Genomic DNA, 47346 nt, shown 5'->3' with positions numbered 1-47346 from the left:
CCCCCCCCCCCCCCCCCCCCCCCCCCCCCCCCCCCCCCCCCCCCCCCCCCCCCCCCCCCCCCACTTCCGCGCGGCCGAGATTCCGTGCCTGCGTCGCCCTCACCCCAGCCCTCTCCCGCAAGCGGGAGAGGGAGCGCGCCGTGCTTGGGGCTAGGCTTTGCGCTTCAAGACGCTCACGAAAAACCCATCTGTCCCGGTCCGCCGTGGGGTCAGCAGCAGGCCTTCGGGGGTGGGCCAGGTGGCGGCCAGGAAGGCGTCGGCCTTGTCCCACAGGGTGGCGGCGAGTTCGGCGGGCGGGATCGGGGTGAAGTCGGGGTGCGCGGCCACGAACGCCCTCACCTGCTCGACGTTTTCCGCCGGCAGCACCGAGCACGTCACATAGGCGATGCGGCCGCCCGGCTTCACCAGCTTGGCGGCCCGCGCCAGCACCTCAGCCTGGTCCTTCAGCCGGATCTCCAGCGCGCCGGGCCGCATCCGCCATTTCGCATCGGGGTTGCGGCGCCAGGTGCCGGTGCCGGTGCACGGCGCATCGACCAGCACCAGATCGGCGCTGCCCCTGATGTCGGCGAGCGGATCGGCGTCGCCCTTCGGCGGACGCACCTCGGCGTTGTGGACGCCGGCGCGCGACAGCCGGTCGTGGATCGGCGCGAGCTGGCGCTTGTCCGAATCGGTCGCGATCAGCCGGCCCTTGCCCTGCATCATCGCGGCCAGCGCCAGCGTCTTGCCGCCCGCTCCGGCGCACAGGTCGATCACCTGCTCGCCGGGCTTGGCGCCCGACAGCAGAGCCGCGAGCTGCGAGCCCTCGTCCTGGACCTCGACGGCGCCCTTGATGAAGTCCTGCTCGGCCTGAATGCCGGGGTTACGGGCGTCGGCGCCGAGTTCGATCCGCAGCCCGAGCGGCGACCACGGAGTCTCGGTGGCGCCGAGATGCTTCAGCGAGGCCAACACCTTGTCGCGTTTGCCCTTGAGCGTATTGACGCGCAGATCGAGCGGCGCCCGGCTCGCCATCGCAGTGGCCTCGGCGACGCGCTCGTCGCCGAACAGCGCGGCGAGCTGATCGTCGAGCCATTCCGGGTAGTCACCGGCGACGTGCGGCGGCGCGCCGTCCAGCGTCCGCGTCGTCAACGCGGCGCGTTCGGCGTCGGTGAGCGGCTCGGGCGCGAAGCGGCCACCGTCGCACAGCGCGGCGATCGTCTCGACGTCCATGCCGCGCTCCAGCTTCAGCATGCCGAGCACGCGCGCGCGCGGCGTGTCGGCGTCCATCAGAAAGGCGCTGGAAGCGCGGCGGCGCAGCACGTCCCAGACCAGGCCGGCGATCGCGGCGCGGTCGCCGGAGCCGGCGTAGCGATGCGCCGTGCCCCATTCCTTGAGGGCCTTTGCGGCGGGGATACGCTGCGCATCGATGGCGGCGATCAGGTCGATGGCTGCGGACAGCCGTGCGGCGGGGGTCATGGCAGACTTTCAAATCGTCGAAGGCGCACAAGCGCCGGTCAAATCAGCAGCAGAATGCGCAGCGCGAAGTACAGCCACATCGCCAGCAGCACCAGCGCGCCGGCCAGCCACACCGGGCCGCGGCGACCATTGCCACTCGCGGTGAGGAACACGCCGGCGTCGGCGTAGCGCGCCACCACGAACACCCAGGACAGCAGCACCAGAACCAGGTCCATCTTGCGCAGCGGCAGTGCGATCGCCACCAGCACATAGAACAGCACCGGAAGGTCGAATGGCTCGCGCAGGCCGTCAGGCGCAGGCCGGTCCGCGCCAGGGGCGGATTTGGACCGCGTCCGCCATAGCATCAGTGCGAACGCCAGCCCGACCAGCGCGAACACCGGCAGCAGAACCATTTGGACCGACATCGAAAGCTCTCCGCTTGTTCGGGCCCTCTTAGCCGCGCCGCCGGACTATGACAAATCGCGCGTCGGCGTTGAACCAGCGCCAGCGCAGCTCCGACCCACGCCTGACGGGGTGCGGGACGGATCGGGAGGCGTAGATGGGTGACTGGGCCAGCTTTGCGGAGACGATCGGCGACATGATCGCGGACGCGATCGTCAGCCTCGGCCGCATCTTCGGCCTCACCACCGATGCCGCCGGGATCGCCACATCGGCGCTGGCCGGCGCCGCCGCCGCGGGCGCGGTGGCCATCGTGCTCTGGATGTATTTCGGCCGGTACGAGCGCACCGTTCGCGACGTCCTCAAGCACGGCGCCGCGCTGGTGTTGGCCGGCGCCCTGCTCGCTTTCGTGGTTCACGACATTCGCCACACTGCGCTGGCTGCGCTTGGCCTGAACAGCGCCAGGCCCGCCGTCGAATTCGAGATCCGGCTGCCGCCGGCCGCGCTCGCAGCGCTCGGCCGCGACGCCCAGATCGAGCTGCACACCGACCGCAATCAGACCATCGCGCAACTGCAAGGCCCCGCCGCGCTCGCCGACGGCCATGCGGTGCTGCGCGGCTCGGTGCCGATCGAATTCCGTACCGCCGACCGGCTGGTGATCCTCAACCTGCCCGGCGAGGGCCAGCATCTGTTCAAGCTGCGGCTCGCCGCCAATCCGAGCCGCACCGCCATTTTCGGCCCGTGGCATCTGGCGGACCGCGCGCCGTCGCAGAGCCGGCCCAAGGCCGTCCGCGACGACTACGCGATCCGCTACCGGGTGATTTAGCCCGCTCGCGCTACGCCTTGTCGGCGCCGATGCGAACCATCTGCTTGCCGAAATTCGCGCCCTTCAAGAGGCCGATAAACGCCTCCGGCGCGCTCTCGACTCCCTCGGTGACGAACTCCTTGTACTTCACCTTGCCTTCACGCACCCACTGCGACATCTCGCGCAGAAACTCCTGACGCCGGCCGGCGAAGTCGCTGACGATGAAGCCGCGGATATTGAGCCGCTTGGTCAGCACATGGCGCATCAGCGCGGTCGCCCATTTCGGCGTCGGCGGCGCTTCGAAGGCGTTGTACTGGGCGATCAGTCCGCACACCGGCATGCGGGCGAAATTGTTGAACAGCGGAAACACCGCTTCGAACACTCCGCCGCCGACGTTCTCGAAATACACATCAATGCCGTTCGGGCACGCCGCCTTCAGCTTGGCGGCGAGGTCCGGATCGCGATGGTCGAGGCAGTCGTCGAAGCCGAGCTCTTTCTTGACGTAGTCGCACTTCTCCTTGCCGCCGGCGATGCCGACCGCGCGGGCGCCCTTGATCTTGGCGATCTGCCCGACCGCCGAACCGACCGCGCCGGATGCGGCGGCGACCACGACGGTCTCGCCTTCCTTCGGCTGGCCGATATCGAGCAGGCCGGTGTAGGCGGTCATGCCGGGCATGCCGAGCACGCCGACAGCCGTCGAGATCGGCCCGAGCGACGGGTCGATCTTGCGCAGCGGCTTGGCGTCGGCCACCGCATGGGTCGCCCAGCCGCTGTGCGCCAGCACGATGTCACCCTTGGCGAAGCCGGGGCTCTTACTGTCGATCACTTCGCACACCGTGCCGCCTTCCATCACGCCGCCGATCGGAACCGGCTGCGCGTAGGACGGCCCATCACTCATGCGGCCGCGCATATAGGGATCGAGCGACAGCCAGATCGTCCGCAACAGCACCTGCCCCTCGCCCGGCGCCGGCATGTCGACTTCCTCGAGACGGAAATTCGCCGCGGTCGGCTCACCGACCGGACGCGAGGCAAGAACGATACGCTTGGCCTTGGACATTGCGTTTCCTTTTTTGATGCTTGTTGAGAGATCAGGCGTCGAGGCCGGGACTGTATGCGAATGCATCCAATTCGCCAACTGCGGTGCGGATCGCCCCCCACGGAGGTTGGCGCAGCGTCAATTCACCTTTGCGACACCCTCTCGTTCGTCATTCCGGGGCGCGCCTCTTGGCGCGAGCCCGGAATCCATAGCCACTTTGCACACGACAGGACACGACGCCGCGCCGCCCCGCATCACAACACAGCGCGGTGGTTATGGATTCCGGGCTCGCGCTTCGCGCGCCCGGAATGACAATGGAGAGGTGATCGGCGAAACTAACCGTTTCGGCGGCCAGCCGCCCGCCGCAGCGCCGTCATTCCGGGGCGCTCGCGCAAGCGAGCGAACCCGGAATCTGCAACGGGTACCGCCGTGCCCCATCTCTTCGAGATTCCGGGTTCGCGCGCAAGGGCGCGCGCCCCGGAATGACTGCCACTTGGTACTTCGCGCAGCCTCACACCCCGCCCGGGTAGTTCGGGCTTTCGCGGGTGATGGTGACGTCGTGGACGTGGCTTTCGCGCAGGCCGGCGCCGGTGATGCGGACGAACTGCGCCTTGTCGTGGAATTCGCCGAGGCTCTTCGCGCCGACATAGCCCATCGCGGCGCGCAGGCCGCCGGCGAGCTGATGCACGACGTTGCCGACCGGGCCCTTGTACGGCACCTGGCCCTCGACGCCTTCCGGCACCAGCTTCAGCGTGTCCTTGATGTCCTGCTGGAAGTAGCGGTCGGCCGAGCCGCGCGCCATCGCGCCGACCGAGCCCATGCCGCGATACGCCTTGTAGGAGCGGCCCTGCCACAGGAACACTTCGCCGGGTGTCTCATCGGTGCCGGCGAGCAGCGAGCCGACCATCGCGATGTCGGCGCCGGCCGCCAGCGCCTTGGCGAGGTCGCCCGAGTACTTGATGCCGCCGTCGGCGATCACCGGCACGTCGGCTTTCTTGCACGCCTCGACCGCGTCCATGATCGCGGTGAGCTGCGGCACGCCGACGCCGGCGACCATGCGGGTGGTGCAGATCGAGCCGGGACCGATGCCGACCTTGACGCAGTCGGCGCCGGCGTCGATCAGCGCCTGGGCGCCCTCGCGGGTGGCGATGTTGCCGGCGATCACCTGCACGGCGTTGGAGATGCGCTTGATCCGTGTCACGGCTTCGAGCACGCGCTGCGAATGGCCGTGCGCGGTGTCGACGACGACGAAGTCCACGCCGGCCTCGATCAGCCGCTCGGTGCGCTCGAACCCGCCCTCACCGACCGTGGTCGCCGCGGCGACGCGCAGCCGGCCCTGTGCGTCCTTCGACGCCAGCGGATGCGCGACCGCCTTCTCCATGTCCTTGACGGTGATCAGGCCGACGCAGCGATACTGATCGTCGACCACCAGCAGCTTCTCGATGCGATGCTGATGAAGCAGCTTCTTGGCTTCGTCCTGGCTGACGCCCTCGCGCACGGTGACGAGGTTCTGGTGCGTCATCAGCTCCGAGATCTTCTGCGACGGATCGGTCGCGAAGCGGACGTCGCGGTTGGTGAGGATGCCGACCAGCTTGCCGGGGCCGTGGCCCTGCGCGCCGGTGACCACCGGGATGCCGGAGAAGCCGTACTGATTCATCAGCGCCAGCGCGTCGGCCAGCTTGGCGTCGGGGCTGATGGTCAGCGGATTGACCACCATGCCGGATTCGAACTTCTTGACCTGGCGAACCTGCGCGGCCTGCCCTTCCGGGTCGAAATTGCGGTGGATCACGCCGATGCCGCCGGCCTGCGCCATCGCGATCGCCATGCGGGCCTCGGTCACGGTGTCCATCGCCGAGGCGATAATCGGCACGTTCAGGGTCACCGAGCGGGTGATTCGCGAGCGGATATCGACTTCGGACGGCAGCACATCCGACAGGCCGGGCTTCAGCAGCACGTCGTCGAACGTATAGGCTTCCTGAAAATGCGGGGATCCGTTCACTGACGCCATGGCCAACTCCGTTCGGCGGCAACGACGGCCGCGCTCGATCTTGCGGAGACGGGAGACACATTCGGCGCCGCAAGAGGCGGCGCCGTCGAATCGAGCCCGTCGGTAGGGTTGGCGGTGGTCGATAGCATGGTGATATGACGAATCATAGGGGGAAGCGGGCAGAGCGCACCCGCTTCCACCGCGGCTCCGTCACGGCGCCGCGATCGATCCGAAAATCACTATCGGATCAGGGATTTCGGTCCTCGGGGCCAGCGCACAGGCGGCGTCGCCCCTTCGCTATGCGACGACGATCAGATGCCGCGAGCCTTCAGCGCCGGTAGCCCTGCGGCGGGCCATACTCACGGATTGCTTCGACAACTTCGCGGTGCATCCGCTTTTCCCGCTCCATCCGCACCGCAATCAGCGCGTGCAGCGACGGCACCACCAGCAAAGGGTGGAAGATCAAGCCGAGCACCAGGCAGACGACCAGCAGCATGAAGTTGAACACCGCCGACAGCGGCTGACCGTTGAACAGCAGGCCCAGCGGCGGCAGGAACGCGGCGAGCAGGTAGATCATCGGCGAAACTCCCTGGCGAGGTTCCGGCAGATGGGAACGCGCCGGTCACGCAGGATTTAGGAAGCACACACGCTTCCGCAATAGCGACCGCTCGGCGCAGGTGCTACAGCCCGGGCTCCCTCCTCGACCTCATCCGGCATGCAAAAAGAACGACTGATCCCGCTGATCGTGGCCGCCGCGCTGTTCATGGAAAACATGGACGCCACCGTGATCGCGACCTCGCTGCCGGCCATCGCGGCGGATATCGGCACCTCGCCGCTGACGCTGAAGCTGGCGATCACCTCGTATCTGCTGTCGCTGGCGGTGTTCATCCCGGCGTCCGGCTGGGCCGCCGACCGGTTCGGGGCGCGCACGGTGTTCTCCGCGGCGATCGCCGTGTTCATGGTCGGCTCGATCGGCTGCGCGCTGGCGCATTCGATCAACGACTTCGTCGCCGCCCGCATCCTGCAGGGCATCGGCGGCGCGATGATGACTCCGGTCGGGCGGCTGGTGCTGCTGCGCTCGATCGACAAGGCGGCGCTGGTCGGCGCGATGGCGTGGATGACGGTGCCGGCGCTGATCGGTCCGGTCATCGGCCCGCCGCTCGGCGGCTTCATCACCACGTATTTCTCCTGGCACTGGATCTTCCTGATCAACATCCCGATCGGGCTCGCTGGCATCTTCTTCGCGCAGCGCTATATCGATCCGATCCGCAGCGAGAATCCGGAGCGGCTCGACGTCTACGGCCTGGTGCTGGCCGGCATCGGCGTTGCCGGCATCGCGTTCGGCCTGTCGGTCGCCGGCCTCGGCCTGCTGCCCTGGCCGGTCGTCACCGGCCTGATCGTGGTCGGCTGCGGCTCGCTGCTGCTGTATCTGCGCCATGCCCGGCGCACCGCCTCCCCGGTGCTCGACTTCTCGCTGATGCGGCTGACGACGCTGCGCGCCTCGCTGACCGGCGGCTTCCTTTTCCGGCTCGGCATCGGCGCGCTGCCGTTTCTGCTGCCGTTGTTGATGCAGATCGGCTTCGGCTTGACGCCGTTCCAGTCCGGCCTCGTCACCTTCGCGTCTTCGGCCGGGGCAATGGGGATGAAGCCTCTGGCCGCGCGGATCATCCGCACTTTCGGCTTCCGCCGCATCATGACCATCAACGCGCTGGTCAGTGCCGTCTTTCTCGCCGCCTGCGCGCTGTTCACCCCGGCGACGCCGCTGCTGCTGATCATGATCATCCTGCTGGTCGGCGGTTTCTTCCGCTCGCTGCAGTTCACCGCGATCAACACGGTGGCTTATGCAGAAGTGCAGACGCCACAGATGAGCCGCGCCACCACGCTGGTCAGCGTCGGCCAGCAGCTCGCGATCTCGGCCGGCGTTGCGGTCGGGGCTTTTACGGTGGAGGCCACCATGGCGCTGCGCCACTCGTCGACACTCAGCGCCGACGATTTCGCCCCGGCTTTCGTGGTGGTCGCCGCGCTGTCGGCGCTGTCGGCCTTCTCGTTCTGGCGGATGCCGGACGACGCCGGCAGCGAGATTTCCGGCCGCAAGGCGATCGACATTTCCAGCCGCAAGGGCGAAGTCAGCGCGGTCACCAGCACCGCCACCAAGAAGGCCACGGAAGAGACCCAGGACGCACGCGATCAGCGGCTGGGTTGACGGTTAGCGCAGGGCGTCCTGGTCGCCAGGACCGAGATCGTCGTGCCGCACCGCCAGTCGCAGCACGTCGGCGCAGATCGGGCAGCGATAGTGCGGCACGTCGAAACGCGCGTTGGCGTGTTCGACCTCGACGAGTTCGCGGTCGACGCCGCATGCCCGACACATCGGGGTCAGAATATCCATCCGCAGTCCCCTCGGGTTTCGCTGTCCAATGAACCAGCGTAGAAGAGTCTGCGAAATCACCGCTGTAAATTGATACCCCAGCGCGGCAAATCGTGCGTACTCAACCGGAATCTGAGCAAGTAACTCGCAGCTCAGCTCGCACGAACGCGCAGCGCCACGGAATGAGAGCGGTTGTGCTTCTGATAGCATCACCGCCGTCATCCTGAGGCACCCGCTGTGCCGCGCTTTGCGCCGCGCTGCGGGCCTCGAAGGATGAGCCGCAAGCACCTTGGCCGTATCCTTCGAGGTGCGCTACGCGCACACCTCAGGATGACGACTCAGCACTCGAAGAGACGGCGTCGCTTCAATCAATCGATGAAGCGCTTTGGTCTTGCGAGACCTCCGCGGTACCGCGAAAGCCCATCGCCAGGACATAGCGCTCCGACGAATCCTTGCGGCTCGCTGCTGGCTTGACGTTCTTGACGGTCGCGAAATCGCGCTTGAGCTGATTCATCAGCGTCGCGTCCGCGCCGCTCTGAAACACCTTGGCGACGAAGGTGCCGCCCGGCTTCAGCACTTCGCTGGCGAACTGCGCGGCGCTCTCGACCAGGCCGACGATGCGGAGCTGATCGGTCTTGCGATGGCCGGTGGTATTGGCCGCCATGTCGCTCATCACCACGTCGGCGCCGCCGCCGAGCATCTCGCGGAGTTTGTCGGGCGCGGCATTGTCGAGGAAGTCGAGTTGCGCGAATGTGACGCCGGGAATCTCGCCCATCTCCAGCAGGTCGATCGCTATCACCTTGCCGCGGCCCTCCGCGGCGCGCGTGCGCTTGGCTGCGACCTGGCTCCAGCCGCCCGGCGCGGCGCCGAGATCGACCACCGCCAGCCCCGGCTTGAGCAGGTGATACTTGTCGTCGATCTCGGTCAGCTTGTAGGCCGCGCGCGAGCGATAGCCGTCGCGCTTGGCCTGCGCGACATACGGATCGTTGAGTTGGCGGTCGAGCCAGAGCTTCGACGACAGCTTCATCCTGCCGGCGCTCTTGACGGTAACGCGCATTCGTCCGGTGGTGTCTTTGGCCATGGCCCTGCTTGTGCGTGATGAACCAGCGTTGCTTAGCAGATGAGCGCGGAAAAAACAGCGCGGAACCGATTCTCCCGTCATTGCGAGCGAAGCGAAGCAATCCAGTGCCGTGCACCGAGGCTGGATTGCTTCGTCGCTACGCTCCTCGCAATGACGGGGAGAGGTCGTCCGCTGAATTGAGGCTCAGGCCCCGAGCAGCCCATCGGCCTGCATCATCTCGACCAGCATGCCTTCGCGGAGCCCCCGATCGGCGACGCGCAGGCGGGGCAGCGGGAACGCCGCGCGCACCGCGTCGAGGATGGCGCAGCCGGCCAGCACCAGGTCGGCGCGCTCGGTGCCGATGCAATGGTTTTGGGCGCGGTCGTGATAGGTCATGCCGAGCAACCGCTCGATCGTGGCGGTGAGTTCGGCATCGTCCATCCAGATGCCGTCGACCCTGCGCCGGTCGTAGCGGATCAGATCGAGATGCAGGCCGGCCAGCGTGGTCACGGTGCCCGACGTCCCGAGCAGATGCAGCCCTTCGAGATCGTCGCCATGGGCGGCGGCGAACGGCGCGACGTGCTTGGCGACCTCCGCCACCATCGCCGTATAGCTGCCGGGCGTCACCACCTTGCCGCCGAACTGCTCGGCGAGCGTGACGACGCCGAGCGGAATCGACATCCAGGCCCGAATCCGGGGCGGCAGATCCGGCCGCGCCGGATCGCGCGCGAGCCGCACCAGCTCGCTGGAGCCACCGCCGATGTCGAACAGAATCGCGCCGCGGCCGGCCGTGTCGACCAGCGGCGAGCAGCCGGTCGCGGCCAGCCGTGCCTCGGTCTCGCGATCGATGATTTCCAGCCGGATGCCGGTGGCGTGGGCGACCTTGTCGCAGAATTCGTCGGCATTGACCGCTGCCCGGCAGGCTTCGGTCGCGATCAGGCGTTGCCGCGTGACGTGACGCTGCCTGATCTTGTCACGGCACACCGACAGCGCCGAGATCGCTCGGGTTATCGCCGCGTCGCTGATCCGTCCGGACACGGAGACGCCCTCGCCCAACCGGATAATCCGGGAAAACGAGTCGACGACCCGGAAGCTGTCCCCGGCCGGCCGCGCGATCAGCAGGCGGCAGTTGTTGGTGCCGAGATCAAGCGCCGCATAGACGGCGCCGTGCGGCGCAGTCGTGTCATGCTCAGCCTCGGCCGCTGCAATATGCGCCGGCTGCGGATCTTCGCGCGGCACAGGGCCGCCGCGGAGCCGCGTCTCCTCGTCCATCAATTCGGTCTTTCGTGGCCGTCCGGCCGACGTCGTGTTCAGGTTTTCACGGAAAGTTTAGCAGCGCCCGGCTGGGGCGCAACCCATCGCACGGCCCGCATTCCAGATCGTGCGTTGCCGCGCCGGTATTGCCGGCCTATTTGGAGATGATTGCCCTCCCCGCCAAGCCCTTGCGGACCTTTGCTGCGCCAGCGGCCGTCCGCCTCTCACGTGCTGGAACGAACCGGATGCAGGACCACACTTCGAACGCGTCGCTCGACACCTCCATCGCGCTGCAGAAATACGGCGTCGGCCAGCCGGTGCGGCGCAAGGAGGACGACACGCTGGTGCGAGGCAAGGGCCGCTACACCGACGACTGCAGCCTGCCCGGCCAACTTTATGCCGTGATGGTCCGCAGCCCGCATGCCCACGGCGTCATCCGCGGCATCGGCCTCGAGGCGGCGCGCGGCATGCCGGGCGTGCGCGGGGTCTATACGGGCGCAGATCTGGCCGCCGCCAATTACGGGCCCTTCACCTGCGGTCTGCCGATGAAGAGCCGTGACGGCACGCCGCTGCTGCAGACCAATCGCCTCGCGCTCGCGACCGACAAGGTCCGCTTCGTCGGCGATCCGGTTGCGTTCGTGGTCGCCGACACGCTGGCGCAGGCACGCGACGCCGCCGAAGCGGTCGAGCTCGACATCGAGCCGCTGCAGGCCGTCATCGATGCCGACGCGGCGATGCAGCCCGGCGCGCCGCAGCTCTACGACCACATCCCCAACAACGTCGCGATCGACTATCACTTCGGCGACACCGACGCGGTGAATGCCGCCTTCGCCTCGGCCGCGCATGTGACCACGCTGGACATCGAGAACACCCGCGTCGCCGCAGTGCCGATGGAGCCGCGCGTCGGGGTCGCGTCCTACGACGCGAGGTCCGAACGCTACACCATCCAGCTCCCGACCCAGGGCGTCACCGGCAACCGCAACACACTGGCCAAGCTGCTCGGCGTTCCGAACGACAAGGTGCGCGTGCTGACCGGCCAGGTCGGCGGCTCGTTCGGCATGAAGAACATCTCCTATCCGGAATACATCTGCATCCTGCACGCCGCCAAGGCGCTCGGGCGGCCGGTGAAGTGGCTGGACGAGCGCTCGTCGAGCTTCCTGTCGGACAGCCACGGCCGCGGCCAGCAGATCCGCGCCGAGCTGGCGCTCGATGCCGCGGGCCATTTCCTCGCCATCCGCCTCAGCGGCACCGGCAATCTCGGCGCCTATATCACCGGCGTCGCACCGCTGCCGCTGTCGCTCAACACCGGCAAGAACATCGGCAGCGTCTATCGCACGCCGCTGCTCAGCGTCGACATCAAATGCGTCGTCACCAACGTGACGCTGATGGGCGCCTATCGCGGCGCCGGCCGTCCGGAGGCGAACTACTTCCTCGAACGCCTGATCGACCGCGCCGCCGACGAGATCGGGATCGACCGGCTGACGCTGCGCAAGCGCAACTTCATCAAGCCGGCGCAAATGCCGTTCACGGCCTGCTCCGGCGTCACCTATGATTGCGGCGACTTCGCCGGCGTGTTCGCGCAGGCGCTCGAACAGGCGGACTATGCCGGCTTCGCGCAGCGCAAGAAGGACAGCCGCAAGCGCGGCAAGCTGCGCGGCATCGCGGTCGGCTCCTATCTGGAAGTCACCGCGCCGCCGAGCGCCGAGCTCGGCAAGATCGTGTTCGAGCAAGACGGCACGGTGCGGCTGATCACCGGCACGCTCGATTACGGCCAGGGCCACGCCACCCCGTTCGCCCAAGTGCTGTGCGCGCAGCTCGGCTTGCCGTTCGACGCCGTCCGGCTGGAACAGGGCGACAGCGACATCGTCCATGCCGGCAGCGGCAGCGGCGGCTCGCGCTCGATCACCGCCAGCGGCCAGGCGATCGTCGAGGCGTCGCAGCAGGTCATCGCCAAGGGCAAGGCCGCAGCGTCGCATCTCCTCGAAACCGCCGAAGCCGACATCGAATTCGAAGGAGGCCGCTTCACCGTGGCCGGCACCGACCGCAGCATCGGCATCATGGAGCTGGCGCAGCGGCTGCGCGACGCCAAGCTGCCCGAGGGCGTGCCCTCCTCGCTCGACGTCGATCACACCACGCAGGGCCCGCCCTCTGCCTTCCCCAATGGCTGCCATGTCGCCGAGGTGGAGATCGATCGCGACACCGGCGTGACGCAAGTGGTGCGCTACACGGCGGTGAATGATTTCGGCACGGTGATCAACCCGATGATCGTCGCCGGCCAATTGCACGGTGGCGTCGCGCAGGGCATCGGTCAGGCGCTGATGGAGAAGATGAGCTACGACGCCAGCGGCCAGCCGATCACCGGCTCGCTGCAGGACTATGCGTTGCCGCGCGCCGAAGACATCCCGATGATGAGCGTCGGCGATCACCCGGTGCCGACGCCCGGCAACCCGCTCGGCACCAAAGGCTGCGGCGAAGCCGGCTGCGCCGGCTCACTCGGCAGCGTCGTCAACGCCGTCCTCGACGCCCTGAAAGACGTCGGCGTCAAGACGCTCGACATGCCGCTGACCTCGGAAAAAGTCTGGCGCGCGATCCGGGAGGCGAAGGGAAGCGCGGCGGCGTGAGGCGTCGCCGCTCTCCGAGACGATGCTGGCTGAGAGGGCGCTGTCCTAGCGGATGCTTGCTGGAAGCAGTGGCTCGCCCCACTCACCCACGTCATCGCCCGAATTGACCGGGCGACCCAGTATTCCAGAGCATTTGTGTTGTTGAACCGCAGCGCGCAGAGCGCCGCCTCGCTGCAACATCCGCGCCCTGGAATACTGGGTCCCCCGCATGCGCGGGGGACCACGGTTTCGTTTGTGGCACGAGACTTGGCCTCAACGAGGCCTTGCCTTACTCCGCCTTCACCAACGGGCATCCCCCATCCTTCAGCGGGCGGAAGGCCTGGTCGCCGGGGACCTCGGCCAGCAGCTTGTAGTAGTCCCACGGCGCCTTGGATTCCTCGGGCTTCTTGACCTCGAACAGGAACATCGAGTGCACCATGCGGCCGTCCTCGCGCAGGAAGCCGTTGTCGGTGAAGGCGTCGCGCACCGGCATTTCGCGCATTTTCGCCAGCACGGTCTTCGTGTCCTTGGTGTTCGCCGCCTTCACGGCCTTCAGATAGTGCAGCGTCGCGCTGTAGGTCGCGGCCTGGTTCATCGTCGGCATCCGCTTCATGCGCTCGTAGTACTTCTTGCCGAACGCGCGGGTGCGGTCGTTGAGGTCCCAGTAATAGGCCTCGGTGATGATCAGGCCGTTGGCCATTTTCAGTCCGAGGCTGTGGATGTCCGAGATGAACATCACGATGCCGGCGAGCTTCTGGCCGCCGGCGACGATGCCGAACTCCGACGCCTGCTTGATGGTGTTGATGGTGTCGCCGCCGCCATTGGCCATGCCGATGATCTTGGCCTTGGAGGACTGCGCCTGTAGCAGGAACGACGAGAAGTCGGCATTGTTCAGCGGGTGCCGCGCGCTGCCGACGATCTTGCCGCCGTTCGCTTTCACCACCTCGCCGGTGTCGCGCTCGATCGAATGGCCGAACAGATAGTCCGCGGTGATGAAGAACCAGGTGTCGCCGCCGTTCTTGACGATCGCCGAGCCGACGGTGTGGGCGTTGGAATAGGTGTCGTAGGTCCAGTGCGCCGTATAGGGCGAGCACGACTTGCCGGTGATGTCCGACGACGCCGCGTCGGTGACGATCATGATCTTCTCGAACTTCTTCGACATCTCCATCGCGGCGAGCGCGGTAGCCGAGGTCGGCAGGTCGACGATCATGTCGACGCCTTCGTTCTCGTACCATTTGCGCGCCAGCGAAGCGGCGATGTCGGGCTTGTTCTGGACGTCGGCCGAGATGAATTCGATCGGCTTGCCGAACATCGTGCCGCCCATCTCCTCGATCGCCATCTTGGCAGCCTCGACATTGCCGGCGCCGCCGATGTCGGAATACACCGACTGGAAGTCGCCGAGCAGGCCGATCTTGAGCGGGCCCTGTTGCTGCGCGAACGCAGAGACGCCGAGCAGCAGCGGCGCAGCCAGCGTTACCGCGGCCGCCGCACGTTGAATGAAATGCATGTTTCCTCCGGAAGCGTTTTTTTTTGATTTGTTGTGTCGGCCTTGTCGCCGGCCTCGCGCACGCGTTTGCTCGCCCTCCCCTGTGAATTCCAGATGCGCGTGCCGGGATAAGCGCGAACTACGCGGCCGCCTTTTGCCGCGGTGCGAAGATCGCGACGTGATGACAATGCGCCACCGGCGTCGTGCCGTTGGCGACGATCAGCGCGTCGAACTCGGCGAAGCGGTGGCCTTTCTTGTCGTAGTTCGCCGCCACCTTGGCGCGCGCGGTCAGCACATCGTCGCCGCCTGCCGCGGCCAGCAATTGCATCCTGGAGCCGACGTGAATCCACGGCCCGAGCATGACATTGTCGACCAGCACGCGGTTCATGATCCGCTGCAGCGTGCCGGGATGGATCAGATCATCGGCCAGATAAATCGGCTCGGTCTCGCGGATCTCATCCAGGTATTCGCGCAACCTGACCCCGCCCCAGCTCACCGGCGCGGTGCCGAACCAGTGCCCTTCCGGGAACGAGCCCGCGCCGACCGGCGGGCGGGTCGCGACCACGGGCGTGTCCGGATAGGCCGCCAGATCGATCGCCGGCACTTGTGCTGGCAACGAGGCGCTGCCCGTCGCGCACAGCTCGCCGCGGCTCTCGACGCTGAGCGAGATGCCGTCGCTCTGCTCATCGCCCGAGACCGTCGCGGTCTCGCCGTCGTACACCGGCTTGACGAACCGCGCCTCGATCAGCCCGCGCTCCAGGAAGTCGCGGCCCCAGCGCGCGACCGGCAGGTGCATCATGTAGGCCATCACCTCGACGCCCGGGACCAGCCCGCCGGAAAAGCCGAACCGCTTCGCCACGGTGTCGTCGTGCATCTTGTTTTCGGACTGTTTGGCGGTGTTGAAGGCGCTGATGCGCCAGGGCGCGAGGGCTGCGGCCATGGATTCTCCCGGTTTGTTCGATCTTGTTGGCGATCGTGCCCGGCGATGCTACGCCAGCGCCGCGGCGGGCGTAAAGCGCCGTCGCCAGCCGTCCAACGAGAGCGAATGACCGAAGCCGCGCCTACCCGAATCTATGTCGACGCCGACGCCTGCCCGGTGAAGGACGAGATCTACAAGGTCGCGGAGCGCCACGGCCTGCCCGTCAGCGTGGTCGCCGGCAACTTCATCCGCGTGCCGCAGCATCCGCTGATCGAGCGGATCGCCGCCGGTTCCGGCATGGATGCGGCCGACGACTGGATTGCGGAGCGCGTCCAACCGGGCGATATCGTGGTCACCGCCGATGTTCCGCTGGCGAGCCGCTGCGTCAAGGCCGGCGCCGAGGTGCTGGCGCCGAACGGCAAGCCGTTCTCCGAAGCCTCGATCGGCATGACGCTGGCGGTGCGCAACCTGATGACCGACCTGCGCTCGTCGGGCGAGATCACCGGCGGCCCGCGCGGCTTCACCCCGCGCGACCGCTCGACCTTCCTCTCGGCGCTCGACAGCGCGATCCGCCGGATCGCGCGTCGCCGCGCCGACCAGACCTGATGGAGCGCTGATGGCGCCGCCGCTGATCCAACTCAAAGACATCGCGCTGACCTTCGGTGGCGCGCCGCTGTTCGACGGCGTCGAACTCAGCGTTTCGGCCGGCGATCGGCTGTGCCTGATCGGCCGCAATGGCTCCGGCAAATCGACGCTGCTGAAGATCGTCGCCGGCCTGATCGAGTCCGACCGCGGCAGCCGCTTCGTGCAGCCCGGCGCGACGATCCGCTATCTGCCGCAGGAGCCGGACTTCGACGGCTACCAGACCACGCTGGCCTATGTCGAAGCCGGCCTCGCACCGGGCGATGAGCACTATCAGGCCGCGTATCTCTTGGAGCAGCTCGGCCTGCACGGCGACGAGGACCCCGCCCACCTGTCCGGCGGCGAAGCCCGCCGCGCCGCGCTGGCGCGGATGCTGGCGCCCGATCCGGACATCCTGCTGATCGACGAGCCGACCAACCATCTCGATCTCACCACGATCGAATGGCTCGAAAGCGATCTGGCGCAGCGCAAGAGCGCGATCGTGATGATCAGCCACGACCGCCGCTTCCTCGCCAATCTGTCGCGCGCCACGGCCTGGCTCGATCGCGGCGTCATCCGCCAGATCGACCGCGGTTTCTCGCAGTTCGAATCCTGGCGCGACGACATTCTCGCCGAAGAAGAACGCGATCAGCACAAGCTCGACCGCAAGATCGTCGCCGAAGAGCACTGGCTGCGCTACGGCGTCTCCGGCCGCCGCAAGCGCAACGTCAAGCGGCTCGCCGGCCTGCACGACCTGCGCGCGCAGCGCCGCGACTATCGCGGCCCCACCGGCAGCGCCAATCTCGCCGCGGCTGAAGCCGACAAATCCGGCAAGCTGGTGATTGAGGCGAAAGGCATCAACAAGGCGTGGGGCGATCGCCCGATCGTCGACAACTTCTCGATCCGCATTAACCGCGGCGACCGCATCGGCATCGTCGGCCCCAACGGCGCCGGCAAGACGACGCTGATCAGCATCCTGACCGGCGCAGTCGCGCCCGACAGCGGCAGCATCCGGCTCGGCACCAATCTCGAAGTCGCGACGCTCGATCAGCACCGCGACAGCCTCGACGCCAAGACCTCGCTCGCCGAAGCGCTGACCGGCGGCCGCGGCGACCAGGTGATGGTCGGCGGCAAGCCGCGCCACGTTATCGGCTACATGAAGGACTTCCTGTTCAAGCAGGAGCAGGCCCGCACCCCGCTCGAAGCGTTGTCCGGCGGAGAGCGCGGCCGGCTGATGCTGGCCCGCGCGCTTGCCAAGCCGTCCAACCTGCTGGTGCTCGACGAGCCGACCAACGACCTCGATCTGGAAACCCTCGACGTGCTCGAGGAGATGCTCGGCGACTATGACGGCACCGTCATCCTGATCAGCCATGACCGCGACTTCCTCGACCGCGTCGTCACCTCGGTGATCGCGCCGGAGGGCGACGGCCGCTGGACCGAATATGCCGGCGGTTACTCCGACATGCTGGCCCAGCGCGGCGCGGACCTGTCGCGCGCGCCGAAGGCCGCAGCGACCGAGTCCGGTTCGGCCTCGTCCTCCCCGGCATCTGTGCCTGCGGCTACGCCGGCGGCGAAGCGCAAGATGAGCTTCAACGACAAGCACGCGCTGGAAACGCTGCCCAAGACCATCGCCAAGCTCGAAGCCGAGATCGCCAAGCTGCAGGCCGAACTCGACGACCCGCAGCTCTACGCCAAGGACCGCGCCAAATTCGACAAAGCCTCCGCGGCGATGGCCAAGGCGCACGAAGCCCTGCACGATGCGGAGCAGCGCTGGCTCGAACTGGAAATGCTGCGCGAAGAGATCGAGAGCGCGTGAGGGCGTTTTGAATAGCAACCCATCCCAGTAGTAAGCCGTCATGGCCGAGCTTGTCCCGGGCGTGACGTGGTACTAAGTGGCTAAGCAGCGTACAACAAGCCGGAGCCCGCCGATGACCACATCCCTCGCCGCCAAAATCGCCCGCGAGATCGGCACGCCCGCGCTGGTGATCGACATGGACCGGGTCGAGCGCAACATTGCGCGGGTGCAGGCGCTGTGCGATGCGGCCGGCGTCGCCAACCGGCCGCATATCAAGACCCACAAATCGCCCTACCTCGCTCAGATGCAAATCGCCGCCGGCGCCAAGGGCATCACCTGCCAGAAGCTCGGCGAGGCCGAAGTGATGGCCGACGCCGGCATCGACGACATCCTGATCAGCTACAATCTGCTCGGCGAGGAAAAGATGGCCCGTCTCGGCGCGCTGCATGAACGCGTGCGGATGACCGTCGCCGCCGACAACGAGGTGGTGATCTCCGGCCTGCCCGCGGCCGCCGCGCGCGCCGGCCGCCCGCTCGGCGTCGTTGTCGAATGCGACACCGGCCGCCAGCGCGCCGGCGTCGAGACGCCGGGCGAAGCGATCGCGCTGGCGCGCGCCATCGCCGCCTCGGACGGCCTCGTTTTCAAGGGCTTCATGCTGTACCCGACCGAAGACGGCTGGCCGCGCGCGCAGCGCTTCTTCGACGAGGCGCTCGCTGGCGTGCGCGCCCACGGCCTCGACGCCGCCATCGTGTCGACCGGCGGCTCGCCGAACCTGAAGAACCTCGGCCAGCTCAAAGGCGCCACCGAACATCGCCCCGGCACCTACATCTACAACGACCGCATGCAGGTCGCGGCCGGCGTCGCCGGCTGGGACGACTGCGCGCTGACGGTGTACTCCACCGTCGTCAGCCGCGCCGGCCCGGAGCGCGGCATCCTCGACGCCGGCTCCAAAACACTGACCTCCGACCCCGGCGGCGGCCTCGACGGCTTCGGCCTGATCCTCGACCACCCTGAAGCGAGGATCGCGAAGTTCGCCGAAGAACACGGCTTTCTCGACCTCTCCCGCAGCAACTCTCGCCCGAACGTCGGCGACGTCGTCAGGATCGTGCCGAACCACGTCTGCGTCGTCGTCAACATGGTCGACGAAGTGGTGATGGTGCGGGGCGAAGAGATTTTGGGGCTTCTGCCGGTCGCGGCACGGGGGAAGCTGAAGTAACAACTGCCCCACACCGTCATTCCGGGGCGCTCGCACAGCGAGCGAACCCGGAATCCCGAGATGTTCTGCGACCGGAGATTCCGGGCTCGCGCGGAGCCAGTCATCGGGCCGGCCGAAGGCCGGACCCGGTGGCGTGCCCCGGAATGACTCGTGGGGAGGGTCCCGGCCCATCGTTCGTCATTGCGAGCGGAGCGAAGCAATCCAGCTTGGTGCACCGGACTGGATTGCTTCGTCGCTTCGCTCCTCGCAATGACGAAAATTATCGCCCGAGATACTTCGCCGCGCCGCGCCCTGCCGCAACGCCGGTCGCGAAGCACGCCGTCAGCAGGTAGCCGCCCGTTGGTGCTTCCCAGTCGAGCATTTCGCCGGCGGCGAACACGCCCGGCAGTTTGCTCAGCATGTAGTCGTCGTCGATCTCGCCCAGCTCGATGCCCCCGGCGCTGGAGATCGCGCGGGCAATCGGCGCGACGCCGGTGAGGCGTAGCGGGACGGCGTTGATCAGCGCGGCGAGTGCCTGCGGCGACATCGCTGCGAGCGGGACGCCGTCCGCCAGCGCCGCTTCGTACAACAGACCAATGCCGGCCGGCGTCAGCCCCACAGCTTTGCGCAGATATGTCGACAGCGACTGCTTGCCCTTCGGCTTGGCGAGCCGCGCCGCGAGTTCGTCGACGCCGAGATCGGGCCGCAGCGCGATCTTGAGCCGCGCCTCGCCGGTCGCCAGGATCGCATCGCGCAGCGATGCCGACAGCGCGTAGATCGCCCCGCCTTCGATGCCGCCTTGCGTGATCACCGCTTCACCGCGCACGGTGCGGTCGCCGAACGACAGTGCGATGTTCTTCAGTGGTGCACCTTGATACTTGTCGGCGAACAACGCCGACCAAGCGGCGACGAACCCGCAATTGGCCGGCTTCAGCGGCGCGATCGCGATGCCCTTGGCGGCGAGCAGCGGAACCCAGCCGCCGTCCGAACCGAGCCGCGGCCAGCTCGCGCCGCCGAGCGCCAGCACGGTTGTGCGCGCGGCGATCGTGCTGCGGCCGGTCGCGGTTTCGAAGCGCAGGTGGCCCTGATCGTCCCAGCCGGCCCAGCGATGCCGAAGCTGCAGCCGCACGCCCTGCCCGTCGAGCCGGCGCAGCCAGGCGCGCAGCAGCGGCGACGCTTTCATCGCGGTGGGAAACACCCGCCCGCTGGTGCCGACGAAGGTCGGCTGGCCGAGTTCGTCGGCCCACGCGCGCAGCGCCTCGGGCGGAAACGCTTCGATCGCCGGACGGAGCCGCGGCTGCGCGGCGCCGTAGCGCGCCAGAAAATCCGGAAGGGCTTCGCTGTGGGTGAGATTGAGCCCGCCGCGCCCGGCGAGCAGAAACTTCCGCGCCGGCGCTCCCATGCTGTCGAATACGACGACACGCGCACCGCGTTGCGCAGCGGTCTCCGCCGCCATCAGCCCGGCCGGCCCAGCGCCGATCACGGCGACGTCGATGTCGATGTCGATGATGTCAACCACGGCTGAGGGGTCCGGAGGAGTTCATCCGCGCTTATACACCAACCGGGGCCAGCGCAGAGATTCCGGGTTCACGCTACGCGTGCCCCGGAATGACTCGTGGAGAGGGTCCCGTTCTCTCCACCGCTCCGACGCGTTGGAAGTCTTAAGCCCCAAGCACGTCGTTCCGGGGCGCTCGCGTCAGCGAGAGAACCCGGAATCCCGAGATGTTCTGCGCCTCAGAGATTCCGGGTTCGCGCTGCGCGCGCCCCGGAATGACAATCGGGAGGGTGGAGCAATGCGCCCCTCGCCTCACATCTTGATGCCCAGCCTCGCCGCCGCCTGCGCCACGTATTTCTGCGTCTGCTGGAACGCGCCTTCGAGTGCCTGGGCCTTGGAGTCGTCGCTGATCTCGGCGAAGTGCGCCGCGATCCCGTCGGGGGTCCATTCGGACTCCGGCAGGTTGATGCCTTCGGTCTCGATGATCTTGATCTGCGCGAATGAGCCCGCGCCGGCGCCGAGCGTCGTACGGGTCGGGGCGTTTTCGCTGAGCAGGAACAGCACCGCCGGGGTGATCGCCTCGGGCTTCATCAGCTGCAGCGCCTGCGGCGGCAGCAGCTCTTCGGTCATGCGCGTCGCGGCCGTCGGCGACACGGTGTTGACGCGGATGTCGGTCTTGCGGCCTTCCTGCGCCAGCACGTTCATCAGCCCGACGATGCCGGCTTTCGCCGCGCCGTAATTGGCCTGGCCGAAATTGCCGAACATGCCGGACGACGACGTGGTCAGCACGATGCGGCCGTAGTTGCGCTCCTTCATGCCGTCCCACACTGCCTTGCAGCAGTAGAACGTGCCGGCGAGATGCACGTCGATCACCTTCTGGAAATCGCTCAGCTCCATCTTGCCAAACGACTTGTCGCGCAGGATGCCGGCGTTGGCGACGAGAAGATCGACGCTGCCCCACTCCTTGGTCGCCTTGGCGACCATCGCCTGCACCTGCTCGTAGTTGGAGACGTCGGCGCCATCGGCCATCGCGGTGCCGCCGGCCTTCTTGATCTCCTCGACCACGGTCTCTGCCGCGGTCATCGAGCCGCCGGTGCCGTCACGCGCGCCGCCGAAATCGTTGACGACGACCTTGGCGCCGAGCGCCGCGAGGCCGAGCGCATGCGCGCGTCCCAGACCATTGCCCGCGCCGGTGACGATAGCGACGCGTCCGTCGAACCTGATAGCCATGTGTGCTGTTTCCCGGATTATTGTTCGAAGTAGATCAGGCCGAGCCAGTCGGCCACGAGTGCGGAGCGCTTCTCGCCCTCGATCTCGACATTGACGCTGGTACGCGACAGCAATTCGCCCGGCTTGCGCCACGTCGCTTCGGCCAGCATGAAGCGACCGCGCACCCGCATGCCCGCCTTCACCGGCGAGATGAAACGCAAGCGGTCGAAGCCGTAATTGACGCCCATGGTGACGCCCTTGATCTTCGGCATCGCCTCGTAGCTGAACACGCTGAGCATCGACAGCGTCAGGAAGCCGTGCGCGATGGTCGAGCCGAACGGTGTCTCGCGCGCAGCGCGCTCCGGATCGACGTGGATGAACTGCCAGTCCTCGGTGCAGTCCGCGAAAGTGTCGATCCGCTTTTGATCCAGTACGTGCCATTCCGACACGCCGATCTCGCAGCCGACCATCTTGAGATACGCGTCGCGTTCGACTTCAGCGCCCATTCGATCCTCGTTGTTTTGCGCCGCACATTCCACATTTGGCAAAGCCGCGCCAAGCGAAATCTTCGCTGGCGCGGCCTTGAAAATTTTAACCTATGGGATCAGGGCGACCCGGCCGATCGCCTTACGGTCGATCAGCAATTGCATGCCGCGCGCCCATTCAGTCAGCGGCACGCGGTGCGAGATATTCGGCCGCAGCACGCCCTTTTCGGCGAGGTCGAGCAACGTCGCGATGCGCTGCTCGCCGAGCGCCGGATCGCGCCGCACCGCCTCGCCGGCGCGGACACCGACGACGCTGGCGCCCTTCATCAGGATCAGGTTGGTGCGCGCGAGGCCAATGCCGCCGGTGAAGCCCACCACCAGCAGCCGCGCGCCCCAGTTGATACAGCGCACGCTGTCTTCGAAGATCTCGCCGCCGACCGGATCGAACACCACGTCGGCGCCGCGGCCGCCGGTGATGCGCTTGACGGCGTCGCGGAACGGCTCGGCGCTGTACAGCAAGCCATGATCGGCACCGCGCGCGCGGGCCACCTCCAGCTTCTCCTCGCTCGACGCCGCCGCGATCACCGTCGCGCCGAGATACTTGCCGACCTCGACCGCGGCGAGGCCGACGCCGCCGCCGGCGCCATGCACCAGCAGCACCTCGCCCTTCCTCAGATGGCCGCGCTCGACCAGGCCGTGCCACGCAGTGCCGTGGCCGGCGAGATAGGTCGCGGCCTCGGCGTAGTCGAAGGTGGACGGGGCCGGTGTCAGCTGCGACGCCGCCGTCACCACCTCGTCCGCATAGGCGCCGAACCGCAGCTTGACGATGACGCGGTCGCCGACCTTGGCGTTGCCGACGCCCTCGCCGAGTTCGACGACATCGCCGGCAGCTTCCATGCCGGGAATGAACGGCAGCTCCGGCTTGAGCTGATACTCGCCGGCGCACATCAGGATGTCGGGGAAGTTGATGCCGGCGGCGCGGAGCGCGATCCGTGCCTCACCCGGTTTCAACGCCTTGCGCTCGACCTCTTCCAGCCGCAACGCCTCGGGAGGCCCGAGTTCGCGGCACACCACGGCTTTCGGCATCAGGCGGCGCTCACTTTGCGACGCGCCAGAGCCTCGCGCACCAGCGGCAAGCGGTCGTTGCCGAAATACATGTCGGTCTTGTCGACAAAGATCGTCGGCGAGCCGAAGCCGCCGCGCGCGATCACTTCCTCGGTGTTGTCCTTGAGCTGATCCTTGATCGCCGGCTCGGCGATGGCCGCGAAGAACGCCTGCGGATCGATCTTGCACCTGGCGCAGATCGCGGTCAGCACCTCGTCCTTGGAGATGTCCTGATCGTCGCCCCAATAGGCTTCGAAAACCGCGGTGGCGAACGGCACCATCGCGTCCGGCTTGTCGCGCAACAGCCACAGGCAGCCGCGCATCGCCTTGACGCTGTTCACCGGAAACACGCTCGGCGGCATCTTGATCGCCAGATTGGACGACCGCGCCCAATCGGCCAGATCCTTCAGCGTATAGCGCGCCTTCAGCGGCACCGGCGTCTTGCGCGATTCGTACACACTCGGATTGACCGAGTTGAAGATGCCGCCGACCAGGATCGGTCGCCAGCTAATCTCCTCGCCCATCTCCTTCGCCAGCGGCTGGATGTTGTGGAAGGCAAGATACGTCCAGGGACTGGAGCAATCAAAGAACACTTCAAGCATCGGCGTTTCCTTTTCTTGGTTGTTGTTGGTTGTTACTGAACTCTCAATCCGTCATTCCGGGGCACGCGCAGCGCGAACCCGGAATGACGACCCCCGGAATGACGAACGCTGAGCGAAACGCACTGCGCCGCCACCGCCTTCCCCGTCATCCCCCGCGAAAGCGGGGGGGCCAGTATCGCAGAGCACTCGTGTTGTGCGCCGTCGCCCGCCGCACGCGCTCTGGAATACTGGGTCGCCCGGGCAAGCCGGGCGATGACGGTGATGGTGGTGCGAACGCCAACAATCTTTCCTACGTCCACCCAAGCTGCGCGCCTCGCGCGATCGTGTTTCGCCCTCACTGCTGCTGCGCGCCTTGCGCATCGGCGGCGGCGCCCGCTTCCGCATGCGCGGGCTTGTCGACGCCGAACAGCAGCTTTCGCGCTTGCTCGTCCATCGGCTTGCGGTCTTCCTTGCCCAGCGCGAGGCCGGCCTGCAGCTTGGGGCGTTCGCGCAGGCGCGCGTACCAGCGCTTTACGTTGGGAAACTCGTCGAGCGACAGTCCCTGCGCCTTGTGGGTCATGATCCAGGGGAAGCACGCCATGTCGGCGATCGAGTAGTCGCCGGCGATGTAGTCGCGGCCATCGAGCTGCGTATCGAGCACGCCGTACAGCCGCTTGGCCTCGCGAGTGTAGCGGTCGATCGCGTAAGGGATCTTCTCCGGCGCGTAGAGCAGGAAGTGACCGTTCTGGCCGAGCATCGGCCCGAGCCCGGCCATCTGCCACATTACCCACTGCGTCACCTCGAACCGCGGCCGGGTCGCGGCCGGCATGAATTTGCCGGTCTTCTCCGCCAGATACATCAGGATCGCACCGCTCTCGAAAACGCTCAGCGGTCCGCCGCCGTCCGCCGGCGCGTGATCGACGATCGCCGGCATCCGGCCGTTCGGGGAGAGCTTGAGATATTCCGGCTTGTGCTGGTCGCCGCGGCCGAGTTGCATTGGCACAAGCTTGTACGGCAGGCCGCACTCTTCCAGCATGATCGAAATCTTCCAGCCGTTCGGGGTCGGCGCGTAAAACAGCTCGATCATGCGGGCTCCCTGGTCCTCTTGGCGGGTTTGCGCCGATCCTAGCCCGGCTGCCGCGGGCTTGTCACCTCGGTCTCGGCCGGCTGTACGGCGCGGCCGAGACATGGCAGACAGACTGCCCCTTAAGCCCGGGAGTGACCGATGCTGTTTCCGACCACGATCGCCGGTTCGTTGCCGAAGCCCGAATGGCTCGCCGAGCCCAACAAGCTGTGGGCGCCGTGGAAATCGAGCGGCGAGGAACTCGCCCGTGCCAAGCGCGACGCCACGATTCTCGCGCTGAAGCTGCAGGAAGATTCCGGCGTCGACATCGTCACCGACGGCGAACAGGCGCGGCAGCATTTCGTCCACGGCTTCCTCGAAGCGGTGGAAGGCATCGACTTCGCCCACAAGGTCGAGATGGGTATCCGCAACGATCGCTACAAAGCGATGGTGCCGCAGGTCGTCGCGCCGCTGCGGCTGAAGGGCCGCGTCCACGGCTTCGAAGGGCAGATCGCGCGGGCGCATACCACGCACAAGATCAAGTTCACCCTGCCCGGCCCGATGACCATCATCGACACCATCGCCGACAATCACTACGGCGACCGCGTCAAGATGGCGTTCGCCTTCGCCGAGCTTTTGAACGAGGAAGCCAAGGCGCTCGCCGCCGACGGCATCGACATGATCCAGTTCGACGAGCCGGCGTTCAACGTCTACATGAGCGAGGCCGCCGACTGGGGCGTCAAGGCGCTGGAGCGCGCCGCGCAGGGCCTCACCTGCGCCACCGCCGTGCACATCTGCTACGGCTACGGCATCAAGGCCAACACCGACTGGAAGGAAACGCTCGGCGATCAGTGGCGGCAATACGAGGACATCTTCCCGGCGATCGATCGGAGCTCGATCCAGCAGGTCGCGGTCGAATGCCGCAACTCCAAGGTGCCGCTGGAGCTGCTGTCGCTGCTGAAGGGCAAGATCGTGCAGGCCGGCGTCATCGACGTCGCCAGCGACGAGGTCGAATCCGCCGAGGACGTCTGCGCCACCATCGAGGCAGTGATGAAGCACGTGCCGAAAAGCAACATCGTGGCGACGACGAATTGCGGCATGGCCCCGATGCGGCGGGAGATCGCGGAAGCCAAGCTGGCGGCGCTGGGTGCAGGCGCTGAGCTGGCGCGGGAGCGGTTCAAGTAACCGGGGCGGTGCTGGCGAGGAGACGGTTTAAGTAACAAGTCAACAGGCCGGCATCCCTCGGTCGCCGGCCTCTCTTTCGTCACCAACCTCTCCCCGTCATTCCGGGGCGCCGCGCAGCGGCGAACCCGGAATCCATACTCCCTGGACCATGTTGTTAGTGCGTGACGTCGCGCCGCTGTGCTTGATCTCGTCCACAGGGGTTATGGATTCCGGGTTCGCGCTGCGCGCGCCCCGGAATGACGGGGTTAGGTGGTGCCTGTGGTTGGATGCAGTGCGGGCGTATAGCCTGCGATGAGGGCGCGCAGCGTCGAGGGCGGTGTGAGCAGGACACAGCGCATCGGTTGGAGATCCAGCGCCTCGGCATCAGCCGGCCGATAGCCGTCGAACGACCACCGCAGCGGGCGGCCGCGCATGATCAGGTAGCATGCGGGACTCCGCTGCGGCATAGCCTCGTCGGCGGCAACCGGTGAAGCTGGGTCACTCCGTTCAGCCACCATCGCGCCATCCGGCAACTCGCTCACCGCGCACGGCAGCGGATGCAACCGCTTGTCCCGCCCGTCGAGGCGTTCGCGATGCAGCACCCCGTCGATCTCCTTGGCGGTGATGCGGGACAAGGCGTTGCCCCGCACCCATGCGGCGGCGAAGCGCTTGGCGTCTTCGCGGCGGCAGTAATAACACGGCCGGTGCCCGGCCGCGAGCGCGGTCGCTTCATCGAGAAAGAACAGCTCGGTCCAGCTCCGCGTCGCCATCACGGCGCGGCGGCGGCCGCGGAAGTCGCAGACGCAAGTGATCCACGCCGGATTCGACCAGCGCCGGTTCAGCAGCGTCCGCGTCGCCGGATCATGGATGATGCCGCGATTGCCGGTGAACATCCCGCGCGCGGCGACTGCGACGATGTCACCGAACGGCGTGACGCGGTTTTGCAGCGGCATGGGAGCTCCGGATGTCGAGCACGACTGCTTCACGCACACGGCGCGCTCCTTCTCCCCGCCTGCGGGGAGAAGGCTGGGATGAGGGGGCGCCTCCGCGTGGCCGAGCGCCTGCGATGTACTGATCGGCGGTCAGGGGAGCCACCCGAAATGCTCAGACTCGCGGAAACGCCCCCTCACCCGGATTGCTACGCAATCCGACCTCTCCCCGCGCGCGGGGAGAGGTTAGGCTGCTGCTCCCTCTCCGTCATTGCCCCGCTACGCCGCGCCGTCCTTCAGCGGCGGCTGGAAGCTGAGGCCGGTGTCCCAGGGGAAGAAGATCCAGGTGTCCTGCGAGACTTCGGTGATGAAGGTGTCCACCAGCGGCTTGCCCTTGGGCTTGGCGTAGACGGTGGCGAAATGGGCGTCGGGCAGCAGGTCGCGCACCATGCGGCCGGTCTTGCCGGTGTCGACCAGGTCGTCGACGATCAGCAGACCCTTGCCGGTGCCGCCGCCGAGCGCGGCGGTCTGCTCGGAGACGCCTTTCAGCACCTGCAGCTCGCCCTGCTTGTCGTGCTCGTAGCTGGCGATGCAGATGGTGTCGATCACCCGCAGACCGAGTTCGCGCGCCACGATCGCCGCCGGCACCAGGCCGCCGCGGGTGATGGCGATCACCGCGTGAAACGGCCCGACTTCGTTGAGCCGCCAGGTCAGTGCCCGGCAGTCGCGGTGGAATTGATCCCACGACACCGGAAACGGCCGGCCCGCCCGCTGCTCGTTCTCCATTCACTCACTCCAATCTCTCCGTCATTGCGAGCCGAAGGCGAAGCAATCCACGCCGCGCGCGTGGCGCTGAATTGCTTCGCGGAGCCTGTGCCCGGACGGCGCAGAGCGCCGATCCGGGTGCTCGCAATGACGTCGAACAACCTCTGTGCTCAACCAGTCCGCCCTGCCTGCAACTCGGCCAGCATCTGCTTCACCGCCGTCATGGCGGCCTGCAGCTTCTCCGGATCGCGCGAGCGGACCACCAGATTGGTGTTCGGTTTGCGCTCCTCGTCGAGGAACGGATAGCTGCCGATCATCGTGTCCGGATGCGCCGCGGCGATCGCCCGCAGCGGCCCGCCGATATCGCCCTCACGGGCGTCGGCCTTGACGGTGTCCGACAGCATCTTCACGCCGGACTTCAGCTTCGGCGCGACGATATCCATCATCGCCTGCATGATCGACGGCACACCGGCCATGACGATGACATTGCCGATCTTGAACCCCGGCGCGATGATCGTCGCGCTCTGGATCAGCTCTGCCCCCTCCGGGATCCGCGTCATCCGCAGCCGCGCCTCGTTGAGTTCCGCTTCCGAGAAGCGCTCGCGGAACCGCGCCACCACCTCCGGATGATAGCCGATCGACACACCGAACGCCTTTGCGACGCAGTCTGCGGTGATGTCGTCGTGGGTCGGGCCGATCCCGCCGGTGGTGAAGACATAGGTGTAGCGGTTGCGCAGCGCGTCGAGCGCCTCGATGATCGCGTCCTCGTCGTCCGCGACGACACGGACCTCGCGCAGGTCGATAGCGATGTTTGTGAGGTATTCGGCGATGAAGCCGATGTTCTTGTCCTTGGTGCGGCCGGACAGGATCTCGTCGCCGATCACCAGAATACCCGCCGTGACGATGTCGCTCATGACGTCCCTTGTCCCTCCCGGCCGTGGCTCGGCCGTCTCAACTTGCACATTGGCACTTAATTAGGCGTCCTGCCGCCCGTTTTTCGAGCAACATCCCTGCCTGCTCGCATAAATCGGTCCACTCCATCCATATCTTGCTGGCCCGACGCTTGCTACCATCGTGTTCCGTGCTGCACTCTCGTGCAAACAGCTTTGGAATCAAATTGGCGACATGGCAGTTGCGTTCGATGAGATGAAAGGTCCCGGCGGCGAGCCCCGCCCGGCCTATGAAGAATTGTCCCGCTGGCTTGCAGACACGCCGCCCGAGGCGCTCGCCCACCGGCGCGAGGAAGCCGAGATGCTGTTCCGGCGGATCGGCATCACCTTCGCGGTCTATGGCGACGCCGAGGCCCAGGAGCGGCTGATCCCGTTCGACGTGATCCCGCGGATCCTGTCCGGCACCGAATGGGCCCGGATGGAACTCGGGCTGAAGCAGCGGGTGCGCGCGATCAACATGTTCCTGCGCGACATCTATCACGGCCGCGACATCCTGCGCGCCGACATCATCCCGCACGATCTGATCTTTCAGAACCCGGTGTTCCGCCCGGAGATGAACGGTCAGGCCGTGCCGCACGACGTCTACGTCCACATCGCCGGCATCGATCTCGTCCGGGTCGACGACGAGGACTTTTACGTGCTGGAGGACAACGCCCGGACGCCGTCCGGCGTGTCCTACATGCTGGAAAACCGCGAAGTGATGATGCGGCTGTTCCCGGATCTGTTCGCCCGCCACCGCATCGCGCCGGTCGAGCGCTATCCGGACGAACTGCTGACCGCGCTGCGCTCGGTGGCGCCGGCGCATTCCTCGTCGGAGCCGACCGTCGCGCTGATGACGCCCGGCATCTACAACTCCGCCTATTACGAGCACTCGTTCCTGGCCGACAAGCTCGGCATCGAGCTGGTCGAGGGCCGCGACCTCATCGTCAAGAACGACGAAGTGTTCATGCGCACAACCGAGGGGCTGAAACGCGTCGACGTGATCTATCGCCGCGTCGACGACGACTTCCTCGATCCTCTGACCTTCCGTCCGGACTCCGCGCTCGGCGTGCCCGGGCTGATGTCGGCCTATCGCGCCGGCAACGTCACGCTCGCGAATGCGGTCGGCACCGGCATCGCCGACGACAAGGCGGTGTACAGCTACATGCCGGAGATCGTGAAATTCTATCTCGGCGAGGAGCCGATCCTGAAGAACGTCCCGACCTGGCGCTGCCGCGAGCCGGCAGACCTCGCTTATGTGCTCGATCACCTCGGCGAACTGGTCGTCAAGGAAGTGCACGGCTCCGGCGGCTACGGCATGCTGATCGGCCCCGCCGCCACCAAGGCGACCATCGAGGCGTTCCGCGACAAGCTGAAGCGCGAGCCGGAGGGCTTCATCGCCCAGCCGACGCTGGCGCTCTCCACCTGCCCGACATGCACCGAAGCCGGATTGGCGCCGCGCCATGTCGACCTGCGCCCGTTCGTGCTCACCGGCTGCGACCGCGTCACCATCGTCCCCGGCGGCCTGACCCGTGTGGCGCTGAAGGAAGGCTCCCTGGTGGTGAACTCCAGCCAGGGCGGCGGCACCAAGGACACGTGGATTCTGGATGAGTAGCTCCGCCGCACACGTCGAGCGCCGCCACGACCGCTGCCCGCTCCCCTCCCCCTTGCGGGGAGGTTTCGGGGGTGGGGTTCCACAACGGGATCCTCACCTCGTGTCACCCCCCACCCCGCCTCTCCCCCGCAAGGGGCGAGGGAGAACGCCGTCCCCGAGTTCGCGCCATGCTCTCCCGCACCGCTGAAAACCTGTTCTGGCTCGCCCGCTATGTCGAACGCGCGGAGTATCTGGCGCGGACGATCGAGGCGACGCTGCGTGTCACCGCCCTGCCCAACACCTATTCGGGTCAGGGTAACGAGTGGGATTCGGCGCTGCTGACGGCCGGCGTCGCCGCCAGCTTCTACACGCACTACGACGAGGCGAACGAGGCCAACGTCGTCGAATATCTCGCATTCGCCTCGACCAACTCGTCCTCGATCCGCAACTGCATCGAGGCAGCACGGCTGAACGCGCGGTCGGTGCGCACGGCGCTCACCGGCGAGATGTGGGCAACCATCAACAGCGCCTGGATCGAACTGCAGGAGACCTGGAGCAAGGGTGCCAAGACTCGCGAGCAGCTCGATGGCTTCCTCCGCTTCGTGCAGGAGGCCTCACTGCGGTTCGACGGCTCGGCCTATCGCACCATGCTGCGCAACGACGCCTATTGGTTCTCGCGGCTCGGCGTCCATCTGGAGCGGGCCGATAACACCGCGCGGATTCTCGACGTCAAATATCATCTGCTGTTGCCCGAGGAGGAGCACGTCGGCGGCCCGCTCGATTACTATCAGTGGTCGTCGATCCTGCGCTCGGTGTCGGCGCAGACCGCCTATCACTGGGTGTATCGGCAGACGCTGAAGCCGTGGCTGATCGCCGACCTGTTGATCCTCAACGACAGCCTGCCGCGCTCACTCGCGTCCTGCTACGGCGATCTGCTCCGCAACCTCGACCAGATCGGCGTCGCCTATGGCCGTCAGGGGCCGGCGCAGCGCCACGCCCGCGGCATTCGTAACCGGCTCGAGCATTCCGACATGGAAGACATCTTCCAGCGGGGCTTGCACGAATTTATCCAGGAATTCCTGGCCGACAACAGCCGCCTCGGCGAGATCATCGCCAAGCAATATCTAATCTGACGCCTGATTCCGGCGCGGTTTGCCGCGCGCCGGCCCATCCGCCATTGAAAAATGCGGGCACATCGGCATTTCTCGCAAGTCTCGCCGCCATAGCTGATATAGTCCGCGCGCTCTGCGCCGCGACGACCCGGAATGCCGACCCATGCGCCTGCGAATTTCCCACACCACCACCTATCGCTATGAGCCTGCCGCCACCGGACTGATCCAGGTGCTGCGGATGACGCCCGGCAGCCATGACGGCCAATACGTCGCCGACTGGCAGATCGACATTTCATCCGACGCCAAGCTCGACATGCACGAGGACGCGTTCGGCAACATCACCCATGTGCTCACGCTCGGCACCACCGAGGATCTCACCATCACGGCCGAAGGGTTGGTCGAGACCAACGACACCGGCGGCGTGATGCGCGGCACCGACGAGCGCTTTCCGCCGCAGCTGTTCCTGCGCACGACGGATCTCACCGCGCCGAGTCCGTCGATCGCCGCCTTCACTCGCGAGATCGGCGGCGCCGAGGGCGACGCCATCAGCTTCCTGCACGCGCTGATGATGCGGCTCAACGATCACATGACGTTCGACGACGATCCGACTCATTCGGGCACCACCGCAGCCGAAGCCTTCACGCTGCGCCGTGGCGTGTGCCAGGACTATGCGCATATCTTCATTGCTTGCGCGCGCGCCGGCGGCGTGCCTGCCCGCTTCGTCGCCGGCCACTTCCTGCGCGCCGATGGCCAGATCAATCAACAGGCCGGCCACGCCTGGGCAGAAGCCTATGTGCCGACGCTCGGCTGGGTCGGGTTCGATCCGGCTAACGCCATCTGCTCGACCGACGCTCACGCCCGCGTCGCCATCGGGCTCGACTATCTCGGCGCCGCGCCGGTGCGCGGCACGCGCTATGGCGGCGGCCTCGAAACCCTGACCGTCGCCGTCAAGGTCGATCAGGCCGGCGGCCGCCAGTCACAATCGCAATCGCAATCGCAGTAGCGTCATCAAATCGGCAACTGCGACCGGTCCGGCGCCGGGCGGCTGCGCACAATTGCGGAGTACAGGCGGTTTCCCCTGAAGGGCGAAATGCTCTAGTCTCCAGCCGCCGAATGCGCAGCCGCGCCGGTTTCCCCTGATCGACAGAGCCGCCGAGGACGAGATGACTTACTGCTGTGGAGTACTGGTCCAGGACGGCCTCGTGATGGTCGCCGACACCCGGACCAATGCCGGCCTCGACAACATCTCGACCTTCCGCAAGCTGCACGTCTTCAACAAGCCGGGCGACCGCATCATGGCGATCGCCAGTGCCGGCAATCTGTCGATCAGCCAGTCGGTGCTGTCGACCCTCAACGAGGGCCTCGAAGATCCCGAGACCGGCGCGCGCGAAAAGCTGCTCGACGCGCCGACGATGTTTCAGGCCGCGCAGTTGATCGGCCGCGCGATCCGCCACGTCAACGCCACCGAGGCGCAGGCGCTGAAAGCCGAAGACATCAACTACGAGGTGTCGTTTCTGTTCGGCGGCCAGATCAAGGGCGAGCGGATGCGCCTGTTCATGATCTACCCGGCCGGCAATTTCATCGAATGCACCATCGACACGCCGTATCTGCAGATCGGCGAGCACAAATACGGCAAGCCGGTGCTCGACCGCGCGATCACTTTCGACGTCGAACTCTACGAGGCGTTGAAAACCAGCCTGATCTCGATGGATTCGACGATGCGCTCCAATCTCGGCGTCGGCCTGCCGATCGACGTGCTGGTAGTCCGCACCGACGTCTGCGACGCCGACCTCAACCACCGCATCGAAGCCGGGGAGCCGTACTTCCACGACCTCCGCTCACGCTGGTCCGCCGCCCTCCGCGCCGCCCACAAGAACATCCCACGGCCGCCCTACAAGGATGCGAAGTAACCCGACCACGATGACCAACGTCATCCCGCACTCCCCTCTCCCCGTCATTCCGGGGCGCGCGCAGCGCGAACCCGGAATCCATACCCCCTGGACTCGCGACAGGACGACCACCTCACCCGCAATCCTCAACCACAGCCGGCAGGGGATATGGATTCCGGGCCTGCGCCCTTTGGGCGCATCCCGGAATGACGGCGCTGGGAGCGTTGCTTCCGCATGAGCACCACCGCCCTCCAGTGGCGGGCGATGTCCGCCGCCGACCTCGATGCGGTCAACGCCGTTGCCGCAGCCGTGCACGTCGACTATCCGGAAGACGCCGCGGTGTTCGCCGAGCGGCTCGCGCTGCATCCGCAAGGTTGCTACGTGCTGAGCGACATCGCCGACGGCGACGCCGAGATCGCCGGCTACCTGATCAGCCATCCCTGGAATTTGCGGCAGCCGCCCGCGCTGAACGCGCTGCTCGGTGCGCTGCCCTCGCCGGCCTCGACCTACTATATCCACGACATCGCGCTGCTGCCGGTCGCCCGCGGCAGCGGCGCCGCCGCAGCCATTCTGGCGCCGCTGATGCGCCATGCAGCGACGATCGCCGACAACATCTCGCTTGTCGCAGTCGGCGGAACGGTGCAGTTCTGGAGCAAGCAAGGTCTCGCGCGCATCGCCGATCCGGCGCTGGACGCCAAGCTGCGCAGCTACGACGCCGAAGCGTGCTACATGATGCGCAGCCTCGGCGCGCGATAACAACACCACATCGGGAGGACTGACCATGGCCGCAACCACCAAGATCGCACTCGTCACCGGTGCCGGCACCGGGGTCGGCCGCGCCGCCTCGCTGGCGCTGATGCAGGCCGGCTTCACCGTGGTGCTCGCCGGCCGCCGGCTCGCGCTATTGCAGGAAACCCAGAAGCTCGGCGAAGGCATCGGCCAGAGCCTGCCGGTGCAGGCCGACATGGCAGACCCTGCCTCGATCGCTGCGCTGTTCGACAAGACCGTCGCAACCTACGGCCGGCTCGATCTGCTCTTCAACAACGCCGGCATGGGCGCGCCGCCGGTGCCGTTCGAGGATCTGTCGCTGCAGCAGTGGCAGGCCGTGGTCGACACCAACTTCACCGCGCCGTTCCTGTGCACGCAGCACGCCTTCCGCATCATGAAGGACCAGACGCCGCGCGGCGGACGCATCATCAACAACGGTTCGATCTCGGCGCATGCGCCGCGGCCGTTCTCCGCGGCCTACACCTCGACCAAGCACGCCATCACCGGCCTGACCAAGGCCAGCAATCTCGATGGCCGCGCCTATGACATCGCAGTCGGCCAGATCGACATCGGCAACGCCGCGACGCCGATGACCGACCGCATGGTCGACGGCCCCGGCGTACTGCAACCTGACGGCTCGACCCGCCACGAACCGCGGATGGATGCCAAAGCCGTCGGCGACGCGGTCGCCTACATGGCCGGCCTGCCGCTCGACGCCAACGTGCTGTTCATGACGGTGATGGCCACCAAGATGCCGTTCGTCGGGCGGGGGTGAAACGCGCAAGGTCGGCGGACCTGCTGGCGCCAACACTCGGCGACACAACCGCGACTCGCATCGAGCGATCAGTTCGCCTCGACTGATGCCGAGGTCGCAGATTATTCGGTTGCGGAGCGCCGCCTGTTGCGGAAGATAAGCGCCTTATCGGAGAGGCGATCATGACCACCTGCAACGAACCGCACCACACGCATCACGATCACCAACACGGACCGAGTTGCGGTCACACCGCGATCAAGCACGAGGGCCACGTCGACTATCTGCACGACGGCCATCTGCACCACATGCACGGCGACCATGTCGATGAGCATGTGATTGCGGTGAACGACACCAACCCGGTCACATGCACGCCGGAAACCGCCTGCGCCGGCCACACCCACGGCCCCGGCTGCGGCCACGAAGCGGTGCCGCACGGCGATCATGTCGACTATCTGGTCGACGGCCGCCTGCACCATCCGCACGCCGGCCATTGCGACGACCACGGCCCGGTCGAACTCGCCTGACGCTTCCGACCTGCCCGGCAGCTACCAGCTGATGACGTAGCTGCCGGTGTAGGGACTGCCGCCGGGCAGCACGTTCTTGGTTCCGGTCAACGCCTGCAGCGCCGGAATGTCGGCCTTGGTGATGGTGCCACGACCGCTCCAGCCGATGCCGTTCGACGAGATGCTGAATTCGTTGGTGGTCTGAACCAGGCTCGGATCGTCGATGCCTGTGATCTTCATCTTGCCCTGCTGGGCGGCGGCGAGTTCGTTCTCGTAGTTGGCGATCACGTCGTTCCAGCCGTCGGACGCCGGCAGCGTGCCGTTCGCGAGCCCGTCCTTCATCCGCGCGATCGCGTCCGGATAGGTGTCAAGCACCGTCGCGACGTGATCGGCCAGCGCGCCGTCCAGCGTCTTCGGCTGGGCGTCGTACAGGCTCTGCAGTCCCTGCACCACATGGTACACGTTCTGCTCCGCTTGGCTCAGCCCGGACGGATCGAAGTCTTTCGGCAGCGGCAGCTGCGCAATTTTGCCATCGCGCACCAGCGCGCGAACCTGATCGTCGGCGACGCCGTTCGCTGCGTTGGCGAAGGTGCTCGACGCGGCCATCGTCTTGATCAGCGCAACCGAGCTTGAGCTTCCCGACAGCGTGCCGCTCTGCGAGTAAGTCTGCAGCGTGCTCGACGCGGAAGCGGTGAAGCCGGACGACGCCGACGTGCCGGCGTTCGCGCCGCGCCCTGAATGTGCTTGCGAGGCCGCGCGCAGCAGTTGCAGCGCGGCAAGATCGGACTGGTACGAAGCCGCATAACCGATGCGCATGACCAAGCCTCCTCAGACCATCGTGATGAGTAGGCCCGGATTCGTTAACGTGCCGCTAATGATTGCAGCCGGCGCAAAATGCAACGCGACGCGTTGCAACCGACCATCGTGCGGCGGCGGATTGCCGAGAGCACGTAGCAGCACCCGCCTACCGTTACGCCGAAACGTCCTCGCCGCTGCTGCGGATGAACGCCGCCACTGCGGCGTCGCGACGCAGCTCCGCAACATCCTCGGTCCCCGGCAGTTGCGGACGGTCGCGCGCCGCATTCACCACGCAGAGGAAGCCGAGGCAGTCGCCGCGATTGGCACGAAACTGATGCCAGGTCATCGGCGGAATGAAAACGAGATCGCCCGCCGCGATGTCGCTGATCGTAGTGCCGACCAGGCACTGCCCCTTGCCGCGATGGATCATCACCGCGTGAACATGCGCGTGGCGCTCGAGCGTCGACCAGCCGCCTTCATCCACTTCGAAGTAACGCCACTCGCAGGCGAGGTTCGGATCGGCGAACAGCAGCTGCCGGGTGACGTCGCGAAACGGCGCCTCGGCGCTCTGCTTGTAGGGCATCACCGCAACGCCATCCCAACGGCCAGGCGACGTCTGGGCGCGCACGCCGGGACGCTCGCCAGCTTGCGGATCAGCGGGATGCGACGTCGTGCTGTGACTTGCCATGCCGTGCAACCTCCGCCGTGAACAAGACCGCTTGCTCCGTCAGCCGCTCGCCGGCCGCAAGCAGGCTGCCGCCGATCAGCAGCATCACGTCCTCACCATAAAACGACAACAGCTCTGCGACGCGATCGATCGCGATGCCGCCGGCCGGCACCGGCAGGCACGGCTTCATCCCGTCCCATTGGCCGCGCGCGGCCTCTGCCAACGCCCAGCAGCTCTCGGCCGTCGCGGCGAAGCGGCCACCGGCATGCGGAAACACCGTGGCGTCGGCGCCGAGCAGCCGGAACAGCTTGCCGAGCAGCAGCGGCGGCGCGATCCGTGCGCCACCGGACATCGCCGGATGCGCCAGCACCGCCAGCCCCTCGGTCTCGCGCACCAGCGCGTGAAAGTTCGACAGCCCGACGATCATCGGAATCAGCATTAGCGCCCCGATGCCCTCGGCGCGGATCAGATCGAGCTGCCGCCGCATCGTATCGAGCGAGCCGGAGACATGCGGCGCGTAGAGCGTTCGCCCTCCGCTCGCCGCATTGGCATCGCGCACCGCGCGACCGACCGCGCGGATGCGTTCGGCGAACGGGCTATAGGCCTGGTCGGCGATGCCGTGATCGTCCTTGATCAGATCAACGCCGCCCCGCGCCAACCGGCCGGCGATCACCGCGAGCGCCTCGGGCGACAGACCCTGCGGTTTCAGCGCCGAGGCCGTCAGGGCCCGTCCCCGCGTCCCGGTCGCTTCGCGGATCCCGGCGATGCCGCGCCGCGGTCCGCCGAACGCCGCGGCGTAGGATCGCGGCAGCTCGACATCGACCAGCTCGACGTCCGGCTGCATCGAGGCATTGCCGAACAGCATGTTGAGCAGTTGGCCCGGCTCGGCCGGCGCGGTCGCGGCGGCCAGCGCGATCCGCACCGCATAGCGGCCCTCAGCAATCTCCTGGATCAGCGTGACCCGGCCCAGGATCGCGTCGCGCACCCACGGATCGCCGATCGCCTCGAGCGGGCATTCGACGCTCTGCTCGATCGCCAGAAACTGCGCGCGGTCGGCGATCCGTGCCGCGTCGCTGCTCAAATGGTAGGTCGCGATGATGTGCTTGCCGGTCACCGGCTTGACTCCAGCTTCGGCCTGATCGACCTTAAAGCGGGTCTTGAACTGCAAGCAAGCTTTCAGCCTTTCCCCGTCATTGCGAGCGAAGCGAAGCAATCCAGGGCCCAGTGCTCGGCGCTGGATTGCTTCGTCGCATCGCTCCTCGCAATGACGCTTCTTTGCGAGACCTATTCCAGCCGCTCGATCCGCCGCAGCGACGGAAACAGCTTCATCCACAACAGCGCCACCGCCACGGTGCCGACGCCGCCCAGCACCGCCGCCGGCATCGCGCCGAACAGCGCCGCGGTGACGCCGCTCTCGAACTGGCCGAGCTGGTTGGAGGCGTTGATGAACAGGAAGTTCACCGCGCCGACCCGGCCGCGCATATTGTCCGGCGTCGCGAGCTGCACCAGCGAGAACCGGATCACGACGCTGACCGTGTCGGCTGCGCCCATCACCACCAGCGCCGCCACCGACAGCCACAGCCACCAGGACAGCGCGAACACGATGGTGGCTATGCCGAACACGATGACGGCCTGGAACATCCGCAGCCCGACCCGGCTGGTGATCGACGTGCGCGCCAGCACGATCGTCATGGCCAGCGCGCCGATCGCCGGCGCGGCGCGCAGCACGCCGAGCCCCCACGGCCCGGTGTGCAGGATGTCGCGCGCGTAGATCGGCAGCAACGCGGTGGCGCCGCCGAGCAGCACCGCGAACAGATCGAGCGAGATGGTGCCGAGGATCGCCGGATTGGAGCGGACGAAGCGCAGGCCCGAATAGAGATCGTCGACGTCCGCCGTCGCCTGTTTGGCCGGCGCAGGCGTCACGGCGACCAGCGGAATCAGCAGGCTGCCGACGATCCAGAACGCCGCCATGATGGCGTAAGGCAGCGTCGGCGACACCGCATAGGCGAAGCCGCCGATCGCCGGGCCGGTGATCATCGCCAGTTGGGCGACGCCGGTGGAGGTCGCGGTCGCGCGCTGCAGCGTGCCCTCGGGCACGACCGACGGCAGCATCGCCGCCACTGCCGGGCTTTCGAACGAGGTGGCGATGCCGACCACCGTCATCGCCACGAAGATCTGCGTTACGCTCAGCCAGTCGCCGTACGTGCCGGCGGCGAGAAACAGCGCCGTCAGCCCCTGCACGATCTGGCAGATCTGCACCACGCGCTTGCGGTCGAAATGATCGACCGCATGGCCGGCGACAAACACCAGCAGCGCGGTGGGGATGAACTGCACCAGCCCGATCATGCCGAGCGCGAAGGCGCTCGAGGTCATGTCGTAGATCTGCCAGCCGACCGCCACCGCCGCGATCTGGCTGGCGAAGCGCGAGAACGTGCGCGCGCCGAGATACAGCATCAACGGAGGATGCCGCAGCAGCGAGTCCGAAGGGGTGAGCGTCGTCATGGGAGCGCGCGACCGGCAGGCGCGCGGAGCCGAGGCTGGATCATTTTCCATGCCATGACGCGCCCCGCACGCAGCGTCAAGCGGCGTACCGACACGTCTGCCCCGCACCGCGTGCGGAGCGTGGCGCCGCCGCGGCGTGCGCACAAAGTCGGTGCGGCCTGCGCCGCATCCGGGCTGGCCTCGCTCCGCCGCATCGGCATAATGGCGCGGGGGACTGATGCTACAACTGCAATCCGGCTTTGGAATTTTCGCGCTGCTGATGCTCGCCTGGGCGTTCGGCGAACATCGCGACCGCGTCTCGCTACGGCAGATCGTGATCGGGCTCGTGGTGACGCTCGCCACCGCCCTGCTGATGCTGAAACTGCCCGGCGCCGCGCATGCCTTCGGTGCGATCAACGAGGCGGTCGGGGTGATCGGCGCGGCGACGCGCGCCGGCACCTCGTTCGCGTTCGGCTATCTCGGCGGCGCGCAGGCGCCGTTCGACATCAAGGCGCCGGGCGCCGATTTCATCCTCGCCTTCCAGGCGCTGCCGGTGGTGCTGGTGATGAGCGTGCTCACCACGCTGCTGTTCTACTGGAAGATCCTGCCGCCGGTGGTGCGCGGCATGGCGTGGCTGCTGAAACGCACGCTCGGCGTCGGCGGCGCGGTCGGCCTGTCGACCGCCGCCAACGTGTTTCTCGGCATGGTCGAGGCGCCGCTGTTCATCCGGCCCTATCTGGCGCAGCTCACCCGCAGCGAATTGTTCCTGGTGATGACCGGCGGCATGGCCGGCATCGCCGGCACCGTGCTGGTCCTGTACGCGACGCTGCTGGCGCCGATCCTGCCCGATGCTGCTGCGCACTTCGTGATCGCCTCGGTGCTGGGCGCGCCGGCCGCGATCCTGATCAGCCTGATCATGTTGCCCGAGACCGAACCGCGCCGCACCGGCGGATCGCTCGACGATCCGGAGCGGATCGCGGTCAGCACCATGGACGCGATCGTCAAGGGCACCGCCGCCGGCCTCGAACTGCTGCTCAACATCGTCGCGATGCTGATCGTGCTGGTCGCGCTGGTGTATCTCGCCAACGCCATGCTCGGCGTGCTGCCGCAGCTTGGCGGCGAAGCGATCTCGCTGCAGCGGCTGCTCGGCTACGCGATGGCGCCGGTGTGCTGGCTGCTCGGCCTGCCGTGGTCGCAGGCCGTCACCGCCGGCTCACTGATGGGCATCAAGACGGTGCTCAACGAACTGATCGCCTATGTCGAGCTGTCGAAGCTCCCGGAGGGCGCGCTCGATCCACGCTCCCGCCTGATCATGCTGTACGCGATGTGCGGCTTCGCCAATTTCGGCAGCCTCGGCATCATGCTCGGCGGCCTCACCGCCATGGCCCCCGACCGCCGCGAAGAAATCGCCTCGCTGGGGTTGAAGTCGATCGTATCGGGCACGCTGACGACGTGCTTGATGGGAGCGGTGGTGGGGGTGATGACGTAATCAATCCGTCTCCTGCACGGTGAGTTGGAGTTGGTCGGATCTTGCCGTCAGCGGGTCGATGAAGTGACGTCGCACCCATAGCGGAACAGCCCTTCTGACCTTCAAGTGGCAACTTTCCGTGGCTCGCGTCAATTCGGCGACAGATCGAAGGCCGGCAGGACGTACGGCGATCAGCGCTTCGCTAGGGGGTACCTGTCGGCTGTTGTCGAACAGCACGGTGCGATGAGCCACCAATGCGGCCGGGACCAACAGATTAAGTGTGCGCGCGTACCGCGCTATGACGCGCTCCTTTGGAACGTCATGACCTCCAACACCACACGTTGCGCAATGCGTTTGAGATTGAGAGCCGGCTGGGACGTACATACGAAATACAGCGTCACATCGTAACCCGCGCGTGCAGCCCGCTCCATGACTTCGATTTTGCTCGGGTGAGACATCACGGTTTCGAATGCGAAGCTCTGCCGCAATCGAAGGCATCCCTCCCGTCGCGCGTCCGCAATGGCTTGAGCTGTCTGCGATCGTTCCGGCTCGCTCAAGTCGAGAGTTGCGGCGATCTCGTCGGGATTGATGTAGGTGCCGAAGTCGACGCCGGCTTCGATCAGGAAATTCGTGAGCGTGCTTTTCCCGGAGCCATTCGGCCCAGCCATGACCACCAATGACGGCGGCCTGACGATGGCGGACTTCAGCTTCGACGCCCGACTGCGTCTTTCCGCAAGGGCGGCCGTTGCTCGAATGCCGATCGATCGGTCTCGATGATCGGACCGTCATCATATTCCGTGCCGCTCACCGTCAGACCGGCAGCATAAGCCTGATCGGCCGCGCGTTGTGCGGCGGCGGCGCCCGCCTTAGCTAATTCTTCGAAGGTCAGATCCGCAGCGTGCTTGGTCATCGGCGTGTCTCCGTCACGCGTTCGCTTTCAATCTAAGCGCGTGACGGAGCGATTGCCAGCGGCTCAATGCAGTCTGAATACCCCGTCGACCGTGCGCAGCTCGGCTGGCTTGATCAGCTTGGAGTGCGCCACGGTGACCGCGACCAGCGGGCCCTCGAGCTCCTTCTCCCAGAACGACAGGAAGTCCTTCAAGGCCGGGAAGTGCGGAAACAGATCGTAGTTCTGCCAAGTGTAGCTTTGCAGCAGCCAGTGGCGATCGGGCCTGCGGTAGAGGATCTCCGCCGTGGTCAGACCGTAGCCGAGCACCTGTTTCCTGAAGTCCTCAGAAACTGCACCTTTTCCGTCCATGCCAACCTCCAAAGCAGAAGCGCATTCAGCAAAAGTGATGTCCGGTTGCGTGTCGATGCGCCCTGCAACTGTCCTTCCGGCCTGACCGGGCCCGGGGTCCACTTCCCGGCCAGGCCGCACCCAAATCATCCGCGACGATGCTCACCATCTCAAGCCTAAAAAATTAACGTCATGTTGAAAACACAAGCGTTAGCAGCGACTTAGATTAAGTGCTAACAGAGGCCCGCAGGGCGGCGGCTGGCGGGCACACAGGCAGCTGCATTCATCTGGTCAACGGAACTGGCAGAAGTTTCACCCGAGTGCCAATTTTTCTGCTACCCACCCTTGTCTCTCCCAAAGCGCTGGATTATCTCCTCTGTGTCGCGCTGGCACTCGCTGGTCGCGACTGCTAATTCCAGAAATTCTGAAACAACTTCAGAAACTTAGGAGGACTTGCATGAATTTCCGTCCGCTTCACGACCGCGTCGTGGTCAAGCGCATCGACGCCGAAGAGAAGACCGCTGGCGGTATCATCATTCCTGACTCGGCCAAGGAAAAGCCCTCGCAGGGCGAGATCGTCGCCGTCGGCCCGGGTGGCCGCGACGAAGCCGGCAAGCTGATCCCGATCGACCTCAAGGTCGGCGACCGAGTGCTGTTCGGCAAATGGTCGGGCACCGAAGTCAAGATCGACGGCAAAGACCTGCTGATCATGAAGGAAAGCGACATCATGGGCGTCATCACCGGCGCCGAGGCCAAGAAGAAGGCCGCCTAAGTCGCGCTCGCCCCTCACCCTGAGGAGCCGGCGCAGCCGGCGTCTCGAAGGGTGAGCTTCGCAACGTCAACCAGCTCGTCCTTCGAGACGCCGCTCCGCCTTGTGGTCGGGCCGGCTCCTCAGGATGAGGGCCAACTCCAACTTTTCAGGGAAACCCCTTATGTCCGCTAAAGAAGTCAAATTCGGCGTCGACGCCCGCGACCGCATGCTGCGCGGCGTGGACATTCTCGCCAATGCCGTGAAGGTCACGCTGGGTCCGAAGGGCCGCAACGTCGTCCTCGACAAGTCGTTCGGTGCCCCGCGCATCACCAAGGACGGCGTCACCGTCGCCAAGGACATCGAGCTCGACGACAAGTTCGAGAACATGGGCGCCCAGATGGTGCGCGAAGTGGCCTCGAAGTCGGCCGACGCGGCCGGCGACGGCACCACCACCGCGACCGTGCTGGCCCAGGCGATCGTGCGCGAAGGCGCCAAGGCCGTCGCCGCCGGCATGAACCCGATGGATCTGAAGCGTGGTATCGACCTGGCGGTGGAAGCCGTCGTCGCCGATCTCGTCAAGAACTCCAAGAAGGTCACCTCGAACGACGAGATCGCCCAGGTCGGCACCATCTCGGCCAACGGCGACTCGGAGATCGGCAAGTTCCTCGCCGACGCGATGAAGAAGGTCGGCAACGAGGGTGTCATCACCGTCGAGGAAGCCAAGTCGCTCGAGACCGAACTCGACGTCGTCGAGGGCATGCAGTTCGACCGCGGCTACATCTCGCCCTACTTCGTCACCAACGCCGACAAGATGCGCGTTGAAATGGATGACGCCTACATCCTGATCAACGAGAAGAAGCTGTCGAGCCTGAACGAGCTGCTGCCGCTGCTCGAAGCCGTCGTGCAGACCGGCAAGCCGCTGCTGATCGTCGCCGAAGACGTCGAAGGCGAAGCGCTCGCCACCCTCGTCGTCAACCGCCTGCGCGGCGGCCTCAAGGTCGCGGCCGTCAAGGCTCCGGGCTTCGGCGATCGCCGCAAGGCCATGCTGCAGGACATCGCGATCCTGACCGGCGGCCAGGCGATCTCGGAAGACCTCGGCATCAAGCTCGAAAACGTCACCCTGCAGATGCTGGGTCGCGCCAAGAAGGTGATGATCGACAAGGAAAACACCACGATCGTCAACGGCGCCGGCAAGAAGGCCGACATCGAAGCCCGCGTTGCCCAGATCAAGGCGCAGATCGAGGAAACCACCTCGGACTACGACCGCGAGAAGCTGCAGGAGCGTCTGGCCAAGCTCGCCGGCGGCGTCGCGGTGATCCGCGTCGGCGGCGCGACCGAGGTCGAGGTGAAGGAGCGCAAGGATCGCGTTGATGACGCGATGCACGCCACTCGCGCCGCGGTCGAAGAAGGCATCGTCCCGGGCGGCGGCGTCGCACTGCTGCGCGCCTCCGAGCAGCTCAAGCGCATCAAGACCCAGAACGACGACCAGAAGACCGGCGTCGAAATCGTGCGCCGCGCCCTCTCCGCCCCGGCCCGCCAGATCGCCATCAACGCCGGCGAAGACGGCTCGGTGATCGTCGGCAAGGTGCTCGAGAAGGAGCAGTACAACTGGGGCTTCGACTCGCAGAGCGGCGAGTACGGCGACCTGGTCAAGAAGGGCATCATCGACCCGACCAAGGTGGTCCGCACCGCGATCCAGAACGCAGCCTCGGTCGCAGCGCTGCTGATCACCACCGAAGCGATGATCGCCGAACTGCCGAAGAAGGGTGGCGCCGGCGCCGGCGGCATGCCCCCGGGCGGCGGCATGGGCGGCATGGACTTCTAAGTTCAGCTACCCACGCACAGACAACGAAGCCCGGGAGCAATCCCGGGCTTTTTTGTTGCGCTTCGCGACCACCTCTCGTTCGTCATTTCGGGCTCGCGCGTCGCGCGCCCCGGAATGACGGGGACAGGATTATGCTATAGTTTGCCGTCGAGATTTGGAGGTAACGATGCCCCGGCTCCGCACCCACCCTGGCGAAGTACTCCGCGAAGAATATCTGGCACCGCTCGGCCTCTCCGCCCGAGCGCTGGCCAAAGAGCTTGGCGTCCCCGCCAATCGCCTGACCGAGATCATGCGCGGCAGCCGCGACGTCAGCGCCGACACGGCGCTCCGGCTCGGTCGCTACTTCGGCACGGATCCGCGATTCTGGCTCAACCTGCAGGCCGCATACGACCTGTCCAAGGCCGAGCGGTCGATCGACTACACCAGCATCGTGCCGCGCGCGGTGGCGTAGAGAGGACGTCGTTGATACTTGCACACCTACAAGCGCAACTTACAACTCACCGCTGACGTCCCCCTTCCAAACCGGATCATCCCATGCCCGACCTCCCTCCCCATCTCGCGCGCCTCGAAGAGGAATTCACCGAGATCGGGCCCGACATCATGCAGGTCGAAGAGCTCGACGGCTTCATCGCCGCGCTGCTGGTCTGCCCCGAGATGATCAAGCCCGGCGACTGGCTGCCGGCGGTGTGGGGCGGCAACGCGGACGACCCGGCGCCATTCGACGACCTCGATCACGCCAACAGCATCTTCGCGGTGATCATGCGGCACTACAACGACGTCGCGACGACGCTGTCCGAACATCCCGAGCGCTACCGTCCGTTGATGCCCGGCGTCGGCACGGGGGACGTCGTGTGGGAGACGTGGGTCGACGGCTTCGGAGCAGCCGTGGACATGTGGCCGGAGCATTGGGAGCGCCTGCAGGATGCCGACGACGCGACACGAGGGGCGTTCGACGGCCTGTCGCGATTGGTCGACATCTCCGCCATGATGGTCGACATCGACCAAGCCGAACGCGAAGCCCTGGACAAAACGGCCGCCGACAAAGTCACCGGTTGGCTCCTTACCCTGAACACCTGGCGCACCGCCCACGACCCGTCGCCCCGCACCATCGAATGGGGCCCGCCAACGCCACAGCCGCTGCCACCGCCGGCAAAGCGCACCAAGATCGGCCGCAACGAGCCGTGCCCGTGCGGGTCGGGGAAGAAGTACAAGCGATGCTGTGGGATGGGGTGAGGCTGCTGCAACACCTTCCCAGCGATGCAGACAGCACACTCTCGGTCGTCATTGTGCAGAGGTCGATACGACTTCGTTCGTCATTCCCGAGGGAAAATTCGTAGCCCGGATGCAGCGCAGCGAAATCCGGGACACCCTCGACCCGGGCCCGCGAAAGACGTGACGGGGATTCATGCGCAGCCTCTCCCCGTCATTGCGAGGAGCGCAGCGACGAAGCAATCCAGTCCGTGCACGAGCCTCTGGATTGCTTCGCTACGCTCGCAATGACGAACACCGAGGCTGGACGCATAGGACTTCGCCTCGCTGCATCCGGGACACACGAAACAGCTACGCCCCCGCGTGCTTCAAAATCGCCTTCAACAACCCCGGAAACCGAGCGTTGATATCCGCCTCGCGCACGACGTTCCTGTGCTCGACGCCCTTTTTCGTGGTGTGGATCAGGCCGGATTCGCGCAGCACGCGGAAGTGGTTGGAGAGCGTCGACTTGGGGATGTCGGGGCACGGCGATGCGGCGGTGCAGGACATGCAGGCGGGCTCGGTCAGCAGGCCCCTGACGATCTGCAGCCGCACCGGGTCGGCCAGCGCGGCGAGCACGCCGGCGAGCGTGATGTCCTGACGGGCCGGATGCACGAACTGAACCATGCAAAAGATATAGGCGCCCCCTTGCGTTCGTTCAATAGTCCCATATTTCCGAACTATTGATCTAGCGAACGATCGCGGATCGAAAAGGGACGACCAACATGACCAAGACTCTGCAAGGCAAGGTGGCGCTGGTGACCGGCGCATCGAAGGGAATCGGCTCCGCGATTGCGCTAAAGCTGGCGGCCGAAGGCGCCGCGGTGGCGGTGAACTACGCCTCCGGCAAGGACGGCGCCGACGCCGTCGTAGCCAAGATCACTGCGGCGGGCGGCAAGGCCGTCGCCGTGCACGGCAACCTCGCCGAACCGGGCGACTCCGCAAAACTCGTCGGCGAGACGGTGAAGGCGCTCGGCAAGATCGACGTGCTGGTCAACAACGCCGGCGTTTACGAATTCGGCGCACTCGACGTCATCACGCCCGAGCATTTCCACCGCCAGTTCAACGTCAATGTGCTCGGCCTGCTGCTGGTGACGCAGGAGGCGGCGCGGCACTTCAACGACGGCGGCAGCATCGTCAACATCTCGTCCGGCGTGTCGACCCTGGCGATGCCGGGCACCGCGGTGTACGGCGCCACCAAGGCGTCGGTCGATCTGATCACCGGTGTGCTGGCCAAGGAGCTGGCGCCGCACAAGATCCGCGTCAACGCCGTCAATCCCGGCATGGTCGTCACCGAAGGCGTCAAGACGGCCGGCTTCCACGAAGGCGAAATGCGCCAGCAGATCGAAGCCATCACCCCGCTCGGCCGCGTCGGCGAAGCCGACGAGGTCGCCGCGGTGGTCGCCTTCCTGGCCAGCAACGGCGCCTCCTACGTCACCGGCGAAACGCTGCATGTCACGGGCGGACTGAAGTAAGCGCCACGACCGAGTCATCGGCTATCGCCGAGGAATTGTACTGTGGCCAGACGTGTGCGGATAGAAGCCCCACTCCGCAGCGCGCGCCCTCTCCCGCTC

At 66.5% G+C, this 47346-nt stretch carries 47 protein-coding genes; 20 read left to right on the top strand and 27 right to left on the bottom strand.

The window, feature by feature from the left end; genetic code table 11:
• Window positions 1–150 precede the first annotated feature (150 nt).
• Together LPW26_RS20755 and LPW26_RS20750 are read right to left on the bottom strand one after the other, a co-directional pair.
• A complete protein-coding gene (locus tag LPW26_RS20755; protein WP_238737529.1) occupies window positions 151–1452 on the bottom strand; it encodes an RsmB/NOP family class I SAM-dependent RNA methyltransferase in 1302 nt (433 codons plus the stop codon).
• Between the two features lie 38 nt (window positions 1453–1490).
• A complete protein-coding gene (locus LPW26_RS20750) occupies window positions 1491–1856 on the bottom strand; it encodes an MAPEG family protein (RefSeq protein ID WP_238737528.1) in 366 nt (121 codons plus the stop codon).
• Window positions 1857–1990: 134 nt separating this feature from the next.
• Here LPW26_RS20750 and LPW26_RS20745 point away from each other — a divergent pair, with 134 nt between their 5' ends.
• A complete protein-coding gene (locus tag LPW26_RS20745; protein ID WP_319942187.1) occupies window positions 1991–2656 on the top strand; it encodes an acriflavin resistance protein in 666 nt (221 codons plus the stop codon).
• A gap of 10 nt (window positions 2657–2666) precedes the next feature.
• Here the strand turns inward: LPW26_RS20745 and LPW26_RS20740 are convergent, their stop codons facing one another.
• From LPW26_RS20740 to LPW26_RS20730, 3 genes are all read right to left on the bottom strand, one after another.
• Window positions 2667–3692 (bottom strand): NADP-dependent oxidoreductase, encoded by a 1026-nt coding sequence (locus LPW26_RS20740; RefSeq protein ID WP_238737527.1) that lies wholly within the window; start codon window positions 3690–3692, stop codon window positions 2667–2669.
• Between the two features lie 490 nt (window positions 3693–4182).
• Window positions 4183–5679 (bottom strand): IMP dehydrogenase, encoded by a 1497-nt coding sequence (guaB, locus tag LPW26_RS20735; protein WP_238737526.1) that lies wholly within the window; start codon window positions 5677–5679, stop codon window positions 4183–4185.
• A gap of 307 nt (window positions 5680–5986) precedes the next feature.
• Complete coding sequence (locus LPW26_RS20730) at window positions 5987–6235, bottom strand: hypothetical protein (RefSeq protein ID WP_238737525.1); 249 nt, start codon at window positions 6233–6235, stop codon at window positions 5987–5989.
• Window positions 6236–6373: 138 nt separating this feature from the next.
• Here LPW26_RS20730 and LPW26_RS20725 point away from each other — a divergent pair, with 138 nt between their 5' ends.
• Window positions 6374–7861, top strand: coding sequence for a DHA2 family efflux MFS transporter permease subunit (locus tag LPW26_RS20725; RefSeq protein WP_238737524.1), 1488 nt, complete (start codon window positions 6374–6376; stop codon window positions 7859–7861).
• Window positions 7862–7864: 3 nt separating this feature from the next.
• On the opposite strand, the gene LPW26_RS20720 is transcribed toward LPW26_RS20725, so the two are convergent.
• From LPW26_RS20720 to LPW26_RS20710, 3 genes are all read right to left on the bottom strand, one after another.
• Window positions 7865–8044: a hypothetical protein gene (locus tag LPW26_RS20720; RefSeq protein ID WP_238737523.1), complete on the bottom strand. Its 180-nt coding sequence runs from the start codon at window positions 8042–8044 to the stop codon at window positions 7865–7867.
• 343 nt (window positions 8045–8387) lie between these two features.
• On the bottom strand, window positions 8388–9104 hold the full coding sequence (locus tag LPW26_RS20715) for an RlmE family RNA methyltransferase (RefSeq protein ID WP_238737522.1): 717 nt from the start codon (window positions 9102–9104) through the stop codon (window positions 8388–8390).
• A gap of 183 nt (window positions 9105–9287) precedes the next feature.
• Window positions 9288–10355, bottom strand: a complete 1068-nt coding sequence (locus tag LPW26_RS20710; RefSeq protein WP_238737521.1) for a Ppx/GppA phosphatase family protein — start codon at window positions 10353–10355, stop codon at window positions 9288–9290.
• 227 nt (window positions 10356–10582) lie between these two features.
• Between LPW26_RS20710 and LPW26_RS20705 the strand changes: the two genes are divergently transcribed.
• Window positions 10583–12958: a xanthine dehydrogenase family protein molybdopterin-binding subunit gene (locus LPW26_RS20705; RefSeq protein ID WP_238737520.1), complete on the top strand. Its 2376-nt coding sequence runs from the start codon at window positions 10583–10585 to the stop codon at window positions 12956–12958.
• Window positions 12959–13226: 268 nt separating this feature from the next.
• On the opposite strand, the gene LPW26_RS20700 is transcribed toward LPW26_RS20705, so the two are convergent.
• On the bottom strand, window positions 13227–14444 hold the full coding sequence (locus LPW26_RS20700; RefSeq protein WP_238737519.1) for an ABC transporter substrate-binding protein: 1218 nt from the start codon (window positions 14442–14444) through the stop codon (window positions 13227–13229).
• A 118-nt stretch (window positions 14445–14562) separates the two neighbouring features.
• Window positions 14563–15363, bottom strand: a complete 801-nt coding sequence (locus LPW26_RS20695) for a hotdog family protein (protein WP_238737518.1) — start codon at window positions 15361–15363, stop codon at window positions 14563–14565.
• 105 nt (window positions 15364–15468) lie between these two features.
• Between LPW26_RS20695 and LPW26_RS20690 the strand changes: the two genes are divergently transcribed.
• The 3 genes from LPW26_RS20690 to LPW26_RS20680 all read left to right on the top strand — a co-directional run bounded on the left by LPW26_RS20690 (window position 15469) and on the right by LPW26_RS20680 (window position 18974).
• Complete coding sequence (locus LPW26_RS20690) at window positions 15469–15948, top strand: YaiI/YqxD family protein (RefSeq protein ID WP_238737517.1); 480 nt, start codon at window positions 15469–15471, stop codon at window positions 15946–15948.
• A 10-nt stretch (window positions 15949–15958) separates the two neighbouring features.
• A complete protein-coding gene (locus LPW26_RS20685; protein WP_238737516.1) occupies window positions 15959–17779 on the top strand; it encodes an ABC-F family ATP-binding cassette domain-containing protein in 1821 nt (606 codons plus the stop codon).
• A 112-nt stretch (window positions 17780–17891) separates the two neighbouring features.
• Window positions 17892–18974, top strand: coding sequence for an alanine racemase (locus LPW26_RS20680; RefSeq protein ID WP_238737515.1), 1083 nt, complete (start codon window positions 17892–17894; stop codon window positions 18972–18974).
• Between the two features lie 259 nt (window positions 18975–19233).
• Here the strand turns inward: LPW26_RS20680 and LPW26_RS20675 are convergent, their stop codons facing one another.
• The 6 genes from LPW26_RS20675 to LPW26_RS20650 all read right to left on the bottom strand — a co-directional run bounded on the left by LPW26_RS20675 (window position 19234) and on the right by LPW26_RS20650 (window position 24914).
• A complete protein-coding gene (locus tag LPW26_RS20675; RefSeq protein WP_238737514.1) occupies window positions 19234–20472 on the bottom strand; it encodes a BaiN/RdsA family NAD(P)/FAD-dependent oxidoreductase in 1239 nt (412 codons plus the stop codon).
• Between the two features lie 288 nt (window positions 20473–20760).
• A complete protein-coding gene (locus LPW26_RS20670; RefSeq protein WP_238737513.1) occupies window positions 20761–21678 on the bottom strand; it encodes an SDR family NAD(P)-dependent oxidoreductase in 918 nt (305 codons plus the stop codon).
• 17 nt (window positions 21679–21695) lie between these two features.
• The gene (locus LPW26_RS20665) at window positions 21696–22163 is read right to left on the bottom strand and encodes a MaoC family dehydratase (protein WP_238737512.1); all 468 of its coding nucleotides are present in this window, start codon (window positions 22161–22163) and stop codon (window positions 21696–21698) included.
• Window positions 22164–22253: 90 nt separating this feature from the next.
• Complete coding sequence (locus LPW26_RS20660) at window positions 22254–23228, bottom strand: NADPH:quinone oxidoreductase family protein (protein ID WP_238737511.1); 975 nt, start codon at window positions 23226–23228, stop codon at window positions 22254–22256.
• Window positions 23228–23848: a 2-hydroxychromene-2-carboxylate isomerase gene (locus LPW26_RS20655; protein WP_238737510.1), complete on the bottom strand. Its 621-nt coding sequence runs from the start codon at window positions 23846–23848 to the stop codon at window positions 23228–23230. Before LPW26_RS20655 ends, LPW26_RS20660 begins: the two co-directional genes overlap by 1 nt.
• Before the next feature lie 334 nt (window positions 23849–24182).
• A complete protein-coding gene (locus LPW26_RS20650; protein WP_238737509.1) occupies window positions 24183–24914 on the bottom strand; it encodes a glutathione S-transferase N-terminal domain-containing protein in 732 nt (243 codons plus the stop codon).
• Window positions 24915–25052: 138 nt separating this feature from the next.
• Between LPW26_RS20650 and LPW26_RS20645 the strand changes: the two genes are divergently transcribed.
• On the top strand, window positions 25053–26075 hold the full coding sequence (locus LPW26_RS20645) for a methionine synthase (protein WP_238737508.1): 1023 nt from the start codon (window positions 25053–25055) through the stop codon (window positions 26073–26075).
• Window positions 26076–26320: 245 nt separating this feature from the next.
• On the opposite strand, the gene LPW26_RS20640 is transcribed toward LPW26_RS20645, so the two are convergent.
• The 3 genes from LPW26_RS20640 to LPW26_RS20630 all read right to left on the bottom strand — a co-directional run bounded on the left by LPW26_RS20640 (window position 26321) and on the right by LPW26_RS20630 (window position 28662).
• Entirely contained in the window at window positions 26321–27007 is a 687-nt protein-coding gene (locus tag LPW26_RS20640; protein ID WP_238737507.1) for a hypothetical protein, read from the bottom strand.
• Between the two features lie 255 nt (window positions 27008–27262).
• The gene (gene gpt / locus LPW26_RS20635; RefSeq protein ID WP_238737506.1) at window positions 27263–27769 is read right to left on the bottom strand and encodes a xanthine phosphoribosyltransferase; all 507 of its coding nucleotides are present in this window, start codon (window positions 27767–27769) and stop codon (window positions 27263–27265) included.
• Window positions 27770–27918: 149 nt separating this feature from the next.
• Window positions 27919–28662: a competence/damage-inducible protein A gene (locus LPW26_RS20630; RefSeq protein ID WP_238737505.1), complete on the bottom strand. Its 744-nt coding sequence runs from the start codon at window positions 28660–28662 to the stop codon at window positions 27919–27921.
• Between the two features lie 211 nt (window positions 28663–28873).
• Between LPW26_RS20630 and LPW26_RS20625 the strand changes: the two genes are divergently transcribed.
• From LPW26_RS20625 to LPW26_RS20595, 7 genes are all read left to right on the top strand, one after another.
• Window positions 28874–30292 carry a circularly permuted type 2 ATP-grasp protein gene (locus LPW26_RS20625; RefSeq protein ID WP_238737504.1) on the top strand — a complete coding sequence of 473 codons (1419 nt, stop codon included), beginning with the start codon at window positions 28874–28876 and terminating at the stop codon, window positions 30290–30292.
• Between the two features lie 167 nt (window positions 30293–30459).
• A complete protein-coding gene (locus tag LPW26_RS20620; protein WP_238737503.1) occupies window positions 30460–31404 on the top strand; it encodes an alpha-E domain-containing protein in 945 nt (314 codons plus the stop codon).
• Between the two features lie 142 nt (window positions 31405–31546).
• Window positions 31547–32386 carry a transglutaminase family protein gene (locus LPW26_RS20615; protein ID WP_238737502.1) on the top strand — a complete coding sequence of 280 codons (840 nt, stop codon included), beginning with the start codon at window positions 31547–31549 and terminating at the stop codon, window positions 32384–32386.
• Window positions 32387–32546: 160 nt separating this feature from the next.
• The gene (locus tag LPW26_RS20610; protein WP_238737501.1) at window positions 32547–33293 is read left to right on the top strand and encodes a proteasome-type protease; all 747 of its coding nucleotides are present in this window, start codon (window positions 32547–32549) and stop codon (window positions 33291–33293) included.
• A 213-nt stretch (window positions 33294–33506) separates the two neighbouring features.
• The gene (locus tag LPW26_RS20605) at window positions 33507–34028 is read left to right on the top strand and encodes a GNAT family N-acetyltransferase (RefSeq protein WP_238737500.1); all 522 of its coding nucleotides are present in this window, start codon (window positions 33507–33509) and stop codon (window positions 34026–34028) included.
• A 25-nt stretch (window positions 34029–34053) separates the two neighbouring features.
• Window positions 34054–34815: an SDR family oxidoreductase gene (locus LPW26_RS20600; RefSeq protein WP_238737499.1), complete on the top strand. Its 762-nt coding sequence runs from the start codon at window positions 34054–34056 to the stop codon at window positions 34813–34815.
• A gap of 161 nt (window positions 34816–34976) precedes the next feature.
• Window positions 34977–35318: a hypothetical protein gene (locus LPW26_RS20595; RefSeq protein WP_238737498.1), complete on the top strand. Its 342-nt coding sequence runs from the start codon at window positions 34977–34979 to the stop codon at window positions 35316–35318.
• Between the two features lie 21 nt (window positions 35319–35339).
• Here LPW26_RS20595 and LPW26_RS20590 read toward each other — a convergent pair whose 3' ends face one another.
• The 4 genes from LPW26_RS20590 to LPW26_RS20575 all read right to left on the bottom strand — a co-directional run bounded on the left by LPW26_RS20590 (window position 35340) and on the right by LPW26_RS20575 (window position 39264).
• The gene (locus tag LPW26_RS20590) at window positions 35340–36113 is read right to left on the bottom strand and encodes a hypothetical protein (protein ID WP_238737497.1); all 774 of its coding nucleotides are present in this window, start codon (window positions 36111–36113) and stop codon (window positions 35340–35342) included.
• Between the two features lie 154 nt (window positions 36114–36267).
• On the bottom strand, window positions 36268–36783 hold the full coding sequence (locus tag LPW26_RS20585; protein ID WP_238737496.1) for a cupin domain-containing protein: 516 nt from the start codon (window positions 36781–36783) through the stop codon (window positions 36268–36270).
• On the bottom strand, window positions 36749–37876 hold the full coding sequence (locus tag LPW26_RS20580) for a RuBisCO large subunit C-terminal-like domain-containing protein (RefSeq protein ID WP_238737531.1): 1128 nt from the start codon (window positions 37874–37876) through the stop codon (window positions 36749–36751). Before LPW26_RS20580 ends, LPW26_RS20585 begins: the two co-directional genes overlap by 35 nt.
• 170 nt (window positions 37877–38046) lie before the next feature.
• Window positions 38047–39264, bottom strand: coding sequence for an MFS transporter (locus LPW26_RS20575; protein WP_238737495.1), 1218 nt, complete (start codon window positions 39262–39264; stop codon window positions 38047–38049).
• 217 nt (window positions 39265–39481) lie between these two features.
• Here LPW26_RS20575 and LPW26_RS20570 point away from each other — a divergent pair, with 217 nt between their 5' ends.
• Window positions 39482–40732, top strand: a complete 1251-nt coding sequence (locus LPW26_RS20570; protein WP_238737494.1) for a NupC/NupG family nucleoside CNT transporter — start codon at window positions 39482–39484, stop codon at window positions 40730–40732.
• Between the two features lie 275 nt (window positions 40733–41007).
• Here LPW26_RS20570 and LPW26_RS20565 read toward each other — a convergent pair whose 3' ends face one another.
• The 3 genes from LPW26_RS20565 to LPW26_RS20555 all read right to left on the bottom strand — a co-directional run bounded on the left by LPW26_RS20565 (window position 41008) and on the right by LPW26_RS20555 (window position 41969).
• Window positions 41008–41379, bottom strand: coding sequence for a zeta toxin family protein (locus tag LPW26_RS20565; RefSeq protein ID WP_238737530.1), 372 nt, complete (start codon window positions 41377–41379; stop codon window positions 41008–41010).
• A 35-nt stretch (window positions 41380–41414) separates the two neighbouring features.
• A complete protein-coding gene (locus tag LPW26_RS20560; protein ID WP_238737493.1) occupies window positions 41415–41621 on the bottom strand; it encodes a hypothetical protein in 207 nt (68 codons plus the stop codon).
• A 63-nt stretch (window positions 41622–41684) separates the two neighbouring features.
• Complete coding sequence (locus LPW26_RS20555; RefSeq protein WP_238737492.1) at window positions 41685–41969, bottom strand: usg protein; 285 nt, start codon at window positions 41967–41969, stop codon at window positions 41685–41687.
• Between the two features lie 436 nt (window positions 41970–42405).
• Here LPW26_RS20555 and LPW26_RS20550 point away from each other — a divergent pair, with 436 nt between their 5' ends.
• From LPW26_RS20550 to LPW26_RS20535, 4 genes are all read left to right on the top strand, one after another.
• Window positions 42406–42720 carry a co-chaperone GroES gene (locus LPW26_RS20550; protein WP_238737491.1) on the top strand — a complete coding sequence of 105 codons (315 nt, stop codon included), beginning with the start codon at window positions 42406–42408 and terminating at the stop codon, window positions 42718–42720.
• 160 nt (window positions 42721–42880) lie between these two features.
• Complete coding sequence (gene groL / locus LPW26_RS20545) at window positions 42881–44524, top strand: chaperonin GroEL (RefSeq protein ID WP_238737490.1); 1644 nt, start codon at window positions 42881–42883, stop codon at window positions 44522–44524.
• 166 nt (window positions 44525–44690) lie between these two features.
• Window positions 44691–44975 (top strand): HigA family addiction module antitoxin, encoded by a 285-nt coding sequence (locus LPW26_RS20540; RefSeq protein ID WP_238737489.1) that lies wholly within the window; start codon window positions 44691–44693, stop codon window positions 44973–44975.
• Between the two features lie 83 nt (window positions 44976–45058).
• Window positions 45059–45757, top strand: a complete 699-nt coding sequence (locus LPW26_RS20535; protein ID WP_238737488.1) for a UPF0149 family protein — start codon at window positions 45059–45061, stop codon at window positions 45755–45757.
• A 327-nt stretch (window positions 45758–46084) separates the two neighbouring features.
• Here the strand turns inward: LPW26_RS20535 and LPW26_RS20530 are convergent, their stop codons facing one another.
• Entirely contained in the window at window positions 46085–46399 is a 315-nt protein-coding gene (locus LPW26_RS20530; protein WP_238737487.1) for an ArsR/SmtB family transcription factor, read from the bottom strand.
• Between the two features lie 98 nt (window positions 46400–46497).
• Here LPW26_RS20530 and LPW26_RS20525 point away from each other — a divergent pair, with 98 nt between their 5' ends.
• Window positions 46498–47247, top strand: a complete 750-nt coding sequence (locus LPW26_RS20525) for an SDR family NAD(P)-dependent oxidoreductase (RefSeq protein WP_238737486.1) — start codon at window positions 46498–46500, stop codon at window positions 47245–47247.
• The last annotated feature ends 99 nt before the right edge of the window (window positions 47248–47346 follow it).

The sequence above is a fragment of the Rhodopseudomonas infernalis genome (assembly GCF_022271405.1).
Classification (GTDB): Bacteria; Pseudomonadota; Alphaproteobacteria; order Rhizobiales; family Xanthobacteraceae; genus Rhodopseudomonas; species Rhodopseudomonas infernalis.
Note: the sequence above shows the minus strand (reverse complement) of the source record. Positions and strands in the feature narration are given on the sequence as shown.

Excerpts from the sequence above, each read along its gene's own strand:
- LPW26_RS20655 (WP_238737510.1), bottom strand. The coding sequence starts at position 23,848 with ATGCTTGAAGTGTTCTTTGATTGCTCCAGTCCCTGGACGTATCTTGCC.
- LPW26_RS20710 (WP_238737521.1), bottom strand. The coding sequence starts at position 10,355 with ATGGACGAGGAGACGCGGCTCCGCGGCGGCCCTGTGCCGCGCGAAGAT.
- LPW26_RS20695 (WP_238737518.1), bottom strand. The coding sequence starts at position 15,363 with ATGGCCGCAGCCCTCGCGCCCTGGCGCATCAGCGCCTTCAACACCGCC.
- LPW26_RS20535 (WP_238737488.1), top strand. The coding sequence starts at position 45,059 with ATGCCCGACCTCCCTCCCCATCTCGCGCGCCTCGAAGAGGAATTCACC.
- LPW26_RS20740 (WP_238737527.1), bottom strand. The coding sequence starts at position 3,692 with ATGTCCAAGGCCAAGCGTATCGTTCTTGCCTCGCGTCCGGTCGGTGAG.
- LPW26_RS20560 (WP_238737493.1), bottom strand. The coding sequence starts at position 41,621 with ATGACCAAGCACGCTGCGGATCTGACCTTCGAAGAATTAGCTAAGGCG.
- LPW26_RS20745 (WP_319942187.1), top strand. The coding sequence starts at position 1,991 with ATGGGTGACTGGGCCAGCTTTGCGGAGACGATCGGCGACATGATCGCG.
- LPW26_RS20720 (WP_238737523.1), bottom strand. The coding sequence starts at position 8,044 with ATGGATATTCTGACCCCGATGTGTCGGGCATGCGGCGTCGACCGCGAA.
- LPW26_RS20660 (WP_238737511.1), bottom strand. The coding sequence starts at position 23,228 with ATGCCGAAAGCCGTGGTGTGCCGCGAACTCGGGCCTCCCGAGGCGTTG.
- LPW26_RS20610 (WP_238737501.1), top strand. The coding sequence starts at position 32,547 with ATGACTTACTGCTGTGGAGTACTGGTCCAGGACGGCCTCGTGATGGTC.
- LPW26_RS20690 (WP_238737517.1), top strand. The coding sequence starts at position 15,469 with ATGACCGAAGCCGCGCCTACCCGAATCTATGTCGACGCCGACGCCTGC.
- LPW26_RS20565 (WP_238737530.1), bottom strand. The coding sequence starts at position 41,379 with ATGGCTGGGCCGAATGGCTCCGGGAAAAGCACGCTCACGAATTTCCTG.
- LPW26_RS20555 (WP_238737492.1), bottom strand. The coding sequence starts at position 41,969 with ATGGACGGAAAAGGTGCAGTTTCTGAGGACTTCAGGAAACAGGTGCTC.
- LPW26_RS20725 (WP_238737524.1), top strand. The coding sequence starts at position 6,374 with ATGCAAAAAGAACGACTGATCCCGCTGATCGTGGCCGCCGCGCTGTTC.
- LPW26_RS20705 (WP_238737520.1), top strand. The coding sequence starts at position 10,583 with ATGCAGGACCACACTTCGAACGCGTCGCTCGACACCTCCATCGCGCTG.
- LPW26_RS20730 (WP_238737525.1), bottom strand. The coding sequence starts at position 6,235 with ATGATCTACCTGCTCGCCGCGTTCCTGCCGCCGCTGGGCCTGCTGTTC.
- LPW26_RS20645 (WP_238737508.1), top strand. The coding sequence starts at position 25,053 with ATGCTGTTTCCGACCACGATCGCCGGTTCGTTGCCGAAGCCCGAATGG.
- LPW26_RS20685 (WP_238737516.1), top strand. The coding sequence starts at position 15,959 with ATGGCGCCGCCGCTGATCCAACTCAAAGACATCGCGCTGACCTTCGGT.
- LPW26_RS20615 (WP_238737502.1), top strand. The coding sequence starts at position 31,547 with ATGCGCCTGCGAATTTCCCACACCACCACCTATCGCTATGAGCCTGCC.
- LPW26_RS20665 (WP_238737512.1), bottom strand. The coding sequence starts at position 22,163 with ATGGGCGCTGAAGTCGAACGCGACGCGTATCTCAAGATGGTCGGCTGC.
- LPW26_RS20625 (WP_238737504.1), top strand. The coding sequence starts at position 28,874 with ATGGCAGTTGCGTTCGATGAGATGAAAGGTCCCGGCGGCGAGCCCCGC.
- LPW26_RS20585 (WP_238737496.1), bottom strand. The coding sequence starts at position 36,783 with ATGGCAAGTCACAGCACGACGTCGCATCCCGCTGATCCGCAAGCTGGC.
- LPW26_RS20600 (WP_238737499.1), top strand. The coding sequence starts at position 34,054 with ATGGCCGCAACCACCAAGATCGCACTCGTCACCGGTGCCGGCACCGGG.
- LPW26_RS20620 (WP_238737503.1), top strand. The coding sequence starts at position 30,460 with ATGCTCTCCCGCACCGCTGAAAACCTGTTCTGGCTCGCCCGCTATGTC.
- LPW26_RS20650 (WP_238737509.1), bottom strand. The coding sequence starts at position 24,914 with ATGATCGAGCTGTTTTACGCGCCGACCCCGAACGGCTGGAAGATTTCG.
- LPW26_RS20755 (WP_238737529.1), bottom strand. The coding sequence starts at position 1,452 with ATGACCCCCGCCGCACGGCTGTCCGCAGCCATCGACCTGATCGCCGCC.
- LPW26_RS20640 (WP_238737507.1), bottom strand. The coding sequence starts at position 27,007 with ATGCCGCTGCAAAACCGCGTCACGCCGTTCGGTGACATCGTCGCAGTC.
- LPW26_RS20680 (WP_238737515.1), top strand. The coding sequence starts at position 17,892 with ATGACCACATCCCTCGCCGCCAAAATCGCCCGCGAGATCGGCACGCCC.
- LPW26_RS20715 (WP_238737522.1), bottom strand. The coding sequence starts at position 9,104 with ATGGCCAAAGACACCACCGGACGAATGCGCGTTACCGTCAAGAGCGCC.
- LPW26_RS20570 (WP_238737494.1), top strand. The coding sequence starts at position 39,482 with ATGCTACAACTGCAATCCGGCTTTGGAATTTTCGCGCTGCTGATGCTC.
- LPW26_RS20550 (WP_238737491.1), top strand. The coding sequence starts at position 42,406 with ATGAATTTCCGTCCGCTTCACGACCGCGTCGTGGTCAAGCGCATCGAC.
- guaB (WP_238737526.1), bottom strand. The coding sequence starts at position 5,679 with ATGGCGTCAGTGAACGGATCCCCGCATTTTCAGGAAGCCTATACGTTC.
- LPW26_RS20750 (WP_238737528.1), bottom strand. The coding sequence starts at position 1,856 with ATGTCGGTCCAAATGGTTCTGCTGCCGGTGTTCGCGCTGGTCGGGCTG.
- groL (WP_238737490.1), top strand. The coding sequence starts at position 42,881 with ATGTCCGCTAAAGAAGTCAAATTCGGCGTCGACGCCCGCGACCGCATG.
- LPW26_RS20605 (WP_238737500.1), top strand. The coding sequence starts at position 33,507 with ATGAGCACCACCGCCCTCCAGTGGCGGGCGATGTCCGCCGCCGACCTC.
- LPW26_RS20595 (WP_238737498.1), top strand. The coding sequence starts at position 34,977 with ATGACCACCTGCAACGAACCGCACCACACGCATCACGATCACCAACAC.
- LPW26_RS20530 (WP_238737487.1), bottom strand. The coding sequence starts at position 46,399 with ATGGTTCAGTTCGTGCATCCGGCCCGTCAGGACATCACGCTCGCCGGC.
- LPW26_RS20590 (WP_238737497.1), bottom strand. The coding sequence starts at position 36,113 with ATGCGCATCGGTTATGCGGCTTCGTACCAGTCCGATCTTGCCGCGCTG.
- LPW26_RS20700 (WP_238737519.1), bottom strand. The coding sequence starts at position 14,444 with ATGCATTTCATTCAACGTGCGGCGGCCGCGGTAACGCTGGCTGCGCCG.
- LPW26_RS20630 (WP_238737505.1), bottom strand. The coding sequence starts at position 28,662 with ATGAGCGACATCGTCACGGCGGGTATTCTGGTGATCGGCGACGAGATC.
- gpt (WP_238737506.1), bottom strand. The coding sequence starts at position 27,769 with ATGGAGAACGAGCAGCGGGCGGGCCGGCCGTTTCCGGTGTCGTGGGAT.
- LPW26_RS20525 (WP_238737486.1), top strand. The coding sequence starts at position 46,498 with ATGACCAAGACTCTGCAAGGCAAGGTGGCGCTGGTGACCGGCGCATCG.
- LPW26_RS20575 (WP_238737495.1), bottom strand. The coding sequence starts at position 39,264 with ATGACGACGCTCACCCCTTCGGACTCGCTGCTGCGGCATCCTCCGTTG.
- LPW26_RS20540 (WP_238737489.1), top strand. The coding sequence starts at position 44,691 with ATGCCCCGGCTCCGCACCCACCCTGGCGAAGTACTCCGCGAAGAATAT.
- LPW26_RS20670 (WP_238737513.1), bottom strand. The coding sequence starts at position 21,678 with ATGGCTATCAGGTTCGACGGACGCGTCGCTATCGTCACCGGCGCGGGC.